This is a genomic window from Nakamurella alba (genome assembly GCF_009707545.1).
Taxonomy (GTDB): domain Bacteria; phylum Actinomycetota; class Actinomycetes; order Mycobacteriales; family Nakamurellaceae; genus Nakamurella; species Nakamurella alba.
This window is the reverse complement of sequence record NZ_WLYK01000004.1, coordinates 1-54,581: the sequence shown is the minus strand read 5'-3', so window position 1 is coordinate 54,581 and position 54,581 is coordinate 1. Positions and strand designations below refer to the sequence as shown.

General features: G+C 68.0%; 61 protein-coding genes and 3 pseudogenes. 46 read left to right on the top strand and 18 right to left on the bottom strand.

The window, feature by feature from the left end; all coding sequences use genetic code 11:
• The first annotated feature begins 16 nt into the window (after positions 1-16).
• The 7 genes from GIS00_RS12110 (at position 17) to GIS00_RS29305 (ending at position 4,839) form a co-directional block, all read left to right on the top strand.
• A complete protein-coding gene (locus tag GIS00_RS12110; protein WP_196073245.1) occupies positions 17-514 on the top strand; it encodes a GAF domain-containing protein in 498 nt (165 codons plus the stop codon).
• The gene (locus tag GIS00_RS12105; RefSeq protein WP_154768719.1) at positions 511-1,689 is read left to right on the top strand and encodes a helicase associated domain-containing protein; all 1,179 of its coding nucleotides are present in this window, start codon (positions 511-513) and stop codon (positions 1,687-1,689) included. Before GIS00_RS12110 ends, GIS00_RS12105 begins: the two co-directional genes overlap by 4 nt.
• Before the next feature lie 182 nt (positions 1,690-1,871).
• On the top strand, positions 1,872-2,135 hold the full coding sequence (locus GIS00_RS29310; RefSeq protein ID WP_196073244.1) for a helicase associated domain-containing protein: 264 nt from the start codon (positions 1,872-1,874) through the stop codon (positions 2,133-2,135).
• Positions 2,136-2,656: 521 nt separating this feature from the next.
• On the top strand, positions 2,657-2,887 hold the full coding sequence (locus GIS00_RS12095; protein WP_154768718.1) for a hypothetical protein: 231 nt from the start codon (positions 2,657-2,659) through the stop codon (positions 2,885-2,887).
• Between the two features lie 367 nt (positions 2,888-3,254).
• Positions 3,255-3,731, top strand: a complete 477-nt coding sequence (locus GIS00_RS12090) for an Hsp20/alpha crystallin family protein (protein ID WP_407666860.1) — start codon at positions 3,255-3,257, stop codon at positions 3,729-3,731.
• A gap of 657 nt (positions 3,732-4,388) precedes the next feature.
• Entirely contained in the window at positions 4,389-4,562 is a 174-nt protein-coding gene (locus GIS00_RS12085; protein ID WP_154768717.1) for an XRE family transcriptional regulator, read from the top strand.
• Between the two features lie 4 nt (positions 4,563-4,566).
• Positions 4,567-4,839, top strand: a complete 273-nt coding sequence (locus GIS00_RS29305; RefSeq protein WP_154768716.1) for a helicase associated domain-containing protein — start codon at positions 4,567-4,569, stop codon at positions 4,837-4,839.
• Between the two features lie 210 nt (positions 4,840-5,049).
• Here GIS00_RS29305 and GIS00_RS27555 read toward each other — a convergent pair whose 3' ends face one another.
• A complete protein-coding gene (locus tag GIS00_RS27555; protein ID WP_230313508.1) occupies positions 5,050-5,148 on the bottom strand; it encodes an Lsr2 family protein in 99 nt (32 codons plus the stop codon).
• Positions 5,149-5,603: 455 nt separating this feature from the next.
• A pseudogene (locus GIS00_RS12075) lies at positions 5,604-6,032 on the bottom strand (transposase); the annotation flags it as partial.
• A gap of 215 nt (positions 6,033-6,247) precedes the next feature.
• Between GIS00_RS12075 and GIS00_RS12070 the strand changes: the two are divergent.
• The 9 genes from GIS00_RS12070 (at position 6,248) to GIS00_RS12030 (ending at position 11,655) form a co-directional block, all read left to right on the top strand.
• Positions 6,248-6,532 (top strand): hypothetical protein, encoded by a 285-nt coding sequence (locus GIS00_RS12070; RefSeq protein WP_196073249.1) that lies wholly within the window; start codon positions 6,248-6,250, stop codon positions 6,530-6,532.
• 340 nt (positions 6,533-6,872) lie between these two features.
• Positions 6,873-7,514, top strand: a complete 642-nt coding sequence (locus GIS00_RS12065; protein WP_154768714.1) for a hypothetical protein — start codon at positions 6,873-6,875, stop codon at positions 7,512-7,514.
• 219 nt (positions 7,515-7,733) lie between these two features.
• Complete coding sequence (locus tag GIS00_RS12060; RefSeq protein ID WP_154768713.1) at positions 7,734-7,964, top strand: hypothetical protein; 231 nt, start codon at positions 7,734-7,736, stop codon at positions 7,962-7,964.
• A 294-nt stretch (positions 7,965-8,258) separates the two neighbouring features.
• On the top strand, positions 8,259-8,501 hold the full coding sequence (locus GIS00_RS12055) for a hypothetical protein (RefSeq protein WP_154768712.1): 243 nt from the start codon (positions 8,259-8,261) through the stop codon (positions 8,499-8,501).
• Positions 8,498-8,815: a hypothetical protein gene (locus GIS00_RS12050; RefSeq protein ID WP_154768711.1), complete on the top strand. Its 318-nt coding sequence runs from the start codon at positions 8,498-8,500 to the stop codon at positions 8,813-8,815. Before GIS00_RS12055 ends, GIS00_RS12050 begins: the two co-directional genes overlap by 4 nt.
• A gap of 144 nt (positions 8,816-8,959) precedes the next feature.
• Entirely contained in the window at positions 8,960-9,280 is a 321-nt protein-coding gene (locus tag GIS00_RS12045; RefSeq protein ID WP_154768710.1) for a hypothetical protein, read from the top strand.
• Positions 9,281-9,884: 604 nt separating this feature from the next.
• Positions 9,885-10,061, top strand: coding sequence for a hypothetical protein (locus GIS00_RS12040; protein WP_154768709.1), 177 nt, complete (start codon positions 9,885-9,887; stop codon positions 10,059-10,061).
• Complete coding sequence (locus tag GIS00_RS12035; RefSeq protein ID WP_154768708.1) at positions 10,058-10,279, top strand: hypothetical protein; 222 nt, start codon at positions 10,058-10,060, stop codon at positions 10,277-10,279. Before GIS00_RS12040 ends, GIS00_RS12035 begins: the two co-directional genes overlap by 4 nt.
• Positions 10,280-11,289: 1,010 nt before the next feature.
• Entirely contained in the window at positions 11,290-11,655 is a 366-nt protein-coding gene (locus GIS00_RS12030; RefSeq protein WP_154768707.1) for a hypothetical protein, read from the top strand.
• Positions 11,656-12,366: 711 nt separating this feature from the next.
• Here the strand turns inward: GIS00_RS12030 and GIS00_RS12025 are convergent.
• Entirely contained in the window at positions 12,367-12,690 is a 324-nt protein-coding gene (locus GIS00_RS12025) for a histone-like nucleoid-structuring protein Lsr2 (protein ID WP_154768730.1), read from the bottom strand.
• Between the two features lie 237 nt (positions 12,691-12,927).
• Between GIS00_RS12025 and GIS00_RS29300 the strand changes: the two genes are divergently transcribed.
• On the top strand, positions 12,928-13,176 hold the full coding sequence (locus tag GIS00_RS29300) for a helicase associated domain-containing protein (RefSeq protein ID WP_154768706.1): 249 nt from the start codon (positions 12,928-12,930) through the stop codon (positions 13,174-13,176).
• A gap of 1,367 nt (positions 13,177-14,543) precedes the next feature.
• Here GIS00_RS29300 and GIS00_RS12015 read toward each other — a convergent pair.
• From GIS00_RS12015 to GIS00_RS29295, 3 genes and pseudogenes are all read right to left on the bottom strand, one after another.
• Positions 14,544-14,729, bottom strand: a complete 186-nt coding sequence (locus GIS00_RS12015; protein WP_154768705.1) for a CsbD family protein — start codon at positions 14,727-14,729, stop codon at positions 14,544-14,546.
• A gap of 326 nt (positions 14,730-15,055) precedes the next feature.
• A pseudogene (locus GIS00_RS12010) lies at positions 15,056-15,505 on the bottom strand (transposase); the annotation flags it as partial.
• Positions 15,506-16,259: 754 nt separating this feature from the next.
• The gene (locus tag GIS00_RS29295) at positions 16,260-16,427 is read right to left on the bottom strand and encodes a helix-turn-helix domain-containing protein (RefSeq protein WP_407666859.1); all 168 of its coding nucleotides are present in this window, start codon (positions 16,425-16,427) and stop codon (positions 16,260-16,262) included.
• Positions 16,428-16,967: 540 nt separating this feature from the next.
• On the opposite strand from GIS00_RS29295, the gene GIS00_RS29290 reads away from it, so the two are divergent.
• The 3 genes and pseudogenes from GIS00_RS29290 (at position 16,968) to GIS00_RS29285 (ending at position 18,294) form a co-directional block, all read left to right on the top strand.
• Positions 16,968-17,087 carry a transposase gene (locus tag GIS00_RS29290; RefSeq protein ID WP_407666855.1) on the top strand — a complete coding sequence of 40 codons (120 nt, stop codon included), beginning with the start codon at positions 16,968-16,970 and terminating at the stop codon, positions 17,085-17,087.
• Positions 17,088-17,123: 36 nt separating this feature from the next.
• Positions 17,124-17,561 (top strand): annotated as a pseudogene (locus GIS00_RS27550) (IS3 family transposase); the annotation flags it as partial.
• A 37-nt stretch (positions 17,562-17,598) separates the two neighbouring features.
• On the top strand, positions 17,599-18,294 hold the full coding sequence (locus GIS00_RS29285) for an IS3 family transposase (protein WP_407666854.1): 696 nt from the start codon (positions 17,599-17,601) through the stop codon (positions 18,292-18,294).
• Positions 18,295-18,557: 263 nt separating this feature from the next.
• Here GIS00_RS29285 and GIS00_RS11985 read toward each other — a convergent pair whose 3' ends face one another.
• Positions 18,558-19,016 (bottom strand): MarR family winged helix-turn-helix transcriptional regulator, encoded by a 459-nt coding sequence (locus tag GIS00_RS11985; RefSeq protein WP_154768700.1) that lies wholly within the window; start codon positions 19,014-19,016, stop codon positions 18,558-18,560.
• Between the two features lie 90 nt (positions 19,017-19,106).
• Between GIS00_RS11985 and GIS00_RS11980 the strand changes: the two genes are divergently transcribed.
• The 3 genes from GIS00_RS11980 (at position 19,107) to GIS00_RS11970 (ending at position 21,124) form a co-directional block, all read left to right on the top strand.
• Positions 19,107-19,958: an alpha/beta fold hydrolase gene (locus GIS00_RS11980; RefSeq protein WP_154768699.1), complete on the top strand. Its 852-nt coding sequence runs from the start codon at positions 19,107-19,109 to the stop codon at positions 19,956-19,958.
• Between the two features lie 239 nt (positions 19,959-20,197).
• Positions 20,198-20,569, top strand: coding sequence for a cupin domain-containing protein (locus GIS00_RS11975; RefSeq protein ID WP_154768698.1), 372 nt, complete (start codon positions 20,198-20,200; stop codon positions 20,567-20,569).
• Between the two features lie 132 nt (positions 20,570-20,701).
• Positions 20,702-21,124 carry a MarR family winged helix-turn-helix transcriptional regulator gene (locus GIS00_RS11970; RefSeq protein ID WP_154768729.1) on the top strand — a complete coding sequence of 141 codons (423 nt, stop codon included), beginning with the start codon at positions 20,702-20,704 and terminating at the stop codon, positions 21,122-21,124.
• A gap of 58 nt (positions 21,125-21,182) precedes the next feature.
• Here the strand turns inward: GIS00_RS11970 and GIS00_RS11965 are convergent, their stop codons facing one another.
• Positions 21,183-21,605: a biotin transporter BioY gene (locus GIS00_RS11965; RefSeq protein WP_255455007.1), complete on the bottom strand. Its 423-nt coding sequence runs from the start codon at positions 21,603-21,605 to the stop codon at positions 21,183-21,185.
• A 111-nt stretch (positions 21,606-21,716) separates the two neighbouring features.
• Entirely contained in the window at positions 21,717-23,213 is a 1,497-nt protein-coding gene (locus GIS00_RS11960; RefSeq protein WP_154768696.1) for an MFS transporter, read from the bottom strand.
• 103 nt (positions 23,214-23,316) lie between these two features.
• Here GIS00_RS11960 and GIS00_RS11955 point away from each other — a divergent pair, with 103 nt between their 5' ends.
• Positions 23,317-24,033 carry a TetR/AcrR family transcriptional regulator gene (locus GIS00_RS11955; RefSeq protein WP_154768695.1) on the top strand — a complete coding sequence of 239 codons (717 nt, stop codon included), beginning with the start codon at positions 23,317-23,319 and terminating at the stop codon, positions 24,031-24,033.
• A 512-nt stretch (positions 24,034-24,545) separates the two neighbouring features.
• On the opposite strand, the gene GIS00_RS29280 is transcribed toward GIS00_RS11955, so the two are convergent.
• Positions 24,546-24,764 carry a helicase associated domain-containing protein gene (locus GIS00_RS29280; protein WP_407666858.1) on the bottom strand — a complete coding sequence of 73 codons (219 nt, stop codon included), beginning with the start codon at positions 24,762-24,764 and terminating at the stop codon, positions 24,546-24,548.
• Between the two features lie 257 nt (positions 24,765-25,021).
• Positions 25,022-25,207: a hypothetical protein gene (locus GIS00_RS11945; protein WP_154768693.1), complete on the bottom strand. Its 186-nt coding sequence runs from the start codon at positions 25,205-25,207 to the stop codon at positions 25,022-25,024.
• 145 nt (positions 25,208-25,352) lie between these two features.
• Between GIS00_RS11945 and GIS00_RS11940 the strand changes: the two genes are divergently transcribed.
• The 5 genes from GIS00_RS11940 to GIS00_RS11920 all read left to right on the top strand — a co-directional run bounded on the left by GIS00_RS11940 (position 25,353) and on the right by GIS00_RS11920 (position 28,397).
• Positions 25,353-25,538: a CsbD family protein gene (locus tag GIS00_RS11940; RefSeq protein WP_154768692.1), complete on the top strand. Its 186-nt coding sequence runs from the start codon at positions 25,353-25,355 to the stop codon at positions 25,536-25,538.
• Positions 25,539-25,846: 308 nt separating this feature from the next.
• Complete coding sequence (locus tag GIS00_RS11935; RefSeq protein WP_154768691.1) at positions 25,847-26,071, top strand: hypothetical protein; 225 nt, start codon at positions 25,847-25,849, stop codon at positions 26,069-26,071.
• Positions 26,072-26,139: 68 nt separating this feature from the next.
• Positions 26,140-27,081: a manganese catalase family protein gene (locus GIS00_RS11930; protein ID WP_154768690.1), complete on the top strand. Its 942-nt coding sequence runs from the start codon at positions 26,140-26,142 to the stop codon at positions 27,079-27,081.
• A gap of 34 nt (positions 27,082-27,115) precedes the next feature.
• Positions 27,116-27,310 (top strand): hypothetical protein, encoded by a 195-nt coding sequence (locus GIS00_RS11925; RefSeq protein WP_154768689.1) that lies wholly within the window; start codon positions 27,116-27,118, stop codon positions 27,308-27,310.
• A gap of 175 nt (positions 27,311-27,485) precedes the next feature.
• Positions 27,486-28,397: an NAD(P)-dependent oxidoreductase gene (locus GIS00_RS11920; RefSeq protein ID WP_196073243.1), complete on the top strand. Its 912-nt coding sequence runs from the start codon at positions 27,486-27,488 to the stop codon at positions 28,395-28,397.
• A gap of 77 nt (positions 28,398-28,474) precedes the next feature.
• Here the strand turns inward: GIS00_RS11920 and GIS00_RS11915 are convergent, their stop codons facing one another.
• The 3 genes from GIS00_RS11915 to GIS00_RS11905 all read right to left on the bottom strand — a co-directional run bounded on the left by GIS00_RS11915 (position 28,475) and on the right by GIS00_RS11905 (position 29,916).
• Positions 28,475-28,678, bottom strand: a complete 204-nt coding sequence (locus GIS00_RS11915) for a hypothetical protein (protein ID WP_154768687.1) — start codon at positions 28,676-28,678, stop codon at positions 28,475-28,477.
• Positions 28,679-28,913: 235 nt separating this feature from the next.
• On the bottom strand, positions 28,914-29,408 hold the full coding sequence (locus GIS00_RS11910) for a pyridoxamine 5'-phosphate oxidase family protein (protein WP_154768686.1): 495 nt from the start codon (positions 29,406-29,408) through the stop codon (positions 28,914-28,916).
• A gap of 148 nt (positions 29,409-29,556) precedes the next feature.
• Positions 29,557-29,916, bottom strand: coding sequence for an SH3 domain-containing protein (locus GIS00_RS11905; protein ID WP_154768685.1), 360 nt, complete (start codon positions 29,914-29,916; stop codon positions 29,557-29,559).
• 894 nt (positions 29,917-30,810) lie between these two features.
• Between GIS00_RS11905 and GIS00_RS11900 the strand changes: the two genes are divergently transcribed.
• The 5 genes from GIS00_RS11900 (at position 30,811) to GIS00_RS11880 (ending at position 36,636) form a co-directional block, all read left to right on the top strand.
• Positions 30,811-31,668: a sigma-70 family RNA polymerase sigma factor gene (locus tag GIS00_RS11900; RefSeq protein WP_196073242.1), complete on the top strand. Its 858-nt coding sequence runs from the start codon at positions 30,811-30,813 to the stop codon at positions 31,666-31,668.
• A gap of 242 nt (positions 31,669-31,910) precedes the next feature.
• The gene (locus tag GIS00_RS11895) at positions 31,911-32,498 is read left to right on the top strand and encodes a chemotaxis protein CheB (protein WP_154768683.1); all 588 of its coding nucleotides are present in this window, start codon (positions 31,911-31,913) and stop codon (positions 32,496-32,498) included.
• 158 nt (positions 32,499-32,656) lie between these two features.
• Entirely contained in the window at positions 32,657-33,550 is an 894-nt protein-coding gene (locus GIS00_RS28395) for an ANTAR domain-containing protein (protein WP_154768682.1), read from the top strand.
• Positions 33,540-34,583 carry a chemotaxis protein CheB gene (locus GIS00_RS11885; RefSeq protein WP_196073241.1) on the top strand — a complete coding sequence of 348 codons (1,044 nt, stop codon included), beginning with the start codon at positions 33,540-33,542 and terminating at the stop codon, positions 34,581-34,583. Before GIS00_RS28395 ends, GIS00_RS11885 begins: the two co-directional genes overlap by 11 nt.
• Positions 34,584-34,704: 121 nt before the next feature.
• Positions 34,705-36,636: a CheR family methyltransferase gene (locus tag GIS00_RS11880; RefSeq protein WP_154768680.1), complete on the top strand. Its 1,932-nt coding sequence runs from the start codon at positions 34,705-34,707 to the stop codon at positions 36,634-36,636.
• A 23-nt stretch (positions 36,637-36,659) separates the two neighbouring features.
• On the opposite strand, the gene GIS00_RS11875 is transcribed toward GIS00_RS11880, so the two are convergent.
• A complete protein-coding gene (locus tag GIS00_RS11875) occupies positions 36,660-37,940 on the bottom strand; it encodes a cytochrome P450 (protein WP_196073240.1) in 1,281 nt (426 codons plus the stop codon).
• Between the two features lie 203 nt (positions 37,941-38,143).
• Between GIS00_RS11875 and GIS00_RS11870 the strand changes: the two genes are divergently transcribed.
• The 8 genes from GIS00_RS11870 to GIS00_RS11835 all read left to right on the top strand — a co-directional run bounded on the left by GIS00_RS11870 (position 38,144) and on the right by GIS00_RS11835 (position 47,100).
• Positions 38,144-40,558, top strand: a complete 2,415-nt coding sequence (locus GIS00_RS11870; protein WP_154768678.1) for a molybdopterin oxidoreductase family protein — start codon at positions 38,144-38,146, stop codon at positions 40,556-40,558.
• 4 nt (positions 40,559-40,562) lie between these two features.
• Positions 40,563-41,033, top strand: coding sequence for a hypothetical protein (locus GIS00_RS11865; RefSeq protein ID WP_154768677.1), 471 nt, complete (start codon positions 40,563-40,565; stop codon positions 41,031-41,033).
• Positions 41,030-41,617 carry a GPR1/FUN34/YaaH family transporter gene (locus GIS00_RS11860; protein WP_196073239.1) on the top strand — a complete coding sequence of 196 codons (588 nt, stop codon included), beginning with the start codon at positions 41,030-41,032 and terminating at the stop codon, positions 41,615-41,617. The genes GIS00_RS11865 and GIS00_RS11860 overlap by 4 nt, the downstream gene beginning before the upstream one ends.
• Before the next feature lie 167 nt (positions 41,618-41,784).
• The gene (locus tag GIS00_RS11855; RefSeq protein ID WP_196073238.1) at positions 41,785-42,822 is read left to right on the top strand and encodes a diguanylate cyclase domain-containing protein; all 1,038 of its coding nucleotides are present in this window, start codon (positions 41,785-41,787) and stop codon (positions 42,820-42,822) included.
• A 226-nt stretch (positions 42,823-43,048) separates the two neighbouring features.
• Positions 43,049-43,729: a hypothetical protein gene (locus tag GIS00_RS11850; RefSeq protein WP_154768675.1), complete on the top strand. Its 681-nt coding sequence runs from the start codon at positions 43,049-43,051 to the stop codon at positions 43,727-43,729.
• A gap of 144 nt (positions 43,730-43,873) precedes the next feature.
• Complete coding sequence (locus GIS00_RS11845; protein ID WP_154768674.1) at positions 43,874-44,593, top strand: ANTAR domain-containing protein; 720 nt, start codon at positions 43,874-43,876, stop codon at positions 44,591-44,593.
• A gap of 155 nt (positions 44,594-44,748) precedes the next feature.
• The gene (locus GIS00_RS11840) at positions 44,749-45,561 is read left to right on the top strand and encodes a hypothetical protein (RefSeq protein ID WP_154768673.1); all 813 of its coding nucleotides are present in this window, start codon (positions 44,749-44,751) and stop codon (positions 45,559-45,561) included.
• 393 nt (positions 45,562-45,954) lie between these two features.
• The gene (locus tag GIS00_RS11835; RefSeq protein ID WP_196073237.1) at positions 45,955-47,100 is read left to right on the top strand and encodes an NAD(P)/FAD-dependent oxidoreductase; all 1,146 of its coding nucleotides are present in this window, start codon (positions 45,955-45,957) and stop codon (positions 47,098-47,100) included.
• Positions 47,101-47,110: 10 nt separating this feature from the next.
• Here GIS00_RS11835 and GIS00_RS11830 read toward each other — a convergent pair whose 3' ends face one another.
• From GIS00_RS11830 to GIS00_RS11820, 3 genes are all read right to left on the bottom strand, one after another.
• Entirely contained in the window at positions 47,111-48,301 is a 1,191-nt protein-coding gene (locus tag GIS00_RS11830; protein WP_154768671.1) for a zinc-dependent alcohol dehydrogenase, read from the bottom strand.
• A gap of 142 nt (positions 48,302-48,443) precedes the next feature.
• The gene (locus GIS00_RS11825; protein ID WP_154768670.1) at positions 48,444-49,355 is read right to left on the bottom strand and encodes an SDR family NAD(P)-dependent oxidoreductase; all 912 of its coding nucleotides are present in this window, start codon (positions 49,353-49,355) and stop codon (positions 48,444-48,446) included.
• The gene (locus tag GIS00_RS11820; RefSeq protein ID WP_154768669.1) at positions 49,355-49,819 is read right to left on the bottom strand and encodes an SRPBCC family protein; all 465 of its coding nucleotides are present in this window, start codon (positions 49,817-49,819) and stop codon (positions 49,355-49,357) included. Before GIS00_RS11820 ends, GIS00_RS11825 begins: the two co-directional genes overlap by 1 nt.
• A gap of 204 nt (positions 49,820-50,023) precedes the next feature.
• Here GIS00_RS11820 and GIS00_RS11815 point away from each other — a divergent pair, with 204 nt between their 5' ends.
• The 4 genes from GIS00_RS11815 (at position 50,024) to GIS00_RS11800 (ending at position 54,465) form a co-directional block, all read left to right on the top strand.
• Positions 50,024-50,269 (top strand): hypothetical protein, encoded by a 246-nt coding sequence (locus GIS00_RS11815; RefSeq protein ID WP_154768668.1) that lies wholly within the window; start codon positions 50,024-50,026, stop codon positions 50,267-50,269.
• On the top strand, positions 50,266-50,679 hold the full coding sequence (locus GIS00_RS11810; protein ID WP_154768667.1) for a hypothetical protein: 414 nt from the start codon (positions 50,266-50,268) through the stop codon (positions 50,677-50,679). The genes GIS00_RS11815 and GIS00_RS11810 overlap by 4 nt, the downstream gene beginning before the upstream one ends.
• A 98-nt stretch (positions 50,680-50,777) precedes the next feature.
• Complete coding sequence (locus GIS00_RS11805) at positions 50,778-52,565, top strand: Na+/H+ antiporter (RefSeq protein WP_196073236.1); 1,788 nt, start codon at positions 50,778-50,780, stop codon at positions 52,563-52,565.
• Positions 52,566-52,674: 109 nt separating this feature from the next.
• Complete coding sequence (locus GIS00_RS11800; RefSeq protein WP_154768665.1) at positions 52,675-54,465, top strand: thiamine pyrophosphate-requiring protein; 1,791 nt, start codon at positions 52,675-52,677, stop codon at positions 54,463-54,465.
• Positions 54,466-54,581: the final 116 nt, after the last annotated feature.

Sequence of the window (54,581 nt, the reverse complement as noted above, 5' to 3'; positions counted from 1 at the left end):
CGCCGAGTGTGGGCTGATGCCCGCACGCAAGTCGGGGCAGGTATCGATGGACACCCTGGATCCGTGGGCGGAGCCGGCACCCGAGATCACCGACGACCAGATGGCGGGCCAGCTGCTGCACCTGGTGCGGAAACGCTTTGGCATGGATCTGGCCTGGATCTCCCGGTTCGATCAGGGCCGACAAGTCGTCGAGACAGTCAGCGGCGAGCTCAAAGGCCAACTCGTCACGCCCGGCTTCTCCCCCGCCCTGGCTGGCCCTTATCGCGTGCGTGTCGTCTCGGGTGACCTCCCAGCGGTCATCCCCGACGCCAAGACGAACCCAATCACGTCGGCTCTGGAGACGACCCGCCGGATGGGTATCGGCGCCCACCTGGCCGCACCGCTCAGGGCAGGAGGGCACCTCTACGGCACCTTTGTGTTGCTCCGAGACGATCATCGCCTCAGCACAGGTGTCCACGGAAGTGGGTCAAGGTCCTACAGCCGGGACTCGAAGGTGGCAGGCTTAGCAGGATGACAGGTTCGCGGGGCTTCGTTGCGGATGATCAGCGCTGGCAGGTGCAGCTGCGGTTGCTGGTGACGTTCGTCGCGGCCGAGCATCGCTGGCCGCACCAGTCCCCGCAGACCACACCCGCAGAACGGCGGCTCGGACAGTGGCTGGGCAACCAGCGGCGCACCAACCCGCCGATCGATCGGCACCGGCAACAGCAACTCGACGAACAACTGCCCGGTTGGCGCCGCGGCAGGACCGGGCCGCCGCTGAAGGGTGCATCTGCGGGGCCTGTCCCTGTCGACCACAGCATCGGGGGTGTGCCCAACGAGCAGTTCTGGTCAGCACGACTCGCCGAGCTACGGGCGTTCATCGACCAACACGACCGACCACCACGCCGCACACCCACCACCCCTCTGCACGAGCGCAGCCTTAGCTACTGGCTGGGCAACCAGCGCCGCTACCTGGCTGACGGCACCCTGGCGCGGCATCGGCGAGCGCAACTGGACCGGCTTTGGCCAGATTGGTGCAGCCAGGTCCTTCTGCCCGCGAAGGCGGACCCCAACGGGAATCCTGTAGGACGTCCAAGGCAAGTACTGGGGCGGGAAGCGCGCTGGGTCCAGATGCTTGCGAACGTGCAGTCATTCATCGAAGGGCAGGACCGGCCACCGCGAACCAACGCCCCGGGTCGTGATGAGCGGCGACTTGCCACCTGGCTGGTGACTCAACGAAAGAACTTCCGGATCGGCGTGCTCCGCGCGAATCGGATCGCGCAGCTCAACGAATCCATCAGCGACTGGCTGCAACCAGCGGACAGGTTCTGGTCGGTCATCCCCAACTTCGAGGTACCCCCGCCACCGTCCTGGACCACCGCCGATCACGGAGCATCGCCCGCGTCCGCGTCCGGATTCCAGATCGACAATGACAGATGGCTGGAAAGATTAGCCGCCGTCATTGCCCACCTGGCTGCAACCGGCCGGCCACCCCGCGCCAACAGGTTGATGTCAGTCCCGGAAGACGAACGATCACTGGGAAACTGGCTCAGTCACCAACGCATCGAAAACCGCTCCGGTCGCCTGAGTGAGGATCGACGACGACTCCTGGATCACAGGCTACCGGGCTGGAAAGGCACTCATGCACGACATCCTCTGCCGGCCGGGCGCTCTGACACCAGCCGACCGATGAACAGTCCCTCCTCATGACCGCGGTATCCGGCCACTCCGACGCGCCCATCCGCCGGATGCAGGCAGGAAGCGACGCCCTCCACATTGCGCGGTACCTATAGCGACCGCCACCCACAGGGTGTATCAACACATCGTGATCAAACCGTGCGAGTGCACCCCAGGCGGGCTGGACCTCGCCGCTCCTGCCTGCGGAGATCGCCGTGGACGATGACCGACGCCCACCCGGCCGCGGCTCCTGGGGCTTCCAAGTCCAAGAAGCACACTGGCAACAACGGCTGGAAGCCGTTGCGTCGTTCCGAGCAAAACAGGATCGCTGGCCCCGCAGCGCACCACCCGCCCCGTTCGAGGAACGTCAACTGGGACAATGGCTCGGCACCCAACGCCGGGACCTCAGAACACGAGCACTCCTCGACCACCGCAAGCGTCAACTCGACCGACTCCTGCCCGGATGGCGTCCGCTGTAGTTGGCGTTCAATTGGGCACTGCCGCCCGGGCCGTTCACGACGCGACCAAGGGGAAGCCCTGTGTCTCCGCAAAGGGGTTCACAAGCGCCGCCGAACGACTCCGTGCGGCGGAGGTCGTAACTCCGACCGCCGACCAGATTCGTCGTGCGCATGCCGACGGTAACCGCACCTACCCCCTGACGTTGGTGCTGTCGAGATCTGACAGAAGGTGACCTTCGCGCGGCCCAGGAGATCGTCCCGAGCGCGAACTCGCCTAGCGATGCTCTCGACGGGATGCAGATCTACATCTCGAACACCACCATCGAAGTAATCGTATCTCAGCGTCCGCACATCCTTGGCGAGCTGCTCGCCCTCGAGCGGTGCGGTGCAATCCACGACGAGGAGCTGCGGGCCGCAACGAGAACGCCGATGCCGACAGCATCGCCAAAGCGGCTCGTAATACCACGTGGTGAATTCGCTGACAGTCTGGTTAGCAGCCTCCATGACACTCGTTCGCCGCCCGCCTAGGCACTACACCTTGGGTGCAGTACGCCCGGTTCTCCATCCGCGACGTCCTCGTGCTGCGCCATAGTCTTGACTTTTCCTTCACGAATGGCAAGTGCTGGCAGCGGCCGGCTTGTGGCTGCACTCCCCGGGCCGGTGAATTGGTCTACAGGGTTTGCGGCCATCGCAGCGACGGCAGCAAAGATTGCTCCTGGTCGGAGTTCACCGCGTTCGCCGAGCATTGGCAACTCAACGGCGGCCACGCGTGATCCGGTCAGCCAGGGGTCCATCCATCACGGTCACAGGGCTGTACCGCTGCGAGGAGCCCACCGCCGCCTGGCCCTGCGCTGGCTGCCGGGCGCTGGTCGCCCGAGGCGCCCGGGCGGCTATACCCACCACGCCTGCTCCACGACGTGTGCTCAGAGGACCGCCCGAGCCGCCCACCGGGTGTAAGCCCGGCAGCTCGCCAACAACGTCTTGGGGTCGAGACCTCCTTCCCAGCAGCGGTTCTCAACGGCCCGACGTCACTCGTTCGGATTATTGGCAGTCCACGGTGGAGCAGGTTACAACAGTGATGCACAGCTGGTGGTTCCGCCGCTGGGGCAGGGCCACCCGTTCTCGGAAGGGGTGATTGCTGTGCTGGGATTCGATCCAAGCGTCTTCGACGCGTCCACCGGGGTCGACAGGGTGACCTCGAGACTGGCCGGGGAACCAGGCGAACCGCGGTTCATGCCGATGGACGTCTACCGCCAGGGCGACCACTACGTCCTCAACGCCGACCTGCCCGGGCTGGACCCGGGCAGCGTGCGTATCGATGTCGATAACGGCATCCTCACCATCCAGGGGCAACGCACCCCCGCAGCAGCGGAACAGGAGCAGTGGGTGGCCAGGGAACGTTTCACCGGCTCCTACCTTCGAAAGCTTTTCCTCGGCGACGGCATCGATGCGGAGAAGATTTCCGCGGGCTACCGGGACGGGGTGCTGTCCCTCATCATGCCCATCGCCGACCGGGCCAAGCCGCGCCGCATCCACATCGACGCCCTGGGCGAAGTACACAGCGAGACAACCCCCGCCGCTAGCGATTCACCGTCGGGGAGGGAACTCGCCAACTGACCACAAGAGCAGTTCGAGCGCACTCGGAGGTGGCCTATCGACCATCAATCAGAAGCTCCGTTCTCCTCCCTGGACGATCAACTTGTGGCCTCGCCGGCGGTGGCCCCCCCCGGCGGGGCCACCGCCGTTCGGAGAGATGCTCGTGAAGTTCTCCTCAGCGGAATCAAGTCGGAGGGGTCTTGCGCGTGCACCGGAGAACCCCAAGCAGTCATGCCCGAGGGCCGGCTTGCGCCCAAACGCAACGGAGCAGGAGCCCGGCAAGGGCCCGCAGCGCCACAGCCGCGTCGATCACCGTTCCGATCCCTACTTTCACGCCGGTGATGTGATCCCTGTGCCGACACCGCGGGCAACCCCGACTCGGCAAAGCCGCACGCCGGCATCCACCAACCCGGATGCAGTCTGGTGTCCGAGGACTGCTGCCTGCTTGTGTCGTCCACGACCAGTAGGAGTCGCGAAATCGCAGGTCGCGGGGTCGGGCGGCGACTACAGTGCGCCAACCGAGGACCACGGGAGCTGCGAGGGGGCCCCGACGACATACCAGAGCACGAAGGTCCGCCAGCAGACCAGGTGCAAGATCCCGGCGATCACCATCGTCGCCAGTCAACCCAACGACGCTGGCGCAGTCTGGACGCGTGAGACCGCGACTATTGTCAGACCGTGATCTACTCCCTGTTCCGCGCGAACGTTTCCGATCGCATCGAGTTCAAATCCGAGACCCTTGGCCTCCGCAAGATGCCTGTGCCCGACGCCGAGATAGGCCTCGCCAGCGGGAAGCTCCCCCAAAGGGTCGACGCGTCGCAGGCATGCCGTCCGCGCGCCGTCGGACGGTGAAACGTTGGTCAAGGGAGAACAGGCGCTCGGCGGCGACGACCCGCGATGGAGTCGGCGCTTGGAGGCCGTTGCCGAGCACGTTGCTCGAACAGGGCACTTGCCGTCAATGGCCAAGGGTGTTGGCTCGCAGGAGCGATCACTGGGCTATTGGGTCAACAACCAGCGCCGGGCCCACTCCATCGGCCTTCTCAAAGGGAACCGCGTCGCGAGGCTCGATGCGGCCGTGCCCATCTGGTACGACAGCTTTCAACACCGAGCGCCCAGATCAAATGGTTGACCTGGGGCTGCGGTTCTTAGGCCTTCGCGGCCTCATGGATATCAAGCACAGACCGCGGAAGGCCCCCGGTCGCTGATACCCACACCGTTCGCTGACGCCCAAGTGCGTACCTTGACAGGTACGCGCGGCGCTCCGCCTGCTCGTGTGGAGACTTGCGGGGTACGACGAGGCGGACCCTAAGGTCCGCGGCAACCTACGGCCCACGGCGACCTACGAGAACATCGCCTTCCGCAGGGCAACTGCATTGCGCTTCGAGAGGTCGACGATCTCAGCCGCCTTGCTGCCGTCCAGGTCGTCAGTCATGGTCACGGAGGTAATGGGAAGCTACGCCGGAATTCTAAACCGCTGGAACCGTCGGGCCCGCACCACGACTGACGAGCCCGGTGATCCGTTGCACGAAGGCGTCTGCTACTACATGAGACGCCGCGGACGGACAGGGGACAGATGGAGTACACACACGAGCAGGGCTGGCTCACCAAGCTGCACGAGACGCTGGCATTTGCGCCAGCCATGGCCACTTCCCTCGCAGCTCGCTGAACGCTCCACTTGAAGAGCGAAAGCCAGGCATCTGGCTGGCTCGCCAACGCCGAGATGTCAGCGGCCACCTGACGTCCAACCGCCGTCGTGAATTGATTGACAGTATGCTGCCGGGCTGGCTCCACACAGTTCCCGGCCGCCAAGGACCGGCCCCATGGCGTGGATGAGGACCCTCGACGGTCAAGACCGCGGGAGTAGTGTAACTCGGATCCTTGATGTTCAGGGGTTCAGGCTGTGAGTGCGGGCGTGGTAATAGCCTCCTCTCCCTTGACGATGGTGCTTGTGCGGCGTGAGCGGGTCAGGATGTCGAGGCCGACGTAGCGGCGTCCTTCGAGTCAGACGCCCGTGTTGTTCGGCCAGGACGGCGCCGACGATGCGGATGATCGCGGGCCGGTCGGGGAAGATCCCGACGACGTCGGTGCGGCGGCGGATCTCCTTGTTGAGGCGTTCATTGGGGTTGTTCGACCAGATCTGCCGCCAAGTCTCGAGGGAAAGTTGTTGAACGCCAACACATCTGTGCGTGCCCGGTCTAGGTGATCGGCGACCGCGGGAGCTTGCCGGTCAGCGCGGTCCACGACCCGGTCGAACTGGGCGTGCACCGAGGCGGGGTCGGGCTGGTCGTAGATCGAGCGGAGCAGTGTCTTGACCCACGGCCAGGTGCACCTTAACCACCCGCCCGTCCTCGCGGACCCCGGCACCAGCGCGTCCGCGGCGACGAAGGTAAACGCACCGGCATCGCCTACGGGCGGGTCCAGAACGCCTCGACCTGCCCGGTTGGGGGCTTCTGCGGTACCCGGGGTAGATCGATATCTGTTGTGACCTGAGCAGATCAGGCGACGTCCGGCAGCCCATCGTCCGCCGAAGTGCCCGGATGCACCGGTTTCCCAGTTCGGGAAGGTCACCTTCGCCGCGCTGCTCGCCGCGAGCCAGTTTCGTCGTCTCCGGCCTGCTCAAGGTGATGGACGCGGCCGGGGTCGGCGACAAGGGCCGCACCTGGCTCAAGGACGCCCTCGACGTCAGCCAGCAGGCTGAGGACTACTTCGCCAAGACGGCGGCCGACGGGATCCCCTTCCGGCGGACCATGGTGATGGGCCGAAACGGCAAGATCCCACCGCCGCCGAGCCGAGGCATCCAGCCGAAGCCGAAACGGCGCTGAGTCTGTCACCAACCCCCCGCCACCCTGCGCCACCTCGTCGCCGCGCTGTCCGAAAGCCTGGCCGTAGAGCCTCCTGACGAGCACTCCACCGGGATCACCGGCCGCGCCACCGAGATCGCCACCGAGATCGTCGGGCGCATCAACACCACCCGCGACAACCTCGTTGCCGGGGCCCAAAGCGTCCTCGCCGACGCCGAGGCCGAGCAGCACCGCGCGACCGCCACCGTGGCAGTCGACTGACCGAAGTAGCCACACGATGACCAGATCGACACTCCCACCCACCGCAGACCCGCAGGCCCCGCGGCGCCTGACCGTCGACCAGATCCGCGAGATCTGCTCGATGGTGCCCCGCACCAGCGCCGACATCGCCACGCTGACCCTGATGTCCGAGCGCACGACCGACCCGGGGCAGCAGGCACTCATCCGCGCCGTCACCCCCGACCGGATGATCCCGCCCCGCGAGCTCTACCGGCATCCCGGACGGCACGCCCGGGCCGACGAGCAGCGCGGCACCCTGCGGACCGCGGACCTCGCCTGGCTCGACCGCCTGCACCGAGATCCCGCGCAGGTGTCCGACGCCGACGCCGAACGCGTCGCCGTCATGCAAAACTTGGTCCGCCTCTACGGCGCGGGGACAACCCCAGACGCCACCTCCCGGGCCGAACAGTCATCCAACCTGCAACTGCTTACCGCGATTTGGGAGCCCATCAACACTCGCCACAACCGGCTCGAGGCCGAACACCCCGCCGCTGAGCTCAAGAACACCCGGGTCCCCGACACCGGCGGACTGATCGCCGGCGCCGCACACGCCACCGTCGCCCACGAACACCTCGACGTCGACCCCCGTGCCCACCGAACCATCGCCGCCCGCCTCGCCGGTCAGGGTTTCGACGCGGCGGACACCGCACGCCGCGACCTGCACGACACTACCCAGGCCTGGGTCGAGGACGCCCGGCACAACGACCCCACATGCAAACGCTGAGGAGCGCCACCCAGGCCCATCACGATCAGCTCGAAGCCGAGCACAACAGCAGCAGCTGACCCGGGGCACGCCCCGGACGAGGGGGTCGGTATTGCCTCCACTCGGTGACGGTCACGGGCCCCCTCCGCTGTTCCACCACCGACGTGCAGACCCCGCACCATCGGGTGATCCGGGCATCCTGATGCAGGAGATCATCGCGGTGAACGATATGAACGAAACATGCCGGCCAACCACCGACAACCGCCCACCCGCTACCAACGCTTCACGAGATACCTGCTCGTCGTCCTCGCCATCGTCGGCCTGCTCCCCCTGGGGATCAGCACCTGGGCCACCATCACCCGGATCCGCACCGGACACTGGCCACCCAACGCCTGGGTGTACAGCCTGTGCTTCCTGGTGTTCGTCCTCGCATGGCTCAACCTGCTGAGGCAGTATCGTGCGCGACGGTGAATAGTGCTGCACTACAGCACATCCCAACCAGCTCGCAACACCCCCGGGGGGGCCTCCCCGCCCCCGGGAAGCTGTCGGTAGGCATAGGGCTCATCCCCCCGAACTCCCGATTTCCACAACAAGCGGTCCGACCGACTACGATCAGGTTGTACGCGCAGTCGTCCGCTGGCTGGGAAAGCTGGGACCCGCGTAAGCGGCTCAAGCCGGCTGACGTGCTCCCACTGCCACTGGCGGCATCGCAGGACCGCACCTCTTTGCTGCCGGTGGCGGTCTGCTCGTCTAGTGTCCCGGGGTATGCGTCTCATCGGCTGGCGCCGGCCACCTCATTCCCGGCAGGACGCGCGGGCTGAGTTGGCGTGGGTGGCGTTGATCGGTGTGGTGACCTCGGGGGCGGCGACCGTTCGTGCGGTGGTCCATCCGACGATGGTGACGATCTTTGTCGCTGCCCTGTTCTGGTTGATCTTCGTGGTGATCGCGGTTCTGCGCTTTCGCGAGTACCGCCGTCGTTTCCCAAGGGAGCGCCGTACCGTCTCATGAGCATGTCTGCTGTCCGGCCGGTCCAGTTCTGGGCGGTCGAGGTCGAGTACCGGCTGTCCGCGATCGGTGCAGAGCTCGCGGACGAGATTGTCGAGTCGTTGTTCCGCCGCTTCCAGTTACTTCGGCCGGGTGGCCGGGTCGGTCAATTCGAGGCGCGGGATGGCCGGCACGGCGTGCTGTTCCTGGCGACGACGTCTGCGTTGTCGCTGGAGGCCGGGATTGGGGCGGTGATGGATCATGCCGAGCGGGCCTTGGAACGCACCGGCCTGTCGCTGGAATTGAACGGCGCTCGAGCTGAGCGAGTGTGGCTGTAGGGTCGATGCATTCATTCCTCTTACCGATCAGAATTATTGTAAGGCAGACGATTTGCGGTTGTAGGAGGTGAGATCGGGTGGCGGTCATCGGTTACGCGACGATGCCGATAGTGCCCTCGTTGGATAGGCCGCGGAACTCACGCAGTGGAAGGACGACATCGTCGCCCTGACCGGACGGATCTCGCCTCGCCCGAGAAGCAACAGCAGCTGATCGATGCCGGCCCGGCGCTGGCCCAGGGAGTCCACCAAGCGACCAAGGCGCCTCAGGCCGAGCTCGATCGATGGTCCGCCGCCCTGGTCTACTCCAGCGAGTCCGGGGTGCAGGGCATGGTCTCAGCCATCGTGGCCGCGAACTCCGTCCTGACCGAGGCCGGGGCCGGCCTGGGCCAAGCCACCGTCGAGGGGCTCAGGGCCAAGATCAAGGACGCCACCTCCCAGGATCAGATCGACGCGATCTTCGAATAGGTCGGCTACCGCACGCAGGTCGTCGCCGACGGCAACTCCGTCCTGGTCAAGATCGACCTGGACACCACCCAGGCCTACGCCGACCTGCAGGAGTGGATCAACACCTCCTCCCGGTTCACCATCCCGCAGAAGGTCCCCGCGCAGGCCCTCACCGACTCCTGGGCCCAATACGCCGGCGGCTTCGCCACCGGTGGCGCAATCCGTGGCGCGGGTGGTCCGACGGACGACAGCATCTGGGCGCGTGTATCGAACGGCGAGCATGTGTGGTCGTCGAGGGAAGTGTCGGGTGCCGGCGGGCACGGAACGTGGGAGCAGCTGCCGTATCTGGCTCGCACCGGGCAGTTGCGGAAGTTCGCCGACGGCGGCGCCGTCGGCGGCAACAGAGCCGGGATGAGTACGGTCGCCGGGAAAACGTGAACCTGAGGTACTCGCCGACGCTGATCAACCCGATCGCGGAGCCCGAGGCGATCAGTGAGAACCGGGCTTTGGCGATGCTCGCGTCGATGGACGGCCTATGATGCCTCCCCAGGCTGCGTCCGATCTGATCAAATATGAGCCGATGCGAACGCCACCGGCTCCCTGGCTACGGCCACTCATCCTCGGCGTGACCGCCACCCTGGCCGTGATCCTCTGGCGGCTGATCGCCCGTGGGCTGGACACCTTCCACCCCGGGGTCATCTGGACCGCGCTGTTCTTCGGCGCCCTCGTCGCGACCGCAACCCTGGCCGGCCAATGGTGGGAGCGCCGCCAGCGGCGCCGCCGTCCCCGGGGCCGTAGATGACGCCCGGGATCCCTTCCGCCAACCGGCTTCTGGCAATCATCGGGCTTGGCATCGGTGCAGCGGCATTCGTGGTCAGCATGCTTACCACCAGCTTCGACGATCCATGGAGGTCAGCGCTCAGCGCCGGCATCGCCGGGATCTGGGCCGCGTGCCTCGCCAACATCGCTCTGCTGTGGCTGGATCGCCGCCGATGCCGACGGAACACCCACCGCGATTGACAGCAGCGATCAGAACTTGGTCCGTAGATGTCTCACGTAGGCGTCAAGGTCGGCCCGCCGATACCGCGGCATTGACAACACGTAAACCTTTGGGATCGCCTTCCGGTCTGCAGGGCCCGCAGCGACGTGAGTGAAATACCCCCGAGGTAGGCGGCGGCCTGCGTCCGGTTCAGCAGTGCCGGCCAATCCATCACCGGAGTGTCTGCAGCAGGGCACCGGGGACTCAGGGGCTCCATCGTCGATCACAGGACCTCCGCCAACCGTTCCAGCCACTCCCTGGCCGTCAGCACAGCCGTCAGCTCCTCCGCCCGACTGGGCAGACCAGCCCTCGCCCGCACCCGATCCGACGGTGAGTCCTCCTCCGGCAGCGTCGTATCGGTGAGGTACCGCACAGCCCCCAGACAGTCATCCGGAGTCGCCTGCAACCTCCGCGCGTACTGCTGCAACCGCCTCCGCGCATCCTGATCGCCCGTCCCGCGGTTAGCCAGCATCTGCGCCAGACTCGCCATCACGACGACCGTGTCGCGCGGCCTCACTGAATCATGGTCAGCGCGAAGTCTGGATGCGGGCAGGTCAAGGTCGGGTACGCGTGGCGGATCGCTTCGCGGATCTCGTGGCGGTCGACCGCTGACACCAGCAGCATCGTCACGCGGGATCTCCGACACGCGGCGGTCGCCGTACACCACGGTGCACGAGTCCTGAGCCATCATTCCAACGACCGTAGAGCACCCCGAACCTCTACGACCAGACAACCCCCAACCGGGCCCTGGTCCATCCTTCCCAGTGCGACAGCCCCTTCGATAACGTCGTCGCGAACGGGGGCAAATCGCAGCGCCCTCCACTGTCTAAAGGCGACATCCATGCTCCAGCGCATCAAGACCGCCACGATTGGCATCGTTTGCCTCGCTAGGCCTGAGCCCCGTAGGGACCACCCACGCGGCCGCCACTCGACCACCGCAGCTGCCGACCCGGTCTGCACGGTCCGCGCCAACCTCCCGGCGCGGATTGCGGTGGACCGGCCGAACAAGCTGGTACCCGTCACGCTGAGCGGCTGCGAGGGCTACTTCGAGTACGCCGCCGCCGACCTGTACGTGCCTGCCGGCACCATCGACTTCCTCTTCTGGGACGGCGTCCGCACCGAGTACGCCGACATCTACGACTGGGAGATCCGCCCAGGGGTCTACTCGACTGCCGACGGCAACGGGTACGCCCACGACCGGACACTGCGCTGGCAGTACACCAACTCCACCATCAAGACACCAACACCACCATCAAGTTCGCCGGATCGGCCGGCGTCGCCGCTTCTCGCGCCACCGGTGCGCGCACCAACGTCACCGCGGCCGCGAAGCGCTACGACCCCAGCGCCAGCGGACTGATCCCATACGGCAACCGCGTGATCGGCATCCAGACCGCCCCCACCCCATCCGGCCCGTTGAAGGTGGCCGCTTACGTCAAGGCCGGAGCCTCCGCCACCGGCACCCTCACCGCGCCGCCAACCAGTACTACCGATCGTTTTTCGGCGACTCCGCGTCGTTCTTTGGATCGACCAGCGGAGCGATCAAGGCCTGAGCAGCCCTAAAGTGGTCCTGGACCGGGGAAATGTCCCCACGTGGTGCGCCTTTGTTAGCGCCCTTGCTGCCGCGGTTTTCACCTGGAGGGCCTTGCAGCGAGAACGTCGACGGGATGGGCGAGCCGAGATGGACAGGCGACGACACCAAGCATCGCTTGTGGCCGGGTGGTTCTTCATAGATGGGAAACCCTCACAGTGGTACGTTTGCGCCTCCAATAGGTCGGAAAGCCTGTCTACAACCTTCGAGTGGAGTACCAAGGGTCAGAGCCAGACATTTCGCCAATGCACTACACCTGGTCTGTCATCGCACTTTTAGGACTCCAATCGTTCCCTCTGAACTCGGGAGATGAGTCAGACTTGTTCTTTAGGTACCTCAACAGTGTGGTGCTCGACCTTGCCAGCGAGAGAGCTGGAGTAGCGGCCCGGATTAGCTTTCGGGATTCAACAGGAGTGAGCTGGCTGAGAACCGAGGATGGCAATCTGGTCGAGGTTGGCGCCTAGCGATCGGCGTCCGTTCTCAGCCTTGAGCAGCGTCGTAGGCCTCGAGCACGGCCTCCGGGAGTCGGCCGCGGTCGCTGATTTCCATCTCGTTTGCCGCCGCCCAGGTGCGCACCTTGGAGAGGTGTGCGCGGTGCGCTGCCCGCTCGGCTGCTCCGGGCTTGTCGGCCGGGCGGCGAGACTTCACGGTCCGCGGCTGACGCCGGCCAGCCTCGATGAAGGCGGCGAGAGCCTTTCGTAGGGCGGCGGCGTTGCGCTTGGACAGGTCGATCTCGTAGTCCGCCCCGTCGAGCGCGAAGGCGACGGTCTCGGCGGCCTTGCTGCCGTCAAGGTCGTCGGTCATGGTCACGGAGGTGATGGAAGCCACGCAGGAACCCTAGGGCACGGAGACACCTCGGCATTGCAAGGTCAAGGATCGGCGCGCGACCCGTTTCGTAACGCAGTCTGCAGGGCAGGGATCCGGTGCGGCCCCGCTTGCCACCCGGGGATGAGCGGATGGACGTAGGTCCCGCCGGTTCAGACACGCAGCCGGCGGGGCCGCTCCCAATCGGCAACGACGACCGATCGGATATCCGACATCGTGACCGTGACAAGGGGTTTCCAGCGTGACGATGCGGCCTGGGACGCTCGCTTGGAGGGTCTTGTCGCGTTCGTAGGGACGTTTGGTCGGATGCCAAGGCACGGCCCGTCCATCGATCCGGCCGAGAATTCTCTGTCCCAGTGGTTGGGGTATCAGCGGCGCGAGCACTCCTGCGGGGCGTTGTCGCCCGACCGCATTCAGCGACTCGATCTCGCGATGCCGGCATGGAGGGGTAGGCGGAAGATCTGAACCCGGGCCGCACGGAGGGGGTCACCGCGGGGAGCGTGCGTAGGGCATAGCCATGACGGCCGGGTCTCCTGTCGGGTTGAAGCGACGATGCTCCTCACCCTGACGTTCCCGCCTTGTCGCTCGCTTGTTACGGCCTTGACCCACCGGGTCCCCGTGCCCGGCCTGCACAGTTACCAGAGCGCGGACTGCAGCGCCCGTTGGGCCAAGCTCTCCGCTTGAGTGGTCTCCGCGCCCGGGGGAGGAACCGCATTGCCGCTCGAGTACCGGGGCACACGAACACGATTCCGGGGAGACCGGTGATACCCCGCATCAAGGTGTGCCCGCAAGCACCGCACTCCCCGTTGATATGACCCGAGCCCTCGAGGAATAGGGCCCCCTTGAGCAGGGTGCGGAACTCGCACGACAGACCGTCGTCCGCATCGGGGATGGACACCACATGCAGAGCGAAGTGACGGGTCCTCATCGGAGAGCCCTCCTACTCGACTCAGTGCGGAGCCAACGCCTCTGCCGGTCATGTAGACGGAGTTGACGTTGCGACACGCACTCCAACGGGCGATTTTGACCTACGGTAGGCCACTGTTCTGTCCACTGAGAGTGACGAGGGGACTACACATTGCGGTGGAAGGAGGTGGAAAGGTTGAGCTCGCGACTCCGGATGCGTGACCTGAGACCCGGGGGGACACCTTGGAGCATGTGCCCGCATATGACCCCGACAGGTGGCAGACCTGCGGTCGTTGCGGCCTGCCGAAGAATCGTGAATGGGTCCAGCTCGCGCACCGCATCCCGCCATCGAACCTGACTGCCGGCAACCCCGGCCCGATCTACATATGCGCGAAAGTACACCTGGACGGCTGACAGCTTCGGATGGTCGGCCGGTTGCCGAAAGCCCCTGCTCAAGGGGGACCGTCGGTGCCCGAGAATAGAATGTCAACCGTCGGACTGACCGCTTCTCCCCGGGTGCAGTCAGCCCGACATCAACATCTGAGCTCCGCCCGTGAAGCCTGCCCGGGCGGGGCTCACCCCCATGTGTAGAGCACGATTGGCTTCCCTTGCCTCCGGTCCCGTAGGGTCCGCTCCCGGCTGGCCACGACTGTCCCTCGCTGGTTGGCTGACCCACGAGGGGTGCGGCCACGTCCGGCCCGACTGCCGGGCGTGGCCCCCCTCACATTTGGGTCGCGTGTTAGCAGAGAATCCAGGGGCACACTGCTCGTGCGGCTCCCCGATGTCACCCCCCTGACAGGGTTGAGCCGAAGGCGCCGCCGGCTCACCCCCCCGGCCGGCGGCGCCGCCTTGATCGAATTACCCTGCCCGACACGAAAGCCCCGTCCGCCAGATTGGTGAACGGGGCTTCGCGAGACTCGACGAATTCAGCGGCCGAGAGCATCCTTGGCTGCGTCCTCGACCTTGTCGCCGGCCTGCTTGACGTTGGCCGAGGCTTGGTCGGCCTGACCCTCGGCCTGCAGGTCCTCGTTGTTCGTCGCCCGGCCGGCGGTCTCCTTGACCTTGCCGCCGACCTCCTCGGCCGCGTGCTTGATCTTGTCGCCCATGCTCATGGTCGATGCTCCTTCGGATCGAACCCCCGTCTACGGACGTAGAAGCGGTGCCCATCCTCAAGCTGCCGCAAACGAGTTTCGGGTCCCCGCCCCCATGGGCACCGATCGATGCAGCGGAGTTGCTGCACCCGGGGTGTGCGGCTCCGTCAGGTCCCGCCGGTTGACCGGCTACAGCCGGCGGGGCCGAACGGTATTACTCACCGCTTCCCCCTCCGGAAACGCTGACAGCTAGCGAAAGCTCGACAGAGTATGCGCAGCCCGTCTCCGGAGATCAGAGCAGCGATGTTACACGGGGGAGTGGCAGGCGAAAACCCACGAAAGGTACCCGCCCACACCTGCCCGTCCAGAGGCTGGGCCATGTCGCCGACCTGGGACTTCGACAGTCCGGTGATCCCAAGCGACTGGACCAGCTTGTCCATCCGCCTCGTCGAGACCCCAAGGAGGTAGCAGGTCGCCACCACGCTGGTCAGCGCCGTCTCCGCGCGATTGCGGCGCTCGAGCAGCAAGTCCGGGAAGAAGCTGCCCTGCCGCATCTTGGGCACCGCAACGTCCAACGTGCCGGTCCGGGTGTCGAAGTCCCGGTGCCGGTGGCCATTGCATTGGTTGACCCGCTCCGGGCTCCGGGCGCCGTACTCGGCGCCGCACACCGCGTCGGCCTGCGCCGAGAGCAACGTGTTGATGAACTGCTGCAACAACTCCCGCAACAGGTCCGGGGAGGACTGCACCAGCAGTTCCTCCACCACCCGGGCAGGGTCGATGCTGGAAGGGACGGTCATCGGTGTGACTCCGTTCGAGAGTGCTGTGAGAGGTTCACTCGAAGGATCCGCCGGTGACCGTCGCCTACATCCGCAACGACGCGCTCACCGGGCCGTACACCACTCTGCCGGACTCAACCCCCTCAACCTTCGCGTGGTTACGTGGCTTGTCGGGGATGAGCCCGCCTGGAACCACTCTCGGAGGTCGAGCCAAAACGACGTGCGAGTGCGCTCACTCCGCCATAGTGTCAAGCACACCCTTGAACCGAATTCTAGCCATCCGAGCAACGCTGCCACGTTGCGCTTAGTCTTGAGCACCTCCACTGGCGCCCCAGGTGGGTAGATTGTTGTCGTGCTGGGAATCGAACCCGGGCCCCACATTTGCAATAAGATGCGCATCGATTAGATCTCTCTGCCGACCGTCGATCGCCGGAAGCCTTTGAACAACTGCGCCCGGTGCAGCACTAGCTCACCCCGTCGTGCCCGCTCAACGCTTCAGCCCCTGCAGTTCATCCCCGGAGCCTAAGACGAACCCTGCCAGACGGTGAATCGCCGAAAATAACGAGAGGCCACGACCTCGCCGCTGGGAACGGACGATTGGCGCAATACAGTTCACAGACTGGAAGCGGTTGAGGGTTTGAGCGCCGCCCACCCCGAATGCCGGCTCGATAAAATTGTCGCATTACTGTCCCGTTAGCTAGAAAGTACGGCACCGCAGAGCCTCGAGATCATGCGCCCGAAAGTCAACTCCCGCGCCGAGTCGTGCGAAAAGAGCTCATTCACTTGGACGGCCCTGCTGTTTCCACTCGTCGTATAGATCGCGTTGAATGCAGAGCAGTCCGCGACCAGGTCCTACCGACCTCGCTCCCGGGATGCGACCGGTTGAGCACCAGCGGTAGGCGGTCTGCCTACTGACGCCGAGATCGTCGGCCATCTCCGGCACGGTGATGAATGCGGGTCCGGGGTGGAAGCGGTCCGATGCGGCGCGTCGGCGATAGTCCGCCTGCCGGCACGCGTTGGAGCAGTAGCGGCGTTGCCGAGGACCTTCAAGGGTGCGGTCACAGCGGCGGCAAATTAGGTCGGATGTCTCCACAAAGTGTAACGATAGCAGTCTTATTGAGTTGTTTGCGCCGGGTCCCCAGATCGATAGAGTGACGTTCCACCACCGCGCCCCTGCTCGCCAGAACCCCACCCGCTCAGCGCCGCCGAGTTTCGATGCAGCCCGCCACTAAGGCGGCACCGAACAGCACGGTCCGACAACGTCCAGCCACACATCCGGAGGAGTCATCATGAACCAACCGGAGACCCGCACCACCGCGACACGCGCGGGGGCCTGCCTGGCCACCGTGGCCAACTTGATGGGCGCCGCGCCTGCGCCCCGCGAACGCGGCCAGTGACGTCGCCGTACTCCTGCCGTTCTGGGGCTGACCCCGTTCGGTTGACATCCTGATGGTCCGGGCCTGGTCCGGGCAGGGAGGATGTTGTGGTGGGGGCGAAACGGGAGAGCTACACGCCGGCGTGCCGGTCGCAGGCGGCAAGGTTGGTGATCGATACCGGCCGGACGATCGCGGAGGTCGCCCGGGAGCTGAGCGTGGGTGAGTAGCTGCTGGGCTGGTGGGTGGCGGTGGAGCGGGCGCGGATGGATGATCCGCCGCCGGCTGTGGATGTGGACGAGCGGGCGGAGCTGGGGCGGCTGCGCCGTGAGGTCGCGGAATTGCGTCTTGATCGGGAATTTCTGAAAAAATGCGGCGGTTTTCTTCGCTGCCGAGAACTCGAACCCGCCGAGGCGTTCGAATTGATGGATGCGGAGAAGGCCAGGTTCTCGTTGTCGCGGATGGCCGCGTTGTTGGGGGTGTCGCGGCAGGGCTATTACAAGTGGGTGGCGCGGAAGACGACCGAGTTGGGGGTGCGGGCGCGGCGGCGGGCGGAGTTGCTGGCGCAGGTCGTGGTATCCCACCGGGCCCCTGATGAGGTGTCGGGGGCGCCTTGGATCCTGGCGGACCTGCGGGACGCGGGTGTGCAGGTGTCGCGGAAGACGGTGTCGAAGCTGATGCAGGAGAACGGGATCCGAGGGATCAGTCCACGCCCGTGGCAGCCGGTCACCACCGCGCAGGGTGCATGTGCACGCGATCCCGGATCTGGCCGAACGGCGGTTCGACCAGGGCGGGTTGAACATGGTGGGGACCTCGGACATCACCTATCTGGACACCGACGAGGGCTGGTTGTATTTGTGCGTGGTGCGGGACGGGCATTCCCGCCGGGTCATCGGCTACGCGTTTTCTGATTCGTTGCACACTGATATGGTGGAAACCGCTTTGCGCCGTACGGTCACTTTCCGGGACCCTGATTGTTCCGGGGTGATCTTCCACGCCGACCGGGGCTGCCAGTACACCTCGGCGCAGCTGGCTGTCGTGGCCGGCGGGCTCGGGGTGCGGCAATCGGTCGGGCGGACCGGGGTGTGCTGGGACAACGCCCAGCGGGAGTCGTTCTGGTCCACCCTGAATACCGAGTTCTACCGGCGGCACCGGTTTACCACCCGGGCGGCAGCGACCCGGGCAGTGACCCACTGGATCGAGGACGTCTACAACCGTCGACGTCGACACAGCGCCGCCGACTCCTCCATGCCTGCATCGCGAGGTCGAGTCGGTGGCATGGTGGCGCCCTGCTTGACACCCGGGGCAGGGAGGCTGCAGGAGACTGATGCTCGAGCCCGTCGGATTGCTGGAGAGTCTCCAGAGAGCGATCCGGCGATTTCTGTGGGTTTAATGTGGCGAACGAGAGCCAACCGTCGCAAAGGTGCAGGTCAATGATGGTCGCGCTCATATTCCGCGGATTAAAAGTCCGCTGCTCTGCCAGTTGAGCTAGAGGCCCTGGAGCAGGTCTCTGACCTGCGGTGATACCGACGTCAGTCGGTCTCGGGTTGGCTCCGACGAGTCCCGGCGGTACCGCAATCATGTGGGAAAAGTGTGGCCGTGCCGACGAACACCACGAGCGCACCACCTTCCTGTCGAACTGCGAACAGCTCAGAACCTACCGGACCGCATCGATGGTGAGGATCCTGCAACCGGTGATGTCACTGGATGAGCGGAGTGCCGGCGGTCGCTGCCCTGAGGGCAGTGACCACGTTGTGGACGTCCCGGAGTTGTTCTGCCGAGTACTTCCGTAGGACGTTGTCGAGTGCCCGTGCCACGGGTGCGAAGAACGCCTCGGCGTCCTGGTGGATCGCCGGGGTCGAGCGGAGTCCGACGACCCGTCGGTCGGCGTGGTCGTGGGTCCGGGTGATGTGTCCGGCGGCCTCCAGGCGCTTGAGCAGGCTGGAGGTCGCCGCGGGGGTGAGTCCGATCCGCTCGGCCAGGCGGGCCGGCGTGAGGACCTGACCGCGGCCCTCCGCCGCCAGGATCTCGACGATCGCGGCGGCGTCCGAGGGGTGCATGCGGTGGCTCCGGGCGAACTCCCGCCCGAGTTCCGCGTCGGTCGCTGCGAACCTCCGGAGTCCGTCGAGGACGGCGTCGCGCAGTTGTTGCTGACTCATGCCCGCACTCACCGGTGCAGTATGCCGGTAAGGTAGTTCCAGTGTCGAACTATCAATCGCTGGAAGTAACCGAGAGCTGTGGACCCTGACGTGCCCGAGGCGGAGTTCGTCGAGTCCGGAGACGGGACGAGGATCGGCTATCTGAAGGAGGGAACCGGTCCTGGCCTCGTGCTCGTGCAGGGGGCGATGGGAGACGTGAGGTCGTATCGCGACTTCGCGGCGGCGCTGTCGACCAGGTTCACGGTGATCACGGCCGAGCGACGCGGCCGTGGGCTCAGCCCGCGCACGTTCGACGGCCGGCACACGATCGACCGTGACGTGGAGGACGTGGCCGCCGTCATGCGGGCGACCGGTGCGGCGTACCTGTTCGGGCTCAGTTCGGGTGCGGTCATCACTCTCGAAGCGGCACGCACCCTCGACCTGGTGCGTCGGGCGGTGGTGTACGAGCCGCCGTTCTACCCGGAAGGGATCTCCCGCGAGGGCATCGCGGCGCTCAACTCGGAGATCGAGAACGGCAGCCTGTCATCGGCACTCGTCGGATCGCTGTTGACGGCACGGACTGCCCCGGCGGTGATCCGCCGTGCTCCACGAGCCCTTGCCAGGCTGCTGGCCAGGTTCGTCCTCGAGGTCGACGCACGCCGTCCGGGAGACCGCGCACTCCTGCGCAACCTCCTGCCCGGCGTCCGGTACGACTTCGCGGTGGTGGCCGGCGTCGACGGGCAGATGGAGAGTTTCGCAACGATCGACAAGCCGGTCCTGGTGCTGTCAGGCTCGAGAAGCCCTGCCTTCCTGCAACAGTCGGCACGACAGCTGGTCGAGATTCTAGCCGACGCCCGCCTTGTCCGGCTCAAAGGCCTTGGTCACGACGGGCCTTGGAACAGTGGCGACCCACTCGCGGTGGCGAACGCGGTCGGCAACTTCCTCGTGCCCAGCGTGCCGTAGGTCCCGCAACGGCGAGACCCCCGTAGTCACGACCCGACGCACTTGTCCTCACCCCGACGGACGTCGTGCTCAGCGAATCCGACTGAACGAAACAAGGTCAGGTGGCATGCAGATTCAGACCCCATCTGGATCGGACGGGTGGATGCCGCGAATCCGGTGAGTGAGTCAACCTACTTGACTCACTCACCGGATGGTGGTTCCCTGTCGTCACCGAACCGCTCACCGATGAGGAGACCGAGATGAAACTGGTGCTGCCGTCCCCGGACCGCACGACAACCACCCCGAGTGCGGTGATGACCTCACTCGTCACCCCGGCCGTCGCCGAGGTAGAGGTGAGCACCTGGCGGGTCGACATGCCGGCCGGTGCATCGTCTCCCGTGCACGTGATCGACCGGGCCCAGGTGTACCTACCGGTGTCCGGATCGTTCACCTTCGCGGTCGGCGAGAACCGTCAGGAGGTCGGTGCGGGCGAGGCGCTGGTGGTGGAGGCCGGGGAGGAGCGACAGTTCTCCGCCGGCGAGGCGGGCGGGGCGGCCGTGGTGGTCATGCCGGCCGACGGTGCGGTGCAGCTGCCGGACGGCGGTCGGATGCCGGTACCGTGGGCCCGATGAGGACGCCGGCAATCGGCCTCCGGGCGGCAGGTCGATGGGAAAAGCGCTGTGGGGAACGAGCAGTCGTCATCGAATGATCGGGATACCGTGCGGGCGCGGGTCCATGACTGGGATCTGCTCTTCCTGCTGGGCATGGCGTTTCAGCTCGAGCTGCGCAACTTCGTGAAGGCCCTGGACCACGCCGGATACGGCGAGCTCCGCCCCGTCCACGGTCTGATCTTCCAGGCGATCCACGTCGGTGCCGGCACCGGCAGCGAGATCGCCGCGCGGATCGGCGTCACCAAGCAGGCCGGCACCCTGCTCGTCGACGAGCTCGAACAGCTCGGCTACGTCCGGCGGGAGCCGCATCCGATGGGCGGGCGGCGCAAGCTGGTGGTCATGACACCGCAGGGGCTCGAACATTTCTCGACCGCCGGCCGCGTCCTGAGGGATCTCGAGGGATCGCTCACGGAGAAGCTGACCCCAACGGTCATGGAGCAACTGCGCAATCATCTGGTGGAGCTCGTGGCGCAGTCGTCGGGCGGCAACCTGCCTCCGTTCCGGCCGACCTGGTGAGCTGGCCGACGAGTGGACCGGTCGTACCCGGTCTTCCCGTCGGCGCGTGACCCGTCGGTCAGGAGCGACGTCCCACCAGCCGCCAGGTGGTCGGCAGCAGCACCGCCGCGACGGCGGCCTTCATCGCGTCGCCGACCAGGAAGGGGACGAGGCCGAGGGCGTGGGCCTTGCCGAACCCGATGCCGAGATACACAGCGAGCCAGGGCACGCTGACGGCGTAGATGACGGCGGAACCGAGTGCCTTGGTGCCGACGGTGCGGAGCGGGGTGCGGTCGCCGCCGGACCGGGCGAGCCGGCCGACGACGAGACCGGCCAGGACGAAGCCGAACACGTAGCGGAAGGAGGCGAATGTCAGGCCCGACTTCGCCTCCGCGAACCAGGGCATCCCTGCGACACCGGCGACCAGGTACAGCGACAGGGCCAGGCCGGCCCGCAGCGGGCCGAGGGTTGCACCGATGAGCCGGGCGGCGAAGGTGCCCAGCGATGTAGTCGTTGTCGCGCCGGGTTCTTGGTGCAGGCTTCGGGGTCGTTCATTCGAATCTGCCGCTGGATCTCGCGGGGGAAGTTGGATACGTCGACGTGCCGGTGGATGTCATGCATGCGTGATGTTCTGGACCGGGCCGGGATTGAACAGGGCGGTGGTCAGGACGGCCCCGATGGTGAAGATCCCGGCGCCGACCCAGAAGACGGTGTGGTAGCCGGCCAGTGCGGACAGGGTCTGCAGCTGGTCGTGGGCGAGATCGGCGTGGTTGGTGGTGTACCGGTCTGACGCGGCGATGTTGATGGAGGTGAAGGCGGCGAGCCCTATGGAGCCGCCGACCTGCTGCACGGTGTTGACCATGGCGGATGCGACGCCGGAGTCCGAGGTGGCCACGCCGCTGGTGGCGACGTTCTGTGCGCAGCCGAAGATGATGCCGACCCCTGCCCCGGACAGCAGAACGGTGGGCAGAACGTCGGCGAGGTAGGAGCCATCGGCGGGGAGCCCGGTGAGAAGTAGCAGTGACACGGCGCTCAGGACGCAGCCGATCGGTACCAGTGGGCGGGGGCCGACCCGGGGCAGGAGCAGTGATCCGGAGATGCCGGCGCCGACGACGAGCGCTGCCGCGAAGGGCAGGAAGGCAACACCGGACTTCAAGGCCGACCAGCCGAGAGTCTGTTGGAGGTAGAAGGTCAGGTACAGGAAGACGGCGAACGACCCGACTCCGGCGACGCCGATACCCAGGTAGGCGGCGCCACGATCCCGGTGCAGGATGACCGACAGCGGCAGCAGTGGCCGGGCGGTGGAGCGCTCGCGGAGGAAGAACAGGGTCAGGAGCAGCGCTCCGGCGGCGAGGGGCAGCCAGGTGCCGGCGTCATCCCAGCCGTGCGCGGCGGAGTTCCCCAGCCCGAGCACGAGTCCGAACAGGCCGCCGACCACGGCAGCCGCGCCGAGCAGGTCCAGGTTCCGCTGGCGTTCCCCGGACTCGTCGAGCCCGCGGAGCAGCACGAGTGCGCCGACAAGGGCGACCGCCGAGATCACCACGTTGACATACAGACACCAGCGCCACGACAGGGTGTCGGTCAGGACGCCGCCGAGCACCAAGCCGATGGCGCCGCCCATCCCGGACACCGCTCCGAAGACGGAGAACGCGCGGCCACGCTCGGACGGTTGGTCCGCGAAGGTGACCGAGAGCAAGGACAGCGCCGCCGGCGCAAGCATCGCAGCGCACGCCCCCTGGGAGATGCGCGCAGCGAGCAGCACCGTGAAGTTCCCTGCGGCTCCGCCGACGCCGGAGGCGACCGAGAAGCCGACCAGCCCGATCATGAACAGCTTGCGGCGACCGAACCGATCGGCCAATCGCCCACCCAGCAGGAGCAGGCTGCCGTAGGCCAGGGCGTACCCGGTGACCATCCATTCCCGCTGGTCCTCGCCGAAGCCGAGATCATTCTGCGCAGACGGCAGGGCGATGTTGATGATTGTCCCGTCCAGGACGTCCATCAACTGCGCCAGGCTGACGACCGCAAGGATCCACCACCGCCGCTGGTGGGTTGCAGATGGTGGGGTCGTATGACCGCGCGAGGGCAGATGGCGGCCGGCAGGTGTGGTCATCAACGTCTCCGATGATCGGGGCAGCGTAGGTGCACCCACCATGCCCAACTTACACCGAGTGTAAACTACACGGAGTGTAAATCATGCCTGCTAGGGTGCGGGGGTGGACGACGGCGGACCAGCGGCGAACCTGGCGGTGGACGGGAGCCGTCGGGGTCGCACACTGGACCGTCGACGTCGCGAGCTGCGACATCGTCTGTCGGACAAGGCGACTGCCATGTTCCTTGAGCAGGGTTTTGATGCCGTTCGGGTTGCCGACGTAGCGCAGGCATGCGGGGTCTCGACCAAGACGGTGTGGAACCACTTCCCGACCAAGGAGTCGCTGCTGTTCGACCGCGGCGAGGCCCTTGCCGAGGTTCTGAACGACACGGTCGGGACACCCGCCGTCGTGTTGGACGCGGTGATGGACTGCATCCGCGACGAGGTCGGTCGGCTCGACAGCAGCGGACCGGCCGGTCTGGTCAGCAGCGAGAGCGATGCCGTACGCATGGTGCGCGCTTTCGTGCTGCTGGTCGAGTCGAGCCCTGCACTGCAAACAGCCGCGGCGTACCAGGTGGAGCGTCTGACACGACTCGCCGCGGACACGCTCGCGGCAGGCAACGGATCCGACCCGCTCTCACCCACGAACCAGATCCGGGCCGGCGCTCTGATCGGTCTGTGGCGGGTGCACCTGAGCGCACTGCTGCGCTACGCCACATCAGACGCACCCCTGGAGCAACTCCGGCGCGGCGTCCTCCACGACGTGGGCGAGGGCCGGCGCCTCATCGGCCCGCTCTTCGACCCACCTGCAGGAAAAGCTGATGGGACACAACCTGCTTAGGCCCGCCCGACCGTGGAGCTCGATTCGACCCCTCCGTCAAGTCCCCGTTCCGTCTGTCCGGCCGGCCGTCATGAAGTCGACCGGTGCGGCGTACGTGTTCGGGCTGAGTTCGGGTGCGGTCATCACTCTCGAAGCGGCACGCACCCTCGACCTGGGGAACGGGCGGTGGTGTACGAGCCGCCGTTCTACCCGGAAGGGATCTCTCGGCATCGACGGGCAGATGGGTACCTTCGCAACGGTCGACAAGCCGGTCCTGGTGCTGTCAGGCTCGAGAACCCCTGCCTTCCTGCAAGAGTCGGCACGACGGCTGGTCCAGGTTCTGCCTGATGCCCGCCACGCCCAGCACGAAGGTCTTGGCCATGACGGACCGTGGAACAGTGGCAAGCCGCTCGCCGTGGCGAAGGCAGTCAGCAACTTCCTGGGCCAGGCTCACCGTAGGTCCTGCAACGTCGAGCGCCCCGGTCTGACCCATGATGGACCGCGGGAAGCTCCACGCCGATCGTCCCAACGAGTCAGCGGTCCCGGCGCGGCCCGCTCTTCCCGGCCCAGGTCGGGACCAGGGCATCAAGCCTGGCGACCCGGTCGACGGGCATCGAACCGATGAGGTGGTCCCGACGCTGATTGGTCAACCAGACCCCTAGTGGACGCTCCTGGGGATCGGCGTTCCTGCTCGCCGAGGGCAGGCGGCCGGTCCGCTCGACGTGGGCTGCAACGGCTGTCAGTTGCTGCATCCATCTGGTGTCATCCCGCTGAAACCCTCGGCGCGACCGCTGCGGGTCGACGCCGGACTCGCGATCGACATGATCCATTCGATCCTCAACTCTCGCTCCGAAGGTGTTGCAGCGCCGCACCTGTTCTGGGGTTGAAAAACGCGATGTCCGGCGCCGCCGGTCACCTCCTGTACCCCAGCCGTGTGATGCCGAACGACAGGCAGCTCCGAGGTGCCGGCGATCTCATAGCGTCCGTGCCCCGGCGGCCGCCGGGCGGGTCAGTCGGTCGACGGTCCACGTCCCCAGGCGGCGGCAAGTCGACCCGTCGACAACTCGAACGCTTCCCAGGCCGCTGCCCACGCGTCCGGGTCGGGGTCGGACTGGTTCAGGATCTCGAACAGCACACGCTCCGACTCGTGAAAATAGGCGGCTGCAGCGGACTTCTCATCCTGCTCATCTGTCATGTCGTGGCGGTACCCCGTGTCACCGTCCGCCCAACGGTGACGACGGGCGTCGGTGGTGGGTGGCTCGTGCCGGTTTGCCGACGGGCGTTCGTGGGCATTGGTTCTCCGTCCACAGACGGGGGTTCGATCCGAAGGAGTATCGACCATGAGCATGGGCGACAAGGTGAAGCACGCGGCGGAGGAAGCCGGCGGCAAGGTCAAGGAAGCAGCGGGCCGCGCCACGAACAACGACGATCTGCGGGCCGAAGGCCAGGCCGATCAGGCATCGGCGAACGTGAAGCGGGCCGGAGACAAGGTCGAGGACGCCGCGAAGGACGCGATGGGTCGCTGAGCCTCGACCCTGGACGCGGGAGCCCCGCCCACCACACCGGTGGGCGGGGCTCGTTGCTGTCGGTGCGGTCCACTGCAGAAGGGCAGATCGACGCCGACGCACGGCGACATCGATGCCCGGCGACAACGATGCCCCGGCCTTGCCCTCGCGCACATTCCTTCCGAGCGCTGTTCGGTGACGGAGACCGATCCGGGTCAGGCGCGGGGTTGTTTGGGATGTGCCACGGTGGCTACCGGGTTCGTACCTGCTGAAGCCGACCGGCCGGTACGACGCAAACGGCGGTACGCCGGAGGGTCGAGGTCAGACCGATGAACCCCGAGCAGATGAACGCGGAGCTGCGCGCGATCGAACAGCGACACCAACAGCTCTCGGCGAGCGAGCTCGATACCGTGTTGACCCGGCTGAACGAGCTCGCGTCCTCGGTGGAGGATCTTCCGCCCGGCGATGCGCAGTCGACTCTGGCATCCATCACCGAACTGCGGCGCCGATTCACCGACCGGTACAACGTGGCCGTCGCCGACGGCACCGGCTGACCGACTCTGCGTCCCGGACCGTGCGGCTGCCGCGGGACCCGTCACCCTCGAGAAGAAACGAGTACCCGATGTATCTGCACACCGAGCTGTTGATCAACGAGATTGCCGTCGACGAACCGGATCCCGCCGCCGCGAATGCCCTGCAGGAGGGGTTGGGCGGGCAGTTCGGCGAGATGCGGACGATGATGCAGTACCTGTTCCAGAGCATCAACTTCCGCGGCGATGTGAAGTCCAAGCCCTACAAGGATCTGCTGCAGGGGGTCGGCACCGAGGAGATCAGTCACGTCGAGCTGATCGGAACGACGATCTCCCGGCTGCTGGACGGCTCGCCGGCCTACCAGGGCCGCAAGAACGATCCGGTGGACAAGCCCGGCGCCCGGGGTGCGACGCCGCTGTCGATCGCGTTGGACCACAGCAACATCCACCACTACCTCGTGGGTGCGCAGGGGGCGCTGCCGGTGGACGCGGCCGGCAATCCGTGGTCCGGTTCCTATGTGTACAACAGCGGCAACCTGGTGCTGGACCTGCTGTACAACCTGATGCTCGAGTCGACCGGGCGGCTGCAGAAGTGCCGGATCTACGAGATGACCGACAACAAGACCGCCCGCTCGACGATCGCCTATCTCATCGTGCGGGACCAGGCCCACGAGAACGCTTTTGCCAAGGCGCTGGAGAGCCTGGGAGTGGACTGGGGCAAGGTGCTGCCGATCCCGAAGACCAACGCCGAACGCTTTCCGGAGGTCAAGAAGCTCGTCGACCGCGGATTGCAGAGCGTGCAGTACACCTTCAGCGCGGACAACCTGTCCGAGGCCGACAAGCTCTACCGCGGGGCGTCCCCGTCGAACGACGGCACGGAACTCACCACAGATGTGATGCCGCAGGGCTTCCCGATGTCGATCTCACCCGAGCGAAAGGAAGAGTTCTCGCCCGGCTTGGATCCCGAGTTGCTGGCACTGATCCAGGCCACCGCCGAGCAGGAGATCCGCATCGCCGACAGCCCGGGGAACTGACGATGCGGACCGCGACCTCAAGGTTCGAAGAATCATGACCACCAACACCACGCCCATCTGGAAGCGCAAGAACGTCGTCCTGCCGGCACTGTTCGTCCTGCTCGCTGCCGTCATCCTGGTGTTGGCCCTGATTTTCGGGAACGGGTCCGGCACCGAGGGACCGACCTCCACGGTGCCCGACACGTCCACCACCGGGCTGCAGACACCCGATCCCGGCCACGACCGCTGATTCTTCGGGTATCCCTCAGCGCGGGTAGCGGACGCAATTCGCGTCGGTCGCCGTCAGGGGCGGTTCCCACGTCGCGGACCGGCGGGTCGTGACATCGCGGTGCCCGCCGATGGCGGGCCGCCTCCATGAAGCCAGCAGCTCCAGCGACGACGACCGCGGTGCGATGATCCCGGGAATGACGAGTCCACAACCCCCTGGCAGCGGCACCACCGTGGCGGTCTTCGGGCTGGGACGTATGGGCGTCCGCATAGCTTCCCGCCTGGCCGATGCCGGTCTGACGGTGCGTGGGTACGACCCGATCGAGCGGTCCGCGGCCCTCTCGTTCCGCACGACTTCGTCGCCGGGCGATGCCGTGCTCGATGCGGATCTGGTGCTGACCGCACTACCGGGATCGCCGGAACTCCAGGAGTTGGCAGTCGGATCCACGGGTCTGATCGATCTGCTGCCACCCGGGTGTGCCTGGATCGATCTGACCAGCACCTCCCCGGTCCTCGCGCACACGCTGGGTCAGACGGCTGCAACGTCAGGTGTCCCGTTCCTGAAGGCCCCGATGGGCGGCGGACCGTCGGCCGCCGAGAACGGCACGCTGCAGCTGTACGTGGGCGGCGATCCCGATCTGCTGGAACGTTGGCGCCCGGTACTGGCAGCCTTCTCGAACCGTATGGTGCACATCGGCAGCCACCATGCCGCCGGCACGATGAAGTTGCTGGTCAACCAGCTCTGGTTCGGGCAGGCCGCGATGGTTGCCGAGGCGGCGCTCCTCGCCACCACTGCAGGCATTCCTCCCGGCCGATTCCGTGACCTGGTCCTGGACGGGCCTGCCGCATCTACATTTCTGGAGCGCGACTGGCCCGGCGTGCTGGCCGGCGACTACCTGCACTCCTTCGGCCTGGACCGGGTGGTCGAGGAGCTCGACTCGCTGCTGTGGGAGGCCGATCGGCACGATCTACCCCACGTCGTGGGCGATGCCGTCGCCCGGATCCATCGTGAAGCACTGCAGCATCTCGGACCCGATGCCGGAGAACTGGGCGCGGTCGCCTTCGCGGAGGCACAGGCCGGCCGACGCCTGCGAGATCCCGTCACTTGAGGGATGCAGCCTGATCTGATCGGAATTCGGCACCGCAGGACGCGGCGGAACCGGACCATCAGTACCGAGGGATCCGCTCAACCCGGCAGTTCGGTGGCCTCGTTCGAGGCTGCATCGGCCTCTGCGGCATGGTGCTCGGTGTCACCTGTCACGGGATCCGGCGCCTGGTCGTCGCGTCGATCGGCCGCGCTGGGCTCGTCGGCGTTGACTCCGACACCGTGGTTCGATCCTGCGTCTGCGGCCGCAGCTGCCTTCCGACTGCTGATCTCGTCCTCGGTCATCAGCCTGTGCTCCTTCGTTCGACGGCTCGTTGCGAAGGCGTCCGAGCCGGATGTGGCCGGCGTTCCGTTCGCCGTCCGCGCCGGTGGACCGGACGGCCCTTGTCAATCCCGCCTGTGCCCCTCCGGGCAATCCGCCAACCCGACGGTCGTGCCTGCGATGAATCGCGCGAAGGGGCATCACCCACCATCCCTGTCGGCGGCAGGAACGGTGCGGGGCCGTCGGGGCCGAGCGAGGTCAGAGGTCGACGGTGCGGTTGTCCACCGGGAACTCGTCCGGGTCGTTGCGGCGGATCGCCCGGCCCATGCCCAGCAACAGTTTGATCCGGCTGGTGGGCGCGTCCCAGTACTCGGCGGTGTCGCCCTGCACCTTGATCAGGGTCAGCCCGGGGGTGTCCAGTCCGTCGGGGAACCAGGTCTCGAGCGGCTTGGACCACAGCTGCTCGGCCTTGGCCCGGTCGTGGACGATCTCGGCCGTACCGGCGATCGAGGTCCACTCGTTCTTGCTGTCGTTGGCCAGGGCCACGTTGACCCGCGGGTGCGCCGTGATGTCCCTGATCTTGTCGGAGTTCTCGTCGGCGAAGAACCACAGATCACCGTCGAACTCGGCCTCCTGCACGGCCATCGGGCGACTGACGTGGTCGCCGTCCGGGGTCATCGTCGTCAGCATCGCCGAACGCGCCCGCTTGACCAGCTCGACCACCGTGTCGCGGTCGTCCTGCTTCTCGGTCATGTCTTCCTCCATGTGGTGTCGTCGAATCGTGCTGATGTGGTGGGCACCTAGGCGTTCCCACCCGTCGACTGCCACGAAACCCTCCCGGGTACACGTGGATCCACCTCACTGCGTCGGCGAGGCCGACATGACCGTCCGAGTCACGCTGTCACTGTGCGTCTGTGTCCACCACGAGCACCCTGCGCGGCACCCAGCCGGCGCGTCCGTCGTCGTTCGTGCACCAGCACCACCCCGACTCGGCATCATCGATCGTCACCACGACCCGATCACCCGCTGACACCGGCAGTTCACGCGTGTCGTAGTCCTGCAGGACCCGGGCGACAGGGCGTTGATCGTCGAGGAGGCGCTCGGGGACCCAGCCTTTCCCCGTCGCCACGGTCACGAACACGAACGCCGGCCATGTCGTATCGCGGTCTCCCACCTGGACGTGGTCTCCGACCCTCACCGAGATCGGCGCCCAGTCCGGGATCTCGTGATCCGCGGCGACCGCGGCGACGAACGGCTCCATGTCTCCTCCGCAGCCGGCGACCGATCCGGTCGGACCGTCGCCGGGGGCGGTCCGACAGCCGCCGCGTGGTGTTACGACCGTTCCGATTCTGCACGTCAGGGCGGACGAGTGTCATCCTTCGACGAGTGTGACCTCCACCGGAGAGCTGGATGCGGTTGTCGTTCGGTGCGGCTCCGAGCTCCTCCGAGCAGGTGCGCCGGCCGCGTCCAGCCGGGCCGGGGATCACCACAGCCACCCTGCGCACGCCTCCGTTCCGCCGTCGATGATGTTGAACCCAATGGCTTTCCCGGCGAGACAGGTGCAACACCTGGAGCTTTCGATGACGTCAGTCAGGAATGATCACCCGCTCGGGCTACTGGCACTCCGAGAGGCGGAGTGCTAGAAATTGTTCCGCACAGCCGGTGGTCCGCCGTCGGGGCGGGGCCACTCCGGCCGGAAGGGGTGATCGCTGTGCCATGGATCGAGGCGTCCATCAGCTCCGTCTCACCACGCCGCGCAGCCGCGGCGGACCAGTACGTCAAGGCTCCGGCAGCCGGCAGTTCGGACACGTCGTCGTTCGATGCGACCTCTCCGCCGCCCGCACGAGCCGGTACGTCCTTCATCATCGGTCGGTCCCGGGCCTCTGACCTCCGTGCGTGCTCGCCACCGCTGACACGAGCGGCCCACCCGGCCTGACGCGTTCGGTACGCCGTCCCGCCGTCACCGTCGCACACGTCGATGATCCGTCGGCGCCAGAGCCGGCACCGATGACTTCCCACTCCGAAACTTCTTTGCTGCGAGGCAGTTTGACCCCGATCATCCCGGGGACAACGCCTTCAGGTTGAAACGCCAGCCGCAGCCGCTTTTCGGCCAGGAGTTCCCACCATGCCCGTTTCCACCATGCCCGTTCCCAGCATGCCCGTTTCCTCCCTGAAGCCTTCCGTCCGGAACGCCGGCCCGGTCGTGTCCACCGACTCGACCGATGGTCAACACGCCCGGCAGGCGCGGGCCAACCAGCTCGTGACGCAGCTGGCTGACACCGCCGATCCTTCCGAGCGCCGCCGGCTCATCTCAGCAATCGCGCAGGTGCACCGCCCGGTGGTGCGTGCGGTGGCCCGCCGGTTCCGGCACCGCGGCGTCGACCCCGACGATCTGGAACAGCTGGCCTGGCTGGGTCTGCTCAAGGCTGCTGACCGATGGCAGTCGGGGCGGTGTGACGACTTCCTGCAGTACGCCGTCCCCACCATGACCGGGGAGATCCGCCGCTACTTCCGCGACCACTCCGCGACCATCCGTCCACCCAGGCCCCTCCAGGAGCTCCGGATGGAGATGAACGGACTGCAGGGCGGGGACGACCACCGCCACACGCCCGACGAACTGGCCGCTCTGCTGGACGTCCCGGTCGACAAGGTCCGGGAGGCGCAGAAAATCTCGAACATCTGCTACCCGGCGTCCCTGGATGTCCCGCTCGCTCCGGACAGCGACGGCGAGTCGACCTACGCGGCGCTGCTCGGGTGCACCGAGGACGGCTTCATCGGTGTCGAGAACCGTCTCGCTCTCCAGGGTTTCGTCGAGGGCCTCGGCGAACGGGACCGCACCGTGTTGCACCTGCGGTTCGTCATGGAGATGTCGCAGGCGGAGATCGGACGGGCGATCGGCGTGAGCCAGATGCAGGTTTCCCGCATTCTGGCCCGCGTGATCGAGCGTGCACGCGCCCACTTCGAGGACGACCTGCAGCGCACCGTCCCGGGCATCACCATGCTTGCCGCCTGAACCGCTCACGACTTCGTCGATCTGACGCCACCCCGGGTACCCTCAGCGCGACGTGCCCGGTGCCCCGCCCTTGCTCTGCTCGGGCGGGGCATCACCGGTTGCAGCGGGGTGGACCGGGGCACGGTGCGGCGGCGAACCCAGCCTTCCAACGGCACGGGCAGCCGTAGAATTCGGCCCAGGGCTACCGGACCACCCGCACCTCGTCGGGTCGGACAGGTCCGGTCCGGTGCGGAGGCGACGACATGGCGAGGACGCACCGGCCGATCGAGGTCGTGGTCCTGGTGGCCTCGGCCGGCGGCCTGGAGGCTTTCATCGCCATCCTGTCCGAGTTGCCCACCGATCTGCCGTTCGCCGTCGTCGTCCAGCAGCACCTGAGCGAGCCGGGCAGCCAGCTCGTCCCGATCCTGACCCACAAGACCGCCCACTCCGTCGCCTGGGCGCGCGACGGCGATCGACTGGAACCCGGTCGCATCCTGGTCACCCCGGCGCGGCGGCTCCTCGAACTCCGGCCGGACGGCACCTGCACCGTGGGCGACGAACGACTCCCGCTGACCGCACGCCCCCACGACATGCTGCTCGCGTCGGCGGCCGCATCGTACGGGGCACGTGCGCTGGCCGTGGTGCTCTCCGGGATGGGCTCCGACGGTGCCGCCGGGGTACGGGCAATGACCGGTGCCGGGGCCGTGGTGGTCGCGCAGAGCCCGGATTCCGCGGCCGCCCGCTCGATGCCGGAATCGGCGATCGCAGCCGGTGCGGCGCCGGTTCTCGACCTGCGCGCGATCGCTGCGTTCCTCACCGATCCGCGTCCGACGACCGCGGCATCCGGATGATCCGCGGTCGACGTCGCGCGCGAACGGCTGCTTTCTCCACGCGGATGGGCGCGGCTCGGAAGTGGTGGTCTCAGCAGGTCCCGACCGGGTACTGAGCCTGGACAGGCGGTTGTCGTAGAGAACCGACCAACCTCGCCTGTCTACGGAAGGAATGGCAGGTGCCATCCATTGCCGAACGACCGTCCCGACACCCGGACGACATCGAGCTGCAGATCGTCAGACAGGTGAGCGCCGACATGAACGCCGCCGCGGCCCATGTGCTCGAGCGGGTGCGCGCGTCCCGGATGCGGAGCGCCGAGTTGCGGGAGCAGTCGCGCCTGCGCCGGCTCGGTTCGACCGTGACCGCTCCCTACGATCGGACGGCGCTCGTGGCCGGCGAAGGCAGCGGCGGCTCCACCGCGGTCGACGTGGCCCGGAGCGAGATGAGGGCGGCGCTCACCACCACGGACCTGGAGGCCGCCCGGGCGGCCGTCTGCGCGGCGGTGGGCGCGGCCCTGCTCGACTCCGGCTTCGCCGACGAGGTGGTGATCCAGCGACATGCGCCGGGCGGCGACCTGGTGGTCGAGTTCGCCACCTCGCCGATCGGCCGCCGATTGGTCGAGGTCCAGCAGGGTTCCGGCGACGTACCTGCCCTGTCTGCGGAGGACCAGGGCTCTGGCCGGGCGAACGAGCGCCTCACCTCGTGGGCGGAGAGCGAAGGCTTCCGCCGGACGCTGTCGCTGACGCTGGATTCCAGCAAAGGCGCGGTGGGGACGCTGTACGCGTTCGCCCGGGACGCGGTGTGGTCCTGGCAGCAGCTTGCGGAAGTCAGGGCGGTCGCCGCCGAGGCCGCCGTGTCGCTGGCCGTCATCCGGGACAAGGAGAATCTCTGGACGGCCATCGAGGCACGGCACCGGATCGGGATCTCGCAGGGCATGTTGATGACCAGATTCGGCATCTCGGCGGACCAGTCCTATGCCCTGCTCCTTCGCCTGTCCCAGGACCAGCAGCTCAAGATCTCGGTGATCGCCCAGCGGGTGATCGCCGATGGCGGTCTGCGTGATGTCTCCTGACGTCCCCGGGCCGGCCCGGGCCCTGGTGGCCATCGGCGGTTCGGCGGGCTCCGTCGGCGCGCTGATCAAGCTCGTCGAGCGGCTGCCCGCAGAGCTGCCCGCTGCGGTGCTGGTCACCGTGCACGTCGGGGACCAGGGGACGAGCCGGTTGCCGGAGATCCTCCAACGCGCCGGCTCGTTGCCCTGCCGGTACGCCGGACACGGCGACGAGCTGCGGAACGGCGAGATCATCGTCGCGCCGCCGGGTCGTCACCTGCTGGTGGCGGGGTCCGCCACCGTGCTGAGCACCGGTCCCCGGGTCAACCACGTCCGGCCGGCGATCGATCCGATGTTCGGGAGCATCGCGGCGAACTCGCGCCTGCCGGCAGTGGGGGTCATCCTGTCCGGGATGTTGGACGACGGTGCCGTCGGCGCCGCGATGCTGGCACTGGCCGGCGGTGCGATCCTGGTGGAGGACCCGACGACCGCAGGTTTCTCGTCCATGCCGCGAGCCGCCCTGGCCGCCGTGCCGACGGCACGGTCGGCGCCTGCGGACCTGCTGGCGAGCGCGATCGACGAGTTGCTGAAGTCATCCGGGAGCCGTGCTGTCGCGGTGTCGGAGGAGGAGGTCCCCGTGCACATGGGTGAGGCGGACGACCCGGGGTTCCTCGCCCCTGACGAGAGCGGTCTGACCCGGCTGACCTGTCCCGAGTGCCATGGCTCGCTCGCACAGGTGCGATTGCCGTCCATCAACTTCTACCGCTGCCATGTCGGGCACCAGTACAGCCCGCAACACCTGTTGGTGGCCCAGTCGGAGACGGCGGAGGCGCGGCTGTGGAGCGCAGTGGCGGCGCTCGAGGAGCAGGCGGTGCTGGCACGTCATCTCGCACGTCATCTGGCCGAGGACGAGCCCACGGCCACGGCCACCGCGCGAACGGCCGACCAGGCCACCGAACTGGCCGAAGCGCTCCGCGCTCGGTTGGCGTTGGAGGGTGCCGGGGGTGGGGTGCCGGTCGCTTCCGACGAGCTGCCCGGGCCGGGCGGGCCGGGCTGACCGGATCCGGGAAGCGTGCCCCTCCCGGACCGGGCGTGCGGGCGTGAGATCCTGTGCCGGATCGCCTCCCGGGCACAGGGAGTGCTCACCGGCGGGGTGATCACCGGAAGGCGGGCGGGCGATGGCGGAGGAACCCACCGAGAAGTCCGGGGCGTCCCCGCGCGATCCGGTGGTTCCCCGGGTGCCGGAGTCGAGGTCGGAGCCGTCGGATCCGGCCTTCGAAGGCCTGCTGCAGTACCTCAAGGAGAGCCGGGCCTTCGACTTCACCGGGTACAAGAGGGCCAGCCTGAAGCGCCGCGTGCAGCACCACATGCGATCGGTGGGCCTGTCGACCTGGGAGGAGTACCACGATCACCTGCAGGTGCACCCGGAAGAGTTCACCACCCTGTTCAACACCATCCTGATCAACGTCACCTCCTTCTTCCGCGACCGGGAGGCGTGGGACCTGCTGGCGGACCACATCCTGCCCGGGGTGTTGGCCGGGATCGGCGACAACGAACCCATCCGGATCTGGAGCGCGGGCTGCGCGACGGGCCAGGAGGCGTACAGCCTGGCCATGATGCTGGCGGCCCGGCTCGGTACGGACAACTTCCGCGGCCGGGTCAAGATCTACGCCACCGACGTCGACGAGGAGGCCCTCGCGGTCGCGCGCCAGGCGGTCTACACCGACAAGGAGGTCGCCGACCTGCCCGAGGGCTATCTCCAGACGTACTTCGAACCGGCCGGTGGGGGTCGCTGGATCTTCCACCGGGATCTGCGCCGCTCGGTCATCTTCGGCCGCAACGATCTCGTCCAGGACGCTCCGATCTCCCGGATCGACCTGTTGGCGTGCCGCAACGCACTGATGTACTTCAATGCCGAGACCCAGTCGCGCATCGTGTCGCGTCTCGGATTCGCCCTCAAGCCCAACGGAGTGCTGTTCCTGGGCAAGGCGGAGATGCTGCTCAACCACACGGCAACCTTCGAACCGATCGATCTGAAGCGACGCTTCTTCCGAAAGGCGGTGCGGTCAGCGGTGGAGAACATCTCGCACCCACATCCCGGCCCGGCCCCGAGCGGGGACGCCCCGTTCACCGACGTGCAGCACCTGCGGAACGAGGCGTTCCTGGCCAGCCCGGTCGCGCAGATCGTGCTGAACACCGACAACGAGCTGGCCATGGTGAACCACCGCGCGGCCACCCTGCTCTCGTTGTCGGAGCGGGACGTCGGCCGGCCGTTCCACGAGCTCGAGGTGTCCTACCGGCCGACGGAGCTGCGTGCCCAGCTGGCCGCCGTGCAGGACACCCGGATGCCGGTATGGCTGCACGACCTCGAGTGGAACCGCACACCCAACGAGGCGCTGACCCTCGATGTCCAGCTCGTGCCGATGATCGACGGCAGGTCCCGGCTGCTCGGTGTCACCGTCCTGTTCACCGACGTCACGCGGTTCCGGCAACTGCAGCGGGAGCTGGAATCGACGAACCGGCAGCTGGAGACCGCCTACGAGGAACTCCAGTCGACGAACGAGGAGCTGGAGACCACCAACGAGGAACTGCAGTCGACCGTCGAGGAGCTGGAGACCACCAACGAGGAACTCCAGTCGACCAACGAAGAGCTGGAGACGATGAACGAGGAGCTGCAGTCGATGAACGACGAGCTCCAGGTGACGAACGAGGAGCTCCGCGACCGCACCAACGAGATCTCCTCGCTGAACCACTTCATGGAGGCCATCCTGGGCAGCCTGCGGGCGGGTGTGGTGGTGGTCAACCGGGACATGATCGTCCAGGTGTGGAACCGGCAGGCCGAGGACCTGTGGGGACTGCGCGAGCAGGAGACCGTCGGCACCCACTTCCTCAACCTGGACAGCGGGCTCCCGGTCGAGCAGCTCAAGACCATCATCCGTGAGGTCATCTCGGAGACGAGGGAGAGCGCCCAGATCGTGGTCTCGGCCATCAACCGGCGTGGCCGGCCGATCGAGCTGCAGATCACCGCCACGCCGTTGCTGTCCGGTGGCCCGCATCCGGGTGGGGCGCTGCTGATGATGGAGACCACGGAGGAGCAGGGGCCGGGCTGACAACCCCGGCCGGGACAACGCTCCTAGGACTGCACGAGCAGGCGGATCCCGCCGGCCGGTCGAGTGGGGATGCGACGGGCATCGACGGTGAGGTCCTGATGCGGCACGGTCCAGGACGACTCGCTCAGGGCGCGCAGCGTGGCGGTCACCAGTTCGACGGCGAAAGGTTCGCCCGGGCACCGATGGCCGGTGTACCTGTCACCTCCTCCCTGAGGCACGAAATGGTCGGAGGTGGCGGCACCGGGATCCTGCAGGAAGCGCTCCGGCCGGAAGGATTCCGGGCTCGACCACCGACCCGGATCCATGTTCGTCCCCGGAACGTCGAGCAGCACCCGTGTGCCTGTGCGGACCTGCACGTCGCCGAGGCGAAAACCCTTGCGCGCCTTCCCCGCCAACAGCGGGACGAAAGGAGTCGTGCGGCGTATCTCGTTCGCCACCGCCCGGAGCATGTCACTGCTCTCGTCCGAGCCGCTCAGACGGTCCCGCAGATCGGGATGGCGGATCAACGCCAGTGCGCCGAAGACGGCGAACCAGGCGACCGCGACGGTCGGCCGGAGGATGTTCAGCAGTTCGACCCCTGCTGTCCTTTCCGGCAGCAGATGACCATCGGTGTCCCGGAAACCGGCGATGTGCGTCAGCGGTGTGGGTGGCTGCGCTCCGAGGTGGGAGCGTGCGGCCAGCACGGCGGCCGTGGCCCATCGGTCGGCACGGCGGCGTGCCGCTCTCGCCCGCAGCGCACCGACACCGACGGAGCCGAATCCGTCGACGATCGTCGCCAGATCCCGCGAGCGCCGGTCGCGCGTCGCTTGCAGGTCGGGGATCTCCGACATCCCACCCGGTCCGACGCCGGCCCAGCCCTGCACCGCCGTCCCGAAGATGCGGACAGCGGCATCCCACACCGTGCCCCGGTCCGGCCACGCCGCGAGCTCCGCACGCCATCCCTGCAGGGCCCGTCGGTGCATGTCCGCCGCGGCGTCGTCGGTGATCAGGTCCAGGAACAGGCGTTTGCGCGACCGGTGCGTCTCGTCGTCCAGCCCGTGGACGGCGTTCCTCCCGAAGAGCGTGTTCTGCAGGAATGCCGGTGTCGCCCCCCGCCGGCGGATCAACGTCTCGTCGTAGAAGGTCCGCACCCCTGCAGGACCGCCGATCAGTACGGCTCTCCGCCCCACCAGCCGGAGGGCAACCGGCTGGTCCACCGCGATCACCCCTGACCCGGCACGCACCGTTGCGGTGAACGGGCAACCGTTGCGCAGCAGCCGGACGGTCTGATCGTGGGCGACGCGGGCCGGCGACGATCGGGGCATGGGACCTCCTGGATGTCGGGACTTCATCCAGCCGTTCCCCGCTCGCCGCTGCCGAATCGGATCCGGGTGCGACATGCCCTGCACGGGACCGACAACGGAGGACTGCACCGGCTGCGGGCCGCAGTTTGATGCTCCTGCCGTGTGGGAAACGACGCGTACCGGGAAACAGATCCCACGTCGCCGCCCTCTGTCGAAGGTGCTGCATGGCAGTCTCGAATTCTTCGGCGCCCCACGACCATGATCGTGTCGTCGATGTCTGGGGCCCGCGTACCCCTCATGGCCGTGACGACCGATGGCCCTCAAGGGTCGATGTGCACCTCGATGCAGGTGTCGGTCCGGCAGACGTGCAGAAGTGGGTGCGGTCGGCATGTGTGTTGTGCAGCAACGGATGCGGCTGCGACATCGCAGTGGTCGACGGGCAGATGGTGGGGATCCGCGGGCGGGCGGACGACTTGGTGAACAAGGGGCGACTCGGTCCCAAGGGGCTCTACGGAAGTACGCCGTGGGCCTCGTCGGCGGACCGGCTCACCACACCTCTCATCCGCCGTGACGGCATTCTGGTACCGACCGACTGGACCACGGCCATGGACCGGATCGTTGCCGAGTCGCAACGTCTCCTGCGCACGAAAGGGCCCTTGTCCCACGGGTTCTACACCTCGGGTCAGCTGTTCGCGGAGGAGTACTACACGCTGGCAGTGATCGGCAAGGCCGGACTCGGCACCCCGCACATGGACGGCAACACCAGGCTGTGCACGGCGACCGCGGCGGCGGCGTTCAAGGAGTCGTTCGGCACCGACGGCCAGCCCGGCTGCTACTCCGACATCGAGCACTGTGACGCCCTTTTCCTGTGGGGTCACAACATGGCGGAGACGCAGACCGTCCTGTGGTCCCGGGTGCTCGACCGGACACACGGCAGCGAGCCACCGGTGCTGGTGTGCGTCGACCCGCGCCGGACGCCGGTCGCCGTCGAAGCCCTGCGCACCGGCGGTCTGCACCTGCCGGTGCGGGTGGGTACGAACCTCGCGTTGCTCAACGGACTGCTGCGGGAGCTGTTCGAGAACGACCTGGTGGACCACGACTGGGTGGACCGGCACACCGTCGGTGTCGACGACCTGCGCAAGCTGGTGGATGACTACCCGGTCGAGAAAGTCGCTGCGATCTGCGGTCTGGAGCCGGATGCCGTCCGCCGCGCGGCGCGGATCTTCGGCGAACGCTCGGCGGTGCTCTCCACCGTGCTGCAGGGCTTCTACCAGTCGCACCAGGCTACCGCGGCCTCCGTGGCGGTGAACAACCTGCACCTGCTGCGCGGGATGATCGGCCGGCCCGGGGCCGGCGTCCTGCAGATGAATGGTCAACCGACTGCCCAGAACAACCGGGAATGCGGAGCCGACGGCGACCTGCCCGGCTTCCGCAACTGGGACAACCCCGATCACGTCCGCGAACTCGCGGAGCTGTGGGACGTCGATCCGATGGTGATCCCGCACTGGGCGGACCCGACCCATGCGATGCAGATCTTCGGCTACGTCGCGGACGGGACGATCAACCTGTTGTGGGTCTCGGCGACGAACCCGGCGGTGTCGATGCCGGAGTCGGCGAGGATCCGTTCGATCCTGGAGAAGGACACCTGCTTCCTCGTGGTCCAGGACCTCTTCCTGACCGAGACCGCGCAACTGGCCGATGTCGTGCTGCCTGCTGCCGGGTGGGGGGAGAAAACCGGGACCTTCACCAACGCCAGCCGGGTCGTGCACCTGTCCGAGAAGGCGGTGGAGCCGCCGGGTCAGGCGAAACCGGATCTGGACATCTTTCTGAGCTATGCCGCGGCGATGGATTTCCGGTCCAGGAGCGGCGCGCCGCTGATCGGCTGGCACACTGCGGAGGAAGCGTTCGACGCATGGCGGGCGGCCAGTGCCGGGCGGCCCGTTGACTACACCGGCCTGACGTACGACAAGCTCCGCGACACCTCCGGTGTCGCCTGGCCGGTGAACGACACCCACCCTGACGGCGCCGCACGGCTCTACTCCGACGCGGTGTTCCCGTCCGCCGTCGACGTGTGCGAGACGTTCGGTCACGATCTGCTCACCGGCGCTGCTGTCACCGAACAGGAGTACCGGGCGCTGGCGCCCGACGGCCGGGCGATGATCAAGGGGTGTGTGTACGTGCCTGCGCACGAGCAGCCGTCGGAACAGTTCCCGCTGCTGTTCACCACAGGTCGGACGGTGTATCAGTTCCACACCCGGACCAAGACCCGCCGGTCACGTCCGCTGGACGCGGCCGCGCCCCGCGCCTGGGTGGAGATGAACGCCGAGGACGCCCGCGATCTCGGCATCACCGAGGGTGACGTCGTGGTGGTCGAGTCACCGCGGGGCCGCATCCAGGTCCCCGCGCGGATCGGGATGATCACCAGGGGATCCGTTTTCGCACCGTTCCACTACGGGAGCTCCGACGCCGACGTGCACGAGCCGGGAGGGCGTCAGGGCCAGGCGAACGAGTTGACCATGACCGTGTGGGACCCGGTCTCAAAACAACCGGCGTTCAAGACCGCCGCCTGCCGGGTGCGCCGGGCCGACCCCGTTCGGCCGGCGATCGAGGCGACCACCGCAGGGCAGTCAGGACCGTGATGACATGCCTCATCTCACCACCTATCTCGGCATGGCGTTGCGGGCAGAACACACTCTTGCCGCATCCCTGGGCGTGGTCGCGCTGGGTCATGCCGAGCAGGCCGACGTCCATCACACGTGTCGCCTGCTGGCCGGAATGAGCGAGGCCCACACCCAAGCCCTCGCTCCGATCGTCCATCGGTACCTTTCCCGCGACGAGGACGACATCGTCGAACCCGATCGCCTGCACGCCCCCGGTCTCACCCGGGCCCGCGGCGGACAGATCGGACTGCTCCGGGACCTGCAGGACCTGCACGTGCTCGGCACCCTGGTGCAGACCACCTGGACGGTACTGATGCAGGGCGCCCAGGGGCTGCGGGACAGGGAGCTGCTGGCTGTCGCCACCAGGAGCAACTCCGACACGTCCCGCCAACTGTCCTGGTTCAACACCAGGATGAAGGCCGCAGCCGCGCAGGCGCTGCTCGTGGCAGGGTGAGTCGCGAAGACGACGGCCGCGCCGGCCCGTCGGCGACATCACCGGTCGGTCCGTCGCTGCCGCTGGGCTTCCTGGCACTGGCTGCGGGATCGGTCATGCTGAGCGGGCTGCAGCTGCAATGGATCCCGCCGGCCCAGTCGCACACCGTCGCGGTGATCCTGTTGGCGTTCGTCCCGCCGCTGCAGTTGCTCAGTTCGATCCTGGCATTCGTGTCCCGCGACCCGGTCGCCGGAACAGCAATGGCGCTTCTCGCCGGATCCTGGACATGCATCGGCATGGCGACGTTGATCATTCCCGCGGGTGACTCCAACCCGGCCCTGGGCCTGCTGCTGGCCGTCGGCGCAGTGCTTCTGCTGCTCCCGGCCGTGGCCGCTGTCCGGGAGAAACCTGTGGGGACAGCGGTGATGACGATCACGGCGTTGCGTTTCGGCAGCGCAGCCGTAGCCCACCTGGTGCAGGCTCCCGCCTGGCTCACCGTCAGCGGCGTCATCGGGGTGGCGCTGGCAGTGGCGGCACTCGGTGCCGCGGCAGTGCTGCTCCTGGCCGACGTGCGGCCGGTCACGTCATCTCCCGCACGGACGTGACCGTGCGTGGGGTCGCGCCGGATTAAGGACGAGACCCAGGTGGCGAGGACGGGTGATCCACATCCGAATCGTTCCGCTTGCCGGGATCGCCGCGACCTGTACGGTGGAGCCACGATCCCGAGGTAACAGCGGCCGCGGACCATTCGTGTCCGACAGGAGCGACCGCCGTGCCCCTCGACAGCCTCGGTCGGGGCGTCGCCGAACTGGCCGCCCTTGCGACCTCCGACTTCGAACCGCTGCAGCTGCTGCACCGACTGTGCGAGGTGGCCGCGGAAGCCCTCGACGTGGACGGTGTCGGCGTCATGCGGCTGGCCGAGGGGCGCACCACCTATGTGCATGCCACCGGCGGCGACATCAAGGACCTGGAACTGCTGCAGGAAGCACTGCAGGAGGGCCCGTGCCGTGACGCCCTGGACTCCGGGCAGCTGGTCAAGGCCGGATCGATCGACGAGATGGCATGGCCGCGTTTCGAGTGTCGCGCCGCGGAACTGGGCGTGCACGCCGTTCTCGCGCTGCCACTGATCGGTCGTGGCCGGACCTGGGGCACCCTCGACCTCTACTGGGCCGTCGACCACACGATCACCGACGACGACATCGCCGCCGCCGAACTGCTGGCGCACGTAGCGGTGTCGTTCCTGGCCATGGACGCCGACCGCGCCGAGCTCCGGGCCGCGCACGAGGATCTCGCCCTGCGGGCGATGCACGACCAGCTCACCGGGCTGCCCAATCGCGGACTCATCCACGAGCTCATCGAGTTCGCCCTGGCAGCGGCCCGCCGCAACCGCACCCTGGTGACCGTGCTGTTCCTCGACCTGGACGGCTTCAAGGCCATCAACGACACCTTCGGCCACCGGGCCGGCGACGAGGTCCTGGTGACAGCGGCACGACGGCTGCTGTCCTCGGTGCGGGAGATGGACCGGGTGAGCCGGCTGGCCGGGGACGAGTTCCTCATCCTGGTGGACAACCAGGAGTCGGCCGCCGCGGCCCTGGAGGGCGCACACGCGCTGGCCGGCAGGATCCACGAGCTGCTCGCCCGACCCCTGCACATCGACGGGGTCGACATCGCACTCTCCGCGAGCATCGGAGCCGCCGTCACCTCGGGCGGCGTCTCCGTCGGGACACTGGTGCACCGCGCCGACACCGCCATGTACGAGGCGAAGTCCGGAGCGCCGGGCGGGACCGTCATCCGTCTGCTCCCCGAATAGCGGCTCATGGTCCGGGCGAGACCCTTCCCCCGACGATGTGATGCGTGTCCGCAGTCTGCGGTCTGGACGCCCGCGCACGTGCGGGTTACCGTGCAACGGACCGAGGTGCTGGTGGGCCGTCGGTTCCGGCGTCGAACAGGGTGACGCGAACGGACTCTGCGTGAGGTCCTGCCATGAGAACCCTGAGCTGCACCCCGGACGCAGGTCCGGCTTGTCGGAGCACGACGTGAACCCCGCCCAGGTGTCGGGGGACCTGGCGTTGGAGTTCCTCGCGCTGCACTCGTCGTTACGTGCCGATCGGGACGGGGACCATCCGCTGCAACGGCTCGTCGACCTGGCTGTCGACGCCGTCCCTGGTTGTGACTGGGCAGGCATCACCGCATGGCCCGCCGGTGCCCGGCCCGAGAGTCTCTGGGCGACATCGCATCTGATCGGTGAGCTCGATCATCTCCAGTACAGCCTGCGGCAGGGCCCGTGCCTGTCGGTGGGCAGGTCGGCCGGGTTCGCTGCGGCGGGCGATCTCGCCGACGGCGGACCGTGGCCCGCCTTCGCCCGGCGGGCCGTGGAAGGGACCCCCGTCCGGGGCGTGCTCGCCGTCCGGGTCAGCGAGGAGCCGGCGGTGGTGCTGGAACTCTGCTCCGGGACGCCGGGTGGGCTCGACGCACCGGCCTTCGAACGCGCCGCACTGCTCGCCGCGCATGCACTGGTGCTCCTGGTGCACCGGACCCCACCGCCGGAGCCCGCTGGCCTGCACCTCGCTCTCACCGCCGGCCGGCAGATCGGCGTCGCGGTCGGCGTCCTCATGCGGGCGTACGGGGTCGGCGCCCAGCAGGCGTCGGCGCTGTTGTGCAGCTCGAGCACGGGGATCCGGCAGGTCCTGGCGGAGAACACGCTCAGCCCCTCCTGACAGCTGCCGACCTCCCGCGGTGCGGTGCCCGGGGACCGCAGGGCGCGACCGACATCCGCGGCCGGATTGTTTCGGCCGCAGGTGATCCGGCAACCCCTTCGTCGTGCCGGCCGTCCCGGACGGTGCGGTACCAGGGGGACGCCCGTGACGATCACCGCAGCATTCGACGCGGCGCTGGCCCGGCTGGTGCGCATGGATCCGGCGCCGGCGCGGTTACCGCATCGGCTGGCGACCGCGGCGCGGCTGGGCCTGGATGCCGAGTTCCCCGGAGTGACCGCCGGTGTCGGGGTCGGCCTGTACGTCGGCGTCTTCCACGTCTGCGTGGCGGCCACCGGCCCGGAGGCGGCTGTGGCGCAGGACCTCCAGTTCACCCTCGGTGAGGGGCCGGGCCCGGATGCTCACCGCCGCCGGTTGCCGGTCCTGGCGTCGGGGCCGTCGTTCCGCCGTACCTGGCCGGTGTTTTACGAGCAGCTGACAGGCGGGACGCCCTTCCGGTCCGTGCTGTCGATCCCGCTGACAGGTGCCGTGGCCGGATCCGGCACCGTCGACGTGTACTCCGAGGGGCCGCTCGCAGGCCCCGATGTCCTCGGGGCCGCGATGGTGGTCGCCGCCCGGGTCAGCGAGCAGCTCGAGTGCTTCTCGATCACCGACGACGTCGCGGATGCCCCGCAATGGCTGGCGAACGCCTTTCTGGAATCCCGCCTGCAGATCAGCATCGCCACCGGCATGCTGATGGGTGCGACCGGGTGCGGTGCCGAGGAGGGTCTGCTGTTGCTGCGCGGGCGCGCGTTCGCCGGCGGGATCGGTGTCACGGAACTGGCCGCGGCGATCGTGACAGGTGAGGCGCCGCTCCATGGATGCTGAAGGGCCGCTGGAGTAGGTCCCCGTGGCAGGTGGTGCGCGGCGCGTCGCGGTTCCGTGGTCCGACAGCCGGCCGGACGCGTGTGAGGGCGGTGAGAGGAGCGGGCGCGACAGTGCGGACACCGGTTCCACCGGACGTCGACGCCTCGAGGAGTTCCATGAGTACCCCGCTTCGCCACGATGCGAGCAGCTTCGCCGCCCGCTCGGTGTGGCCCATGGTGGCCGCCATCCCGTTGGTCCTGGTGCTGACGCACTACGTGGCGGTCCTCCCGCACGAGTTCAGCCACTCGATCACCGCATGGCTGGTCGGCATCAAGCCGGTCCCGGGTGACATCGACTGGGGCGGGACCGGTCTGTGGAACATCGTGGCACTGGCGCACATCGACGAGAACGTCGACTACGACGCGGCACTCGCCGCCGGGAAGTACTGGCAGGTCGCGCTGGTCGCCTTCGCCGGGCCCGGGATCGGCAACGCCGTCCCGTACCTGGTGACGCGGTGGCTGTTCGCCAGGGGATGGATGGCAGCGCGCCCGTGGGTCTCGTTCATCCTGTTCTGGTACATGTTCCTGTGCCTGGCGAACCTGTGGGACTACGTGCCGCTGCGCACCTTCGCCGACGACGGCGACGTCACGCATTTCCGCGAGGGCTGGGACATCTCGCCGTGGTGGATCTACGCCGTGGTCGGCGCGCTCGTGCTGTGGACGATCGTCGATCTCTTCCGCACCGTGCTCCCGAAAGCCGTGGTGCGCTTCGGGTTCGAGGCACATCCTGTTGCCCGGGCCGCCGTCCTCGTCACGGTGGTGCTGGTCCTGTTCGGCTACTACGCGATCCCGGCGCTCGAGGAGTCGGACCCGGTGTCGCTCTTCATGGGTCGGACATCGTTGCTGCTCGTCCCCGTGGTGCTGATCGCGACCTGGCGACGATGCGTGATGGGCATTTCATCACCACCGGTCGCGACGGCGAGCGTCTGACGATGCCTCAGGTTTGAGCCCCCGGGTGGTGCGGGCAGAACAATGGTGCGGCCCCGCTTGCGCCCGGGGGTGGGCGGATGGACGTAGGTCCCGCCGGTTCACACCAGCAGCCGGCGGGGCCGCCTCATCAGCGGCGCGACGTAGGATGTGCGAGTCGGACTGACGGCCTCCCCGGGTGTGGTCAGCACGGCGGAGTGCGAGTCCCCGCCCGCCGTGACGGCGGGTGGGGTTTCTCGACACCCGTCGCGTTTTCGGAGGCGCCGACCGGGGGACCGGATGGGCAAGGCCCGGAGACGACGCGATGGGCGGTCAGCTTCCTGCCCGGCAGCCGGTCGGCCTGACAACCGTTCTCCCGAGCGTCACGTCGCCGCGGAGTTCACCAGGGGAGAGCCCATGGCAGGTGCAGGACTGGTGGTCGTCGGCAGTGGCCCTGCCGCAGTCGCCGCGGCAGGGGCCTACCGGGATGCGCAGGGCGACGGACCGGTCCGACTGGTCACCGAGGACCCGGACCTGCCGTACGAACGTCCGCGGCTGTCGAAGGACGTGCTGCGGGGCGACACCCCTGTCGTCGACACGGTTCTGCACGACCCGCAGTTCTACCGGGACCGTGACATCGAACTGGTGCTCTCGAGCCGGGTCACCGAACTGCGACCGGACAGCCGCGCGGTGCTGCTGGCCGACGGCCGTGCGATGGACTTCGCCACATGCGTGCTGGCCACCGGCAGCACGCCGGTGCGCCCGGACATCCCCGGCGCCCGGCACGCTCACGTCCTGCGTTCCCGGCGCGACGCGATCGACCTGGTCGACGCCGCAGAGCGCGCCGCGACCGCGGTGGTGGTCGGGTCCGGTTTCGTAGGATGCGAAGCAGCCGCCTCGCTGGCAGGCCGGGGTGTGGCGGTCACCCTGGTGAGTCACGTACTCCCGCAGCAACGACGCCTGGGCGCCTGGGTCAGCCGGCGCATCGCCGAGTGGTTGCACCAGGACGGCGTCCGGCTGCGCGTCGGGGACGATGTCTCCGCCATCGCCCCCGACCACGTCCTCACCTCGGCAGGTCAGAGGTTGCCCGCCGACCTGGTGTTGCTGGCCACGGGTGTCACCCCACGGGCCGAGCTGGCCGCGGCGGCCGGCCTGTCCTTGTCCGACGGTCGGATCAGCGTGTCTGCCGACATGCGCACCAGCCACCCGGCCGTGCTGGCGGCCGGCGACGTGGTGTTCGCGAGGAACACCGCTGCGGGCCGGTCGTTGACCGTGGAGCACTGGGGCGACGCCGACGCGATGGGGGAGGTCGCCGGACGCACCGCCGCGGGACTGACCGCGGAATGGGCGCAGCCGCCCGGCTTCTGGTCGACCATCGGATCGCGGACGCTGAAGTACACCGCCTGGGGTGACGGCTACGACGAGGTCGACATCGACGACGACGGCGACGGTTTCACCGTCCGCTACGGCCGGCACGGCGAACTGGTCGGCGTGCTGACCCACCACCGGGACGAGGACTACGAGCGGGGGCAGGGGGAGGTCGCACGGCGCAGTCCCTGGTGAGCGCTCTCGCTCAGGGCCGCAGCACGACCTTGATGCAGCCGTCGGCCTTCTCCTGGAAGGTCCGGTAGGCCTCGGGTGCGTCCTCGAGCGGAACGGTGTGCGTCGTCAGGTCGAGTACACCGAGCGGGTCGGCCGGATCCTCGACCAGCGGAAGGATGTCGTCGATCCAGGCACGGACGTTGCACTGGCCCATGCGGATCTGCAACTGCTTGTCGAACATGTCCATCATCGGCAGCGGGTCGGCGGTTCCGCCGTAGACCCCGCTGATCGACAGCGTGCCGCCGCGACGGACGGCGAGGATCGCCTGGTGCAGCGCGGTGAGCCGGTCGACACCGATGTTCTCGATCAGCTTGTGCGCCAGCTTGTCCGGCAGCAGCCCGGTGGCCGCCTGCGCGACTTTCGCGACGCCGGCACCGGTCCCGCCGTGTGCCTCCATGCCGACCGCGTCGATCACCGCGTCCGGACCGTCACCGCCGGTGAGGTCGTGCAGGACCTGCGGGACGTCGTCGACGTCGGACGGGTCGAAGGTCTCGATGCCGTGCCGCTCGGCCATGGTGCGCCGCTCGGCGACAGGTTCCACCGCGACGACGCGATGACCCAGGTGCCGCCCGATCCGGGCGGCGAACTGGCCTACCGGTCCCAGCCCGAAGACGCACAACACCCCGTCGCTGGGCAGGTTCGCGTACTGCACGGCCTGCCAGGCAGTGGGCAGGATGTCGGACAGGAACAGGTAACGCTCGTCGGGGCCGTCCGCGCTGACCTTGATGGGCCCGTACTGGGCCTGCGGCACCCGCAGGTACTCGGCCTGGCCGCCGGGCACCGCGCCGTACAGCGAGGTGTAGCCGAACAGCGACGCGCCTTTGCCCTGGTCCCGGTTCTGTGTGGTCTCGCACTGCGACTGCAGGTTTCGCCGGCACATGGTGCAGTGCCCGCAGGAGATGTTGAACGGCACCACCACCCGGTCGCCGCGGGACAGGCCGGTCACCGCCGGGCCGACCTCCTCGACGATGCCCATCGGCTCGTGGCCGAGCACGTCCCCGCTCGTCATGTACGGGCCGAGCACCTCGTAGAGGTGGAGATCGGAGCCGCAGATCGCGGTCGAGGTGATGCGCACGACGGCGTCCGTCGGCTCCTGGATGGCCGGATCCGGGACGTCGTCCACTCGGACGTCCCGCTTGCCGTGCCAGGTCACTGCGCGCATGGTCCTGCTCCTGTCGATGATGGATCGCGATCGGCCGGCTGTTCGGCCCACGACCCTCCTACTCCTGCCACTTCCCACGATCCGGTGACACGAAAACGGTTGCCGATCAGCGCTGCTCACGCCGTTCTCGCGGGAGGGGGGATCAGTGCTCCGTGCGCCGGCCGAGGAAGTTCCACGACCCGTGCACGGCATTGCCCTCGGGATGCGGGTGCAGCACCGTTCCCTCCGGACGTCCGACGGGCCGGCGGGACAGGCCACCGATCCTCATCAGCGGCGCGACGATGCGGTCGTAGACGGCCGGCATCACGCGGAACCCGATGACTGCCAACGGGTTCGCGAGACCGACGGAGACCTCCCGGCGTGGCCGGCCGAGCGCGGCGATCACCGCCCGGACGATCTTCTCGGGTGGGTCGACGGGCGGAGGTGGCCGGCCCTCGCGGCCGGTCACGTTGGCGGCCTGACTGTAGGCGGGAGTGTTGACGCTCCCTGGTGAGATCAGGCTGATACCGATCCCCGGCGTTTCCCGGGCCTCGATCTGCAGCATCCGCACCAGTGCGTGCACGCCCCACTTCGAGGTCACGTACGGGCTCATGTAGGGAACCGCGATCTTGCCCAGCAGCGAGCCGAACAGCACCAGCTTTCCTTCGCCCCTGCCCCGGAAGTGACGCAGTGCCACGCGTGCGACGTATGCGGTGCCGAGGAGGTTGGTGGTGATCACGGCATCGAAGATCTCCGCGGGGATCTCGTCGAAGCGGCCGTAGGCGACCGCGGCCGGTGCGTGCACCACGGCGTCGACGCGGCCGAACCCGGCGACCGCGACATCGAAGAGGTGCTCCACGTCGTCCGTGCGACCCACGTCGCAGACCACGACCTCGGCCTGCGCCCCACGCCCGACACACTCCGCCGCGACGTCGTGCAGGCTCGCCTCCGAACGGGCGGCGAGGACCAGCCGGCGTCCGGGTGAGGCCAGGGCCAGTGCCGTGGCCCGGCCCAGTCCGCTGGATGCGCCGGTGACGACGACCACCGCGTCGCGCGGAACCGCAGAGGGTGCCATCAGGTGGTCCCGTCCGCAGGGAGGCGTCGCCCTGCTCCACCCTCGGCGAGATACCCGAGCCTACGGAGTGTCTCGTTGTTCCGCGGCCGGAGGAAGGCTGCGAGCAGGAATCGGGGGAGCCATCGGGCGGGCCCGGCCACCGGCGCCTCGGTCATCCTGATGACGCAGCCGTCCCGCTCGTCACGGACCTCGATGGTGACCACCCCGTTCCACCAGGGACGCACCCGGACCTGCAACTCCATCCGGGTCGGCGGCCGGTGGTCGAGCACCTCGCTGACATCGTTCATCAGCACGGGCCACACCCCGACCGAATGATGGATCCGATGTCCCGCCGCCGGCCATCCCGGTTCCACCTCCCGGATGCGGGAGGCGCCGACCACCCACGAGGCGTACAGCCAGCCGTCGTCCAGGACACGGAACACATCCATGGCCCCGCACTCGAGGTGCCGTTCGACGGAGATCATGCGCCGTCGATTCCCCGGCGTCGCGCGATCGAACCCCGTTCCTGACGCATCTGGGAGGGTGGGGCCCATCAATCGCGACATTTCCGGCAGCGCAATGTCTTCCGGTCCGGCGGCGAGTGCGCCACCGCGTCGGAACGCATGGACCGAGGAACCGGGGGAATACCCAGAGCACGATCCGTACGAGAACCCCTGAGGGAGAACGAGATGACCAGCAGCACGGACGCCACCGCCGACGGCCGGAACGTCAAGGCCCACAGTTCCAGCAGTTTCGCCGATTTCGGCAAGGAGATGTGGACGTACCTGACCGGCAAGGGTGCGGCCATCAACTACGAATTCGTCGACATGAACATCGAGGTGCCGCGCGAGACGGGACCGGACGCACCGCGGGCCACCTGGAAGCTGAACGGCTCGCTGCGGATCACCACCGCCGAGGACTCGTCGAAGGCATGATCCGGACCGTGGTGGTCGGGCCACCGAACGGCGCCCGGCTCCACATCGACATCGATCTCGACGTCACCGTCGACGGGGTCGATGCGCACGTGACGACCGTGGGATCAGAACTTCGGGTGCGGACGCGGCAGCCGGTACGGCTGCTGCGTGCCGTGCGTTCGTCCTTGCCGCGCGAGCTCTTCGCGGGGCGCGTCGCAACGGGGATGCGCGATCTGATCGACTCGGACACCACCATCAGCTTCTTCGGGCAACGCCGCCGACTGGCATCCCTCTCGTGGGCGAAGGCCGTCCGGCTCGTGCAGTGGTCCGGTGGCGGACGCGACGTCCGATCGGCAGGAGTGGTCGTCGGCGCGATCACGCTGGGGGCGGCGTGGGTCCTGGCCCGCAAGGTGCGCGGTCGCGGGCACTGATCGGCCCGTCGTGCGGAGCCTCGGGCGCACGTCCTCGGTGAGCAGCCGCACGTGCGCCCGGATGCGTCGGGTTGCGGCCGCCGGGAACCGGGAGACCTGTGGAACTGCTGCCGGTCATCGGCCTGGTGCTGGGCGTGCTCGCCGTCACCGCGCTGGCCGCCCGGATCTCGTTCCCGGCCCCGGTGCTGCTGGTGGTCGCCGGGGTCGCCGTGTCCTTCGTCCCCGGGGTGCCGGACTACCAGGTCTCGCCCGAGCTGGTGCTCTCGGTGCTGTTGCCGCCGTTGCTGTTCGGTGCCGCCTTCGAGTCGTCGGCGGTGGCCATCCGCCGGCTGCTGCGGCCGATCGCGCAGTTGTCGGTCGTGCTGGTGCTGCTCACCGCGCTCGCCGTCGCCGGGGTGACGGTGCTGCTGGTGCCGGAGATGCCGTTCGGTGCGGCGCTGGCGCTGGGCGCGGCGGTGGCACCGCCGGACGCGGTGGCGGCGGTTGCCGTCGCCCGCCGGGTCGGCCTGCCACGCGGTCTGGTCACCGTGCTCGAGGGCGAGTCGCTGTTCAACGACGCCACCTCGCTGACCCTGCTCCGAGTGGCGATCGGCGCGGTGGGCATGAGCGGCATCGCGTGGTGGCCGGCGTTCGGGCGGTTCTCCTGGGCGGCCGTCGGCGGTCTGCTGATCGGTCTGGTCCTGGGCTGGGTGTTCTCGCAGCTGCGCCGGCGGATGACGATGCCGCTGACCACCACGGCGATGGGTCTGCTGGCGCCGTTCGCCGCCTACGAGGCCGGTGAGCTGGCGCACGCGTCCGGTGTGCTGGCCGTGGTCGTCTGCGGTCTGCTGCTCGGTCATCGGTCGCCGCAGGAGGTGGCCGCCGCGGTCCGGCTGACGGAGAGCGCGACCTGGGCGTCGGTGCGGTTCGTCCTGGAGGGCGCGGTGTTCGCCCTGATCGGGCTGCAGCTGGTCGGCATCGTCCGGTCGTTGGACACCGAGCAGCACCACGTCTGGTGGGTGGTGGCGCTCGTCCCGGTCACCGTCATCCTGAGCCGGCCGGTGCTGATCTCGCTGATCCACCTGGTGTCCCGGGTGGTACCGGGACGGACCGCACGGGCAGGCCCGCGGTCGATCGCCGCGCTGTCCTGGGCGGGGATGCGCGGCGTGGTCTCGCTGGCAGCGGTCCAGGCACTCCCGGTCGACCTGCCGTTCCGGTCTTTGATCCAGGTGGCCACCGTCGCCACCATCGTGGGCACGCTGGTGCTGCAGGGCCTGACCTTGCCGGCGGTCGTCCGGCGGCTGGGTATCGCCGAGGACCGGACGTCCGAGGACCTGGCGGAGCGGGCCGAGGCCCGGGCCGCCGCGTCTGCCGAGATCACCCGCCAGGTGGACGAACTCCAGCAGCAGGGCCGGTTCTCGGAGCCGCAGGCCGAGCTGATGCGCAAGTGGGCGGCCCTACGGGACTGGCGCAACTGGGACGACCCGGAGCAGTCGAAGGCCTTCGGCCGCGAGCTGTCCGCGGTGTCGGACTGGCGGCGGGCGCTGCTCGGGATCGAGCGCACCGTGATCGTCGGGCTGCGCAACGACGGTCGGTTGTCCGAGGACGTGCTGACCGAGATGCAGCACGAGCTCGATCTGGAGGAGGCCCTGCTGGAACGCCGGTCGCAAGCGGTCGACGGGCACCTCGAGGAGTTGCCCGATGCTGAGGACTCCCCGGGCAGCGGCGGGCCGCAGGACCCGGACGAGGGCCACCGGTCCGATCAGCCCGGTCCGGCAGCGGAGGACGACCCCGCGCCGGTCGGACCACGCCCGACACCGTCGTGGGCCGGTGACGCCCCCGCTGCGTCCGCGCTGACGACCGAGGCGGAGCACGCGGCCGAGAACCTCCGGCGGGATACGGGCTGATCCTGCGGTCGGGCCGGCAGTGGATCTCGGCGGGTTCGGCGGGCGATCGGGTGGGCACCGGTGCACAAGGCAAGCAGCGCCGGCAGTACGGGCACGAGAGGGGCCACCGATGGCGACGACGGTGGGGGATTTCCTGCTGGAGCGGCTGCGCTCCTGGGGCGTGGAGCAGGTGTTCGGTTATCCCGGGGACGGGATCAACGGGCTGCTCGCGGCGTGGTCGCGGGCGGAGAACCGGCCGCAGTTCGTGCAGGCCCGGCACGAGGAGATGTCCGCGTTCCAGGCCGTCGGCTTCGCCAAGTTCAGCGGGCGGGTCGGGGTGTGCGCCGCGACCAGCGGACCCGGGGCCATCCACCTGCTGAACGGTCTTTACGACGCGAAACTCGACCACGTCCCGGTGGTGGCGATCGTCGGCCAGGCCGCGCGCACCTCCCTGGGCGGCGCGTATCAGCAGGAGGTCGATCTGCCGGCGCTGTTCGCCGACGTCTGCTCCGAGTACAGCACCACTGTGATCGTCCCCGAGCAGCTGCCGAACGCCATCGACCGGGCGATCCGGATCGCGCTCACCGCGTCCGCGCCGACCTGCGTCATCGTGCCCTCCGACGTGTTCGACCTGCCCTACGCCGCACCGGAGCACGAGTTCAAGCACGTGCCGTCGAGCCTGGGGCTGGCGCCGGCCGTCCCGCACCCCGACCCCGCAGGCGTCCGGGCGACGGCCGACCTGCTCAACGCGGGGAGGAAGGTCGCCCTGCTCGTCGGTCAGGGCGCCCGTGGCTGTGCCGACGAGATCGCCCAGGTGGCAGATCTTCTCGGCGCCGGGGCGGCCAAGGCGCTGCTGGGCAAGGACGTGCTGGCCGACACCCTGCCCTGGGTCACCGGATCCATCGGCCTGCTCGGCACCCTGCCGAGCTACCGGATGATGCGGGACTGCGACACCCTGCTGACCATCGGCTCCAACTTCCCCTACACCCAGTTCCTGCCGCCGCTGGACCAGGCCCGGGCGGTGCAGATCGACCGGTCCGGCAAGTGGATCGGCCTGCGCTACCCCTACGAGATCAACCTGGTCGGTGATGCGAGAACCACTCTGCAGCAACTGATCCCGCTGCTGCATCGGAAGAAGGACCGCAGCTGGCGGGACGGCATCGAGTCCGATGTCGCGGAATGGTGGACGACCATGGAACGGCAGGCGCTGGTCGACGCCGATCCGGTCAACCCGCAGCGCATCTTCCACGAGCTGTCACTGCGGCTGCCGCAGAACGCGATCGTGGCCGCCGATTCCGGGAGCGCCGCGAACTGGTACGCCCGGCAGCTGAAGTTTTCCGGTGACATGCGGGGATCGCTGTCCGGCACCCTCGCCACCATGGGGCCCGCCGTGCCCTACGTCATCGGGGCGAAGTGGGCACACCCGGAACGCCCGGGGGTCGCGCTCACCGGCGACGGTGCGATGCAGATGAACGGCATGGCCGAACTGATCACGATCGCGAAGTACCGGCAGCAGTGGGACGACCAGCGGTTGGTCGTGGCCGTGCTGCACAACAACGACCTCAACCAGGTGACCTGGGAGATGCGGGCGATGAGCGGATCGCCCAAGTTCGCCGAGTCGCAGACGTTGCCGGACGTGGACTACGCGGCCTTCGCCACGAGTGTCGGCCTGACCGGCATCACCGTGCGCACCGCGGACGAGGTGGGCCCGGCCTGGGAACGGGCATTGGCGGCCGGCACGCCGACGGTACTGGACATCCACTGCGATCCCGATGTGCCGCCCATCCCGCCGCACGCCACGCCGGCGCAGATCAAGGCGATGCTGTCGGCGATCGCGCACGGGGACGAGGACACCTGGGGTTTCGTCAAGCAGGGCGTGAAACAGAAGATCCAGCAGTACCTTCCGGGATCGAGGTCGTGATGACGTCTGCGACGAAACTGCTGGAGGGACCGCCGTGACCGCTGTTGCACCCCGCCCCGTGGTGGAGAGGGCCTATCCGGTCCACAAGCTCCGCCCCGGCGTGGCGCTCCTGGGGT

Excerpts from the sequence above, each read along its gene's own strand:
- GIS00_RS12110 (WP_196073245.1), top strand. The coding sequence starts at position 17 with ATGCCCGCACGCAAGTCGGGGCAGGTATCGATGGACACCCTGGATCCG.
- GIS00_RS12105 (WP_154768719.1), top strand. The coding sequence starts at position 511 with ATGACAGGTTCGCGGGGCTTCGTTGCGGATGATCAGCGCTGGCAGGTG.
- GIS00_RS12070 (WP_196073249.1), top strand. The coding sequence starts at position 6,248 with ATGCACCGGTTTCCCAGTTCGGGAAGGTCACCTTCGCCGCGCTGCTCG.
- GIS00_RS12065 (WP_154768714.1), top strand. The coding sequence starts at position 6,873 with ATGGTGCCCCGCACCAGCGCCGACATCGCCACGCTGACCCTGATGTCC.
- GIS00_RS12060 (WP_154768713.1), top strand. The coding sequence starts at position 7,734 with ATGCCGGCCAACCACCGACAACCGCCCACCCGCTACCAACGCTTCACG.
- GIS00_RS12055 (WP_154768712.1), top strand. The coding sequence starts at position 8,259 with ATGCGTCTCATCGGCTGGCGCCGGCCACCTCATTCCCGGCAGGACGCG.
- GIS00_RS12050 (WP_154768711.1), top strand. The coding sequence starts at position 8,498 with ATGAGCATGTCTGCTGTCCGGCCGGTCCAGTTCTGGGCGGTCGAGGTC.
- GIS00_RS12035 (WP_154768708.1), top strand. The coding sequence starts at position 10,058 with ATGACGCCCGGGATCCCTTCCGCCAACCGGCTTCTGGCAATCATCGGG.
- GIS00_RS12025 (WP_154768730.1), bottom strand. The coding sequence starts at position 12,690 with ATGACCGACGACCTTGACGGCAGCAAGGCCGCCGAGACCGTCGCCTTC.
- GIS00_RS12015 (WP_154768705.1), bottom strand. The coding sequence starts at position 14,729 with ATGAGCATGGGCGACAAGATCAAGCACGCGGCCGAGGAGGTCGGCGGC.
- GIS00_RS11985 (WP_154768700.1), bottom strand. The coding sequence starts at position 19,016 with ATGAGTCAGCAACAACTGCGCGACGCCGTCCTCGACGGACTCCGGAGG.
- GIS00_RS11975 (WP_154768698.1), top strand. The coding sequence starts at position 20,198 with ATGAAACTGGTGCTGCCGTCCCCGGACCGCACGACAACCACCCCGAGT.
- GIS00_RS11970 (WP_154768729.1), top strand. The coding sequence starts at position 20,702 with ATGGCGTTTCAGCTCGAGCTGCGCAACTTCGTGAAGGCCCTGGACCAC.
- GIS00_RS11960 (WP_154768696.1), bottom strand. The coding sequence starts at position 23,213 with ATGACCACACCTGCCGGCCGCCATCTGCCCTCGCGCGGTCATACGACC.
- GIS00_RS29280 (WP_407666858.1), bottom strand. The coding sequence starts at position 24,764 with ATGCAGCAACTGACAGCCGTTGCAGCCCACGTCGAGCGGACCGGCCGC.
- GIS00_RS11945 (WP_154768693.1), bottom strand. The coding sequence starts at position 25,207 with ATGACAGATGAGCAGGATGAGAAGTCCGCTGCAGCCGCCTATTTTCAC.
- GIS00_RS11940 (WP_154768692.1), top strand. The coding sequence starts at position 25,353 with ATGAGCATGGGCGACAAGGTGAAGCACGCGGCGGAGGAAGCCGGCGGC.
- GIS00_RS11935 (WP_154768691.1), top strand. The coding sequence starts at position 25,847 with ATGAACCCCGAGCAGATGAACGCGGAGCTGCGCGCGATCGAACAGCGA.
- GIS00_RS11930 (WP_154768690.1), top strand. The coding sequence starts at position 26,140 with ATGTATCTGCACACCGAGCTGTTGATCAACGAGATTGCCGTCGACGAA.
- GIS00_RS11925 (WP_154768689.1), top strand. The coding sequence starts at position 27,116 with ATGACCACCAACACCACGCCCATCTGGAAGCGCAAGAACGTCGTCCTG.
- GIS00_RS11920 (WP_196073243.1), top strand. The coding sequence starts at position 27,486 with ATGACGAGTCCACAACCCCCTGGCAGCGGCACCACCGTGGCGGTCTTC.
- GIS00_RS11915 (WP_154768687.1), bottom strand. The coding sequence starts at position 28,678 with ATGACCGAGGACGAGATCAGCAGTCGGAAGGCAGCTGCGGCCGCAGAC.
- GIS00_RS11910 (WP_154768686.1), bottom strand. The coding sequence starts at position 29,408 with ATGACCGAGAAGCAGGACGACCGCGACACGGTGGTCGAGCTGGTCAAG.
- GIS00_RS11905 (WP_154768685.1), bottom strand. The coding sequence starts at position 29,916 with ATGGAGCCGTTCGTCGCCGCGGTCGCCGCGGATCACGAGATCCCGGAC.
- GIS00_RS11900 (WP_196073242.1), top strand. The coding sequence starts at position 30,811 with ATGCCCGTTTCCTCCCTGAAGCCTTCCGTCCGGAACGCCGGCCCGGTC.
- GIS00_RS11895 (WP_154768683.1), top strand. The coding sequence starts at position 31,911 with ATGGCGAGGACGCACCGGCCGATCGAGGTCGTGGTCCTGGTGGCCTCG.
- GIS00_RS11885 (WP_196073241.1), top strand. The coding sequence starts at position 33,540 with ATGTCTCCTGACGTCCCCGGGCCGGCCCGGGCCCTGGTGGCCATCGGC.
- GIS00_RS11880 (WP_154768680.1), top strand. The coding sequence starts at position 34,705 with ATGGCGGAGGAACCCACCGAGAAGTCCGGGGCGTCCCCGCGCGATCCG.
- GIS00_RS11875 (WP_196073240.1), bottom strand. The coding sequence starts at position 37,940 with ATGCCCCGATCGTCGCCGGCCCGCGTCGCCCACGATCAGACCGTCCGG.
- GIS00_RS11870 (WP_154768678.1), top strand. The coding sequence starts at position 38,144 with ATGGCAGTCTCGAATTCTTCGGCGCCCCACGACCATGATCGTGTCGTC.
- GIS00_RS11865 (WP_154768677.1), top strand. The coding sequence starts at position 40,563 with ATGCCTCATCTCACCACCTATCTCGGCATGGCGTTGCGGGCAGAACAC.
- GIS00_RS11840 (WP_154768673.1), top strand. The coding sequence starts at position 44,749 with ATGAGTACCCCGCTTCGCCACGATGCGAGCAGCTTCGCCGCCCGCTCG.
- GIS00_RS11835 (WP_196073237.1), top strand. The coding sequence starts at position 45,955 with ATGGCAGGTGCAGGACTGGTGGTCGTCGGCAGTGGCCCTGCCGCAGTC.
- GIS00_RS11830 (WP_154768671.1), bottom strand. The coding sequence starts at position 48,301 with ATGCGCGCAGTGACCTGGCACGGCAAGCGGGACGTCCGAGTGGACGAC.
- GIS00_RS11825 (WP_154768670.1), bottom strand. The coding sequence starts at position 49,355 with ATGGCACCCTCTGCGGTTCCGCGCGACGCGGTGGTCGTCGTCACCGGC.
- GIS00_RS11820 (WP_154768669.1), bottom strand. The coding sequence starts at position 49,819 with ATGATCTCCGTCGAACGGCACCTCGAGTGCGGGGCCATGGATGTGTTC.
- GIS00_RS11815 (WP_154768668.1), top strand. The coding sequence starts at position 50,024 with ATGACCAGCAGCACGGACGCCACCGCCGACGGCCGGAACGTCAAGGCC.
- GIS00_RS11810 (WP_154768667.1), top strand. The coding sequence starts at position 50,266 with ATGATCCGGACCGTGGTGGTCGGGCCACCGAACGGCGCCCGGCTCCAC.
- GIS00_RS11800 (WP_154768665.1), top strand. The coding sequence starts at position 52,675 with ATGGCGACGACGGTGGGGGATTTCCTGCTGGAGCGGCTGCGCTCCTGG.